60 protein-coding genes (2 of these 60 running past the window's edge) are annotated in these 57,671 nt (G+C 40.6%); 34 read left to right on the top strand and 26 right to left on the bottom strand.

Annotated features, from left to right (window positions below; all coding sequences use genetic code 11):
- From nusB to C9J46_RS04695, 4 genes are all read left to right on the top strand, one after another.
- Window positions 1–299, top strand: partial view of a transcription antitermination factor NusB gene (gene nusB / locus C9J46_RS04710; protein WP_005370080.1) — the 3' portion only. It extends 172 nt beyond the left edge of the window; only the last 299 of its 471 coding nucleotides appear in the window; its start codon lies beyond the left edge, outside the window; it ends in the stop codon at window positions 297–299.
- 132 nt (window positions 300–431) lie between these two features.
- Window positions 432–1,415, top strand: coding sequence for a thiamine-phosphate kinase (gene thiL / locus C9J46_RS04705; RefSeq protein WP_107290602.1), 984 nt, complete (start codon window positions 432–434; stop codon window positions 1,413–1,415).
- 9 nt (window positions 1,416–1,424) lie between these two features.
- Complete coding sequence (gene pgpA, locus C9J46_RS04700) at window positions 1,425–1,913, top strand: phosphatidylglycerophosphatase A (protein ID WP_107205417.1); 489 nt, start codon at window positions 1,425–1,427, stop codon at window positions 1,911–1,913.
- Between the two features lie 187 nt (window positions 1,914–2,100).
- The gene (locus tag C9J46_RS04695; protein ID WP_107290601.1) at window positions 2,101–4,188 is read left to right on the top strand and encodes a hypothetical protein; all 2,088 of its coding nucleotides are present in this window, start codon (window positions 2,101–2,103) and stop codon (window positions 4,186–4,188) included.
- Between the two features lie 93 nt (window positions 4,189–4,281).
- Here the strand turns inward: C9J46_RS04695 and dxs are convergent, their stop codons facing one another.
- The 3 genes from dxs to xseB are packed head-to-tail and all read right to left on the bottom strand — an operon-like array spanning window position 4,282 to window position 7,309.
- A complete protein-coding gene (gene dxs / locus C9J46_RS04690) occupies window positions 4,282–6,147 on the bottom strand; it encodes a 1-deoxy-D-xylulose-5-phosphate synthase (RefSeq protein WP_107290600.1) in 1,866 nt (621 codons plus the stop codon).
- Window positions 6,148–6,171: 24 nt separating this feature from the next.
- Window positions 6,172–7,074 (bottom strand): (2E,6E)-farnesyl diphosphate synthase, encoded by a 903-nt coding sequence (gene ispA, locus C9J46_RS04685; protein WP_107205420.1) that lies wholly within the window; start codon window positions 7,072–7,074, stop codon window positions 6,172–6,174.
- A complete protein-coding gene (gene xseB, locus C9J46_RS04680) occupies window positions 7,064–7,309 on the bottom strand; it encodes an exodeoxyribonuclease VII small subunit (protein ID WP_005370105.1) in 246 nt (81 codons plus the stop codon). The genes ispA and xseB overlap by 11 nt, the downstream gene beginning before the upstream one ends.
- 347 nt (window positions 7,310–7,656) lie before the next feature.
- Here xseB and pomA point away from each other — a divergent pair, with 347 nt between their 5' ends.
- The 3 genes from pomA (at window position 7,657) to thiI (ending at window position 11,169) form a co-directional block, all read left to right on the top strand.
- On the top strand, window positions 7,657–8,418 hold the full coding sequence (pomA, locus tag C9J46_RS04675; RefSeq protein ID WP_107205421.1) for a flagellar motor protein PomA: 762 nt from the start codon (window positions 7,657–7,659) through the stop codon (window positions 8,416–8,418).
- Window positions 8,419–8,429: 11 nt separating this feature from the next.
- Window positions 8,430–9,353 carry a flagellar motor protein MotB gene (locus tag C9J46_RS04670; protein ID WP_107205422.1) on the top strand — a complete coding sequence of 308 codons (924 nt, stop codon included), beginning with the start codon at window positions 8,430–8,432 and terminating at the stop codon, window positions 9,351–9,353.
- 364 nt (window positions 9,354–9,717) lie between these two features.
- Entirely contained in the window at window positions 9,718–11,169 is a 1,452-nt protein-coding gene (thiI, locus tag C9J46_RS04665) for a tRNA uracil 4-sulfurtransferase ThiI (protein ID WP_107205423.1), read from the top strand.
- Between the two features lie 88 nt (window positions 11,170–11,257).
- On the opposite strand, the gene C9J46_RS04660 is transcribed toward thiI, so the two are convergent.
- The 8 genes from C9J46_RS04660 to C9J46_RS04625 all read right to left on the bottom strand — a co-directional run bounded on the left by C9J46_RS04660 (window position 11,258) and on the right by C9J46_RS04625 (window position 18,289).
- Window positions 11,258–11,875 carry a DJ-1 family glyoxalase III gene (locus C9J46_RS04660; RefSeq protein WP_107205424.1) on the bottom strand — a complete coding sequence of 206 codons (618 nt, stop codon included), beginning with the start codon at window positions 11,873–11,875 and terminating at the stop codon, window positions 11,258–11,260.
- Window positions 11,868–12,764 carry a 2-dehydropantoate 2-reductase gene (gene panE, locus C9J46_RS04655; protein WP_233217679.1) on the bottom strand — a complete coding sequence of 299 codons (897 nt, stop codon included), beginning with the start codon at window positions 12,762–12,764 and terminating at the stop codon, window positions 11,868–11,870. The genes C9J46_RS04660 and panE overlap by 8 nt, the downstream gene beginning before the upstream one ends.
- Before the next feature lie 116 nt (window positions 12,765–12,880).
- Window positions 12,881–13,633 (bottom strand): outer membrane protein OmpK, encoded by a 753-nt coding sequence (locus C9J46_RS04650; protein WP_107205426.1) that lies wholly within the window; start codon window positions 13,631–13,633, stop codon window positions 12,881–12,883.
- 321 nt (window positions 13,634–13,954) lie between these two features.
- A complete protein-coding gene (locus C9J46_RS04645; protein WP_107290599.1) occupies window positions 13,955–15,349 on the bottom strand; it encodes an MFS transporter in 1,395 nt (464 codons plus the stop codon).
- Window positions 15,350–15,533: 184 nt separating this feature from the next.
- Entirely contained in the window at window positions 15,534–15,902 is a 369-nt protein-coding gene (locus tag C9J46_RS04640) for a hypothetical protein (RefSeq protein ID WP_107205428.1), read from the bottom strand.
- Between the two features lie 43 nt (window positions 15,903–15,945).
- Complete coding sequence (locus C9J46_RS04635) at window positions 15,946–16,497, bottom strand: peptidylprolyl isomerase (protein WP_107205429.1); 552 nt, start codon at window positions 16,495–16,497, stop codon at window positions 15,946–15,948.
- Window positions 16,497–17,066: a YajG family lipoprotein gene (locus C9J46_RS04630; RefSeq protein ID WP_107290598.1), complete on the bottom strand. Its 570-nt coding sequence runs from the start codon at window positions 17,064–17,066 to the stop codon at window positions 16,497–16,499. Before C9J46_RS04630 ends, C9J46_RS04635 begins: the two co-directional genes overlap by 1 nt.
- A gap of 98 nt (window positions 17,067–17,164) precedes the next feature.
- Window positions 17,165–18,289: a methyltransferase gene (locus C9J46_RS04625; RefSeq protein ID WP_107290597.1), complete on the bottom strand. Its 1,125-nt coding sequence runs from the start codon at window positions 18,287–18,289 to the stop codon at window positions 17,165–17,167.
- A 148-nt stretch (window positions 18,290–18,437) separates the two neighbouring features.
- On the opposite strand from C9J46_RS04625, the gene bolA reads away from it, so the two are divergent.
- The 9 genes from bolA to nqrM all read left to right on the top strand — a co-directional run bounded on the left by bolA (window position 18,438) and on the right by nqrM (window position 26,580).
- Window positions 18,438–18,749, top strand: coding sequence for a transcriptional regulator BolA (gene bolA / locus C9J46_RS04620; RefSeq protein WP_107205432.1), 312 nt, complete (start codon window positions 18,438–18,440; stop codon window positions 18,747–18,749).
- Window positions 18,750–19,321: 572 nt separating this feature from the next.
- On the top strand, window positions 19,322–20,662 hold the full coding sequence (locus C9J46_RS21630; RefSeq protein ID WP_199190627.1) for a Na(+)-translocating NADH-quinone reductase subunit A: 1,341 nt from the start codon (window positions 19,322–19,324) through the stop codon (window positions 20,660–20,662).
- A 3-nt stretch (window positions 20,663–20,665) separates the two neighbouring features.
- Window positions 20,666–21,910, top strand: a complete 1,245-nt coding sequence (locus C9J46_RS21625; protein WP_107205433.1) for an NADH:ubiquinone reductase (Na(+)-transporting) subunit B — start codon at window positions 20,666–20,668, stop codon at window positions 21,908–21,910.
- On the top strand, window positions 21,900–22,691 hold the full coding sequence (locus C9J46_RS04610) for a Na(+)-translocating NADH-quinone reductase subunit C (RefSeq protein WP_107245664.1): 792 nt from the start codon (window positions 21,900–21,902) through the stop codon (window positions 22,689–22,691). The genes C9J46_RS21625 and C9J46_RS04610 overlap by 11 nt, the downstream gene beginning before the upstream one ends.
- Window positions 22,684–23,316, top strand: a complete 633-nt coding sequence (locus tag C9J46_RS04605) for an NADH:ubiquinone reductase (Na(+)-transporting) subunit D (RefSeq protein ID WP_107205435.1) — start codon at window positions 22,684–22,686, stop codon at window positions 23,314–23,316. The genes C9J46_RS04610 and C9J46_RS04605 overlap by 8 nt, the downstream gene beginning before the upstream one ends.
- Before the next feature lie 7 nt (window positions 23,317–23,323).
- Entirely contained in the window at window positions 23,324–23,920 is a 597-nt protein-coding gene (gene nqrE, locus C9J46_RS04600) for an NADH:ubiquinone reductase (Na(+)-transporting) subunit E (RefSeq protein ID WP_005370126.1), read from the top strand.
- Window positions 23,921–23,942: 22 nt separating this feature from the next.
- Window positions 23,943–25,169: an NADH:ubiquinone reductase (Na(+)-transporting) subunit F gene (nqrF, locus tag C9J46_RS04595; RefSeq protein WP_107205436.1), complete on the top strand. Its 1,227-nt coding sequence runs from the start codon at window positions 23,943–23,945 to the stop codon at window positions 25,167–25,169.
- 152 nt (window positions 25,170–25,321) lie between these two features.
- On the top strand, window positions 25,322–26,347 hold the full coding sequence (locus tag C9J46_RS04590; RefSeq protein WP_198038429.1) for an FAD:protein FMN transferase: 1,026 nt from the start codon (window positions 25,322–25,324) through the stop codon (window positions 26,345–26,347).
- Window positions 26,348–26,358: 11 nt separating this feature from the next.
- Entirely contained in the window at window positions 26,359–26,580 is a 222-nt protein-coding gene (gene nqrM, locus C9J46_RS04585) for a (Na+)-NQR maturation NqrM (RefSeq protein ID WP_105060759.1), read from the top strand.
- A gap of 62 nt (window positions 26,581–26,642) precedes the next feature.
- Here nqrM and C9J46_RS04580 read toward each other — a convergent pair whose 3' ends face one another.
- Entirely contained in the window at window positions 26,643–27,863 is a 1,221-nt protein-coding gene (locus tag C9J46_RS04580) for a response regulator (RefSeq protein ID WP_107290596.1), read from the bottom strand.
- 243 nt (window positions 27,864–28,106) lie between these two features.
- Between C9J46_RS04580 and dinB the strand changes: the two genes are divergently transcribed.
- On the top strand, window positions 28,107–29,177 hold the full coding sequence (gene dinB / locus C9J46_RS04575; RefSeq protein ID WP_255418990.1) for a DNA polymerase IV: 1,071 nt from the start codon (window positions 28,107–28,109) through the stop codon (window positions 29,175–29,177).
- 104 nt (window positions 29,178–29,281) lie between these two features.
- Here dinB and C9J46_RS04570 read toward each other — a convergent pair whose 3' ends face one another.
- Window positions 29,282–30,742, bottom strand: coding sequence for an aminoacyl-histidine dipeptidase (locus C9J46_RS04570; protein ID WP_107290595.1), 1,461 nt, complete (start codon window positions 30,740–30,742; stop codon window positions 29,282–29,284).
- A 1,092-nt stretch (window positions 30,743–31,834) separates the two neighbouring features.
- On the opposite strand from C9J46_RS04570, the gene C9J46_RS04565 reads away from it, so the two are divergent.
- The 6 genes from C9J46_RS04565 (at window position 31,835) to C9J46_RS04540 (ending at window position 38,482) form a co-directional block, all read left to right on the top strand.
- Window positions 31,835–33,124 carry an NCS2 family permease gene (locus C9J46_RS04565; RefSeq protein ID WP_107205441.1) on the top strand — a complete coding sequence of 430 codons (1,290 nt, stop codon included), beginning with the start codon at window positions 31,835–31,837 and terminating at the stop codon, window positions 33,122–33,124.
- A 69-nt stretch (window positions 33,125–33,193) separates the two neighbouring features.
- The gene (gene gpt, locus C9J46_RS04560) at window positions 33,194–33,652 is read left to right on the top strand and encodes a xanthine phosphoribosyltransferase (protein WP_107205442.1); all 459 of its coding nucleotides are present in this window, start codon (window positions 33,194–33,196) and stop codon (window positions 33,650–33,652) included.
- 157 nt (window positions 33,653–33,809) lie between these two features.
- Window positions 33,810–35,069, top strand: a complete 1,260-nt coding sequence (frsA, locus tag C9J46_RS04555; protein WP_107205443.1) for an esterase FrsA — start codon at window positions 33,810–33,812, stop codon at window positions 35,067–35,069.
- 274 nt (window positions 35,070–35,343) lie between these two features.
- A complete protein-coding gene (gene crl, locus C9J46_RS04550; RefSeq protein ID WP_107205444.1) occupies window positions 35,344–35,748 on the top strand; it encodes a sigma factor-binding protein Crl in 405 nt (134 codons plus the stop codon).
- A 255-nt stretch (window positions 35,749–36,003) separates the two neighbouring features.
- Entirely contained in the window at window positions 36,004–37,158 is a 1,155-nt protein-coding gene (gene proB / locus C9J46_RS04545; RefSeq protein ID WP_107205445.1) for a glutamate 5-kinase, read from the top strand.
- A gap of 82 nt (window positions 37,159–37,240) precedes the next feature.
- Entirely contained in the window at window positions 37,241–38,482 is a 1,242-nt protein-coding gene (locus tag C9J46_RS04540) for a glutamate-5-semialdehyde dehydrogenase (protein ID WP_107205446.1), read from the top strand.
- 82 nt (window positions 38,483–38,564) lie between these two features.
- On the opposite strand, the gene C9J46_RS04535 is transcribed toward C9J46_RS04540, so the two are convergent.
- The 3 genes from C9J46_RS04535 to C9J46_RS04525 all read right to left on the bottom strand — a co-directional run bounded on the left by C9J46_RS04535 (window position 38,565) and on the right by C9J46_RS04525 (window position 40,416).
- Window positions 38,565–38,759 (bottom strand): DUF2897 family protein, encoded by a 195-nt coding sequence (locus tag C9J46_RS04535; RefSeq protein ID WP_107205447.1) that lies wholly within the window; start codon window positions 38,757–38,759, stop codon window positions 38,565–38,567.
- 159 nt (window positions 38,760–38,918) lie between these two features.
- Complete coding sequence (gene dapE / locus C9J46_RS04530) at window positions 38,919–40,049, bottom strand: succinyl-diaminopimelate desuccinylase (RefSeq protein WP_107205448.1); 1,131 nt, start codon at window positions 40,047–40,049, stop codon at window positions 38,919–38,921.
- A gap of 13 nt (window positions 40,050–40,062) precedes the next feature.
- Complete coding sequence (locus C9J46_RS04525; RefSeq protein ID WP_005370164.1) at window positions 40,063–40,416, bottom strand: ArsC family reductase; 354 nt, start codon at window positions 40,414–40,416, stop codon at window positions 40,063–40,065.
- Between the two features lie 240 nt (window positions 40,417–40,656).
- Between C9J46_RS04525 and C9J46_RS04520 the strand changes: the two genes are divergently transcribed.
- The gene (locus C9J46_RS04520; protein WP_107205449.1) at window positions 40,657–40,935 is read left to right on the top strand and encodes a helix-turn-helix domain-containing protein; all 279 of its coding nucleotides are present in this window, start codon (window positions 40,657–40,659) and stop codon (window positions 40,933–40,935) included.
- Between the two features lie 47 nt (window positions 40,936–40,982).
- On the opposite strand, the gene C9J46_RS04515 is transcribed toward C9J46_RS04520, so the two are convergent.
- Both C9J46_RS04515 and narQ read right to left on the bottom strand, forming a co-directional pair.
- Window positions 40,983–41,609, bottom strand: a complete 627-nt coding sequence (locus C9J46_RS04515) for a response regulator (protein WP_107205450.1) — start codon at window positions 41,607–41,609, stop codon at window positions 40,983–40,985.
- A 4-nt stretch (window positions 41,610–41,613) separates the two neighbouring features.
- Complete coding sequence (gene narQ / locus C9J46_RS04510; protein ID WP_107290594.1) at window positions 41,614–43,299, bottom strand: nitrate/nitrite two-component system sensor histidine kinase NarQ; 1,686 nt, start codon at window positions 43,297–43,299, stop codon at window positions 41,614–41,616.
- A gap of 287 nt (window positions 43,300–43,586) precedes the next feature.
- Here narQ and napF point away from each other — a divergent pair, with 287 nt between their 5' ends.
- The 6 genes from napF (at window position 43,587) to C9J46_RS04480 (ending at window position 48,189) form a co-directional block, all read left to right on the top strand.
- The gene (gene napF, locus C9J46_RS04505) at window positions 43,587–44,084 is read left to right on the top strand and encodes a ferredoxin-type protein NapF (RefSeq protein ID WP_199187032.1); all 498 of its coding nucleotides are present in this window, start codon (window positions 43,587–43,589) and stop codon (window positions 44,082–44,084) included.
- 21 nt (window positions 44,085–44,105) lie between these two features.
- Complete coding sequence (locus tag C9J46_RS04500; protein ID WP_005370174.1) at window positions 44,106–44,378, top strand: chaperone NapD; 273 nt, start codon at window positions 44,106–44,108, stop codon at window positions 44,376–44,378.
- The gene (napA, locus tag C9J46_RS04495) at window positions 44,375–46,861 is read left to right on the top strand and encodes a periplasmic nitrate reductase subunit alpha (protein WP_107290593.1); all 2,487 of its coding nucleotides are present in this window, start codon (window positions 44,375–44,377) and stop codon (window positions 46,859–46,861) included. The genes C9J46_RS04500 and napA overlap by 4 nt, the downstream gene beginning before the upstream one ends.
- Window positions 46,862–46,928: 67 nt before the next feature.
- Entirely contained in the window at window positions 46,929–47,438 is a 510-nt protein-coding gene (locus C9J46_RS04490; RefSeq protein ID WP_107205454.1) for a nitrate reductase cytochrome c-type subunit, read from the top strand.
- Window positions 47,439–47,457: 19 nt separating this feature from the next.
- Complete coding sequence (locus C9J46_RS04485) at window positions 47,458–48,033, top strand: NapC/NirT family cytochrome c (protein WP_107205455.1); 576 nt, start codon at window positions 47,458–47,460, stop codon at window positions 48,031–48,033.
- A gap of 15 nt (window positions 48,034–48,048) precedes the next feature.
- A complete protein-coding gene (locus C9J46_RS04480; RefSeq protein WP_107205456.1) occupies window positions 48,049–48,189 on the top strand; it encodes a TIGR02808 family protein in 141 nt (46 codons plus the stop codon).
- 45 nt (window positions 48,190–48,234) lie between these two features.
- On the opposite strand, the gene C9J46_RS04475 is transcribed toward C9J46_RS04480, so the two are convergent.
- The 3 genes from C9J46_RS04475 to C9J46_RS04465 all read right to left on the bottom strand — a co-directional run bounded on the left by C9J46_RS04475 (window position 48,235) and on the right by C9J46_RS04465 (window position 49,337).
- The gene (locus C9J46_RS04475; protein ID WP_107205457.1) at window positions 48,235–48,468 is read right to left on the bottom strand and encodes a hypothetical protein; all 234 of its coding nucleotides are present in this window, start codon (window positions 48,466–48,468) and stop codon (window positions 48,235–48,237) included.
- 69 nt (window positions 48,469–48,537) lie between these two features.
- On the bottom strand, window positions 48,538–48,975 hold the full coding sequence (locus tag C9J46_RS04470; RefSeq protein WP_107205458.1) for a DUF1499 domain-containing protein: 438 nt from the start codon (window positions 48,973–48,975) through the stop codon (window positions 48,538–48,540).
- A 14-nt stretch (window positions 48,976–48,989) separates the two neighbouring features.
- The gene (locus C9J46_RS04465; protein WP_107205459.1) at window positions 48,990–49,337 is read right to left on the bottom strand and encodes a DUF2956 domain-containing protein; all 348 of its coding nucleotides are present in this window, start codon (window positions 49,335–49,337) and stop codon (window positions 48,990–48,992) included.
- Window positions 49,338–49,762: 425 nt separating this feature from the next.
- Here C9J46_RS04465 and C9J46_RS04460 point away from each other — a divergent pair, with 425 nt between their 5' ends.
- The 3 genes from C9J46_RS04460 to C9J46_RS04450 all read left to right on the top strand — a co-directional run bounded on the left by C9J46_RS04460 (window position 49,763) and on the right by C9J46_RS04450 (window position 51,749).
- Window positions 49,763–50,209 carry a DUF2919 domain-containing protein gene (locus tag C9J46_RS04460; RefSeq protein WP_107205460.1) on the top strand — a complete coding sequence of 149 codons (447 nt, stop codon included), beginning with the start codon at window positions 49,763–49,765 and terminating at the stop codon, window positions 50,207–50,209.
- A 19-nt stretch (window positions 50,210–50,228) separates the two neighbouring features.
- Window positions 50,229–50,642, top strand: a complete 414-nt coding sequence (locus tag C9J46_RS04455) for a hypothetical protein (protein WP_107205461.1) — start codon at window positions 50,229–50,231, stop codon at window positions 50,640–50,642.
- Between the two features lie 210 nt (window positions 50,643–50,852).
- Window positions 50,853–51,749: a Dyp-type peroxidase gene (locus tag C9J46_RS04450; RefSeq protein WP_107205462.1), complete on the top strand. Its 897-nt coding sequence runs from the start codon at window positions 50,853–50,855 to the stop codon at window positions 51,747–51,749.
- 122 nt (window positions 51,750–51,871) lie between these two features.
- Here C9J46_RS04450 and crr read toward each other — a convergent pair whose 3' ends face one another.
- The 5 genes from crr to cysZ form a co-directional block, all read right to left on the bottom strand.
- Complete coding sequence (gene crr / locus C9J46_RS04445; RefSeq protein ID WP_005370195.1) at window positions 51,872–52,381, bottom strand: PTS glucose transporter subunit IIA; 510 nt, start codon at window positions 52,379–52,381, stop codon at window positions 51,872–51,874.
- Window positions 52,382–52,421: 40 nt separating this feature from the next.
- Complete coding sequence (ptsI, locus tag C9J46_RS04440; RefSeq protein ID WP_107205463.1) at window positions 52,422–54,146, bottom strand: phosphoenolpyruvate-protein phosphotransferase PtsI; 1,725 nt, start codon at window positions 54,144–54,146, stop codon at window positions 52,422–52,424.
- A gap of 54 nt (window positions 54,147–54,200) precedes the next feature.
- A complete protein-coding gene (locus C9J46_RS04435) occupies window positions 54,201–54,488 on the bottom strand; it encodes an HPr family phosphocarrier protein (protein ID WP_008986407.1) in 288 nt (95 codons plus the stop codon).
- A gap of 308 nt (window positions 54,489–54,796) precedes the next feature.
- Complete coding sequence (gene cysK / locus C9J46_RS04430) at window positions 54,797–55,765, bottom strand: cysteine synthase A (RefSeq protein WP_107245647.1); 969 nt, start codon at window positions 55,763–55,765, stop codon at window positions 54,797–54,799.
- A gap of 270 nt (window positions 55,766–56,035) precedes the next feature.
- Window positions 56,036–56,797 (bottom strand): sulfate transporter CysZ, encoded by a 762-nt coding sequence (gene cysZ, locus C9J46_RS04425; protein ID WP_107205465.1) that lies wholly within the window; start codon window positions 56,795–56,797, stop codon window positions 56,036–56,038.
- 355 nt (window positions 56,798–57,152) lie between these two features.
- On the opposite strand from cysZ, the gene zipA reads away from it, so the two are divergent.
- Window positions 57,153–57,671 carry the 5' portion of a cell division protein ZipA gene (gene zipA / locus C9J46_RS04420; RefSeq protein ID WP_107287238.1) on the top strand. 831 nt of this gene lie beyond the right edge of the window, so the window shows 519 of its 1,350 coding nt (coding positions 1–519); it begins with the start codon at window positions 57,153–57,155; the stop codon falls past the right edge of the window.

Below are 57,671 nucleotides of genomic sequence, written 5' to 3'. Positions count from 1 at the left end.
CACCACATACTGATGTTAGCTACTTCCGTGATCTGTTCACAGGCGTAGTACTAAGCCACCAAGAACTTGATAGCAAGATGCGTCCATACTTATCTCGTCCGCTACAGGATCTTGATCAGATGGAACTTGCGCTACTTCGTCTTGCAATGTACGAAATGGTTAAGCGTGAAGACGTACCATTTAAAGTTGTTATTAACGAAGCAATCGAATTAGCTAAGCTATTCGGTGCGGAAGATAGCCACAAGTTCGTTAATGGTGTACTTGATAAAGCTGCACCAACACTTCGTAAAGAAAAGTAATTTTCGAAGTAACGAAACTAGATAAAAGAAGTCAGCTTAGCTGGCTTTTTTTTTATCTATTGTGTTGATATGAAGCAATCGTAAAGATAAGGGCATTATAATGGTGGCTGATAATGGATGAGTTGAACGATTATGGCACAAGGTGAATTTGATTTAATTGGGCGGTACTTTGAACACCAGAATGTTAAGCGAGAAGATGTTGATCTTGCGATTGGTGATGATTGCGCATTAGTTCGTGTTCCAGAAGGGTGTCAATTAGCGATCAGTACCGATTCGTTAGTTGCCGGCACGCATTTTCTGGAAGATGCTGATCCTAAATTAGTCGCACATAAAGCATTAGCCTCAAATTTAAGTGATCTAGCCGCCATGGGCGCAACGCCTGCTTGGGTTTCTTTGGCGTTAACACTACCGACGTTTGATGAGCATTGGCTAAATCAGTTTTGTGAGGGGTTCTTCCAATTAGCTGAGCAGTATAATGTTCAACTTATTGGTGGGGATACCACCAAAGGTCCTCTCAGTATTACTCTAACGGTTCAAGGGTTTGTTCCTAACGGGCAAGCATTGACACGTAGTGGTGCTAAGGTAGGTGATTCAATATATGTGACCGGTCAATTGGGTGATAGCGCAGCAGGTTTAGCGTTATTATTAACGGACAAACCATATCATGATCTTGCTCTGTCTTATACCTTAAAAGAACGTCATTTTATGATGACACCGCAGGTAGAAGCAGGAATTGCATTGCGTGGTATTGCATCTGCTGCGTTAGATATTTCCGATGGTTTAATTGCAGATTTAGATCATATAGTTAAACGATCAGGTGTCGGAGCTGAAATTTATATCGAGCAGCTTCCTTTATCTTCTGAGCTAATCGCCTATTGTTCGACACCAGAGCAAGCGCAGCAATTGGCATTAAGCAGCGGTGAAGAATACCAATTGTGTTTTACTGTACCGAAGCATCAATGTCTTGAAGTTGAATCTTTAATGATGGCAAAAGGTATTCAAGTGTCTCGTATTGGTCAGTTAACTCAATCTAGTGGTATTGTTTTATTACAACAAGGTGAGCCTATTGATTGGCAAGTGTCAGGGTGGGATCATTTTATGAGTTCAAATAAGTAAGGTATCAGCGTGTCTACAAATCCTAAAGATTTATTGAAAATGAGTAACCCTTGGCATTTATTAGCAACAGGGTTTGGTAGTGGTTTAGCGAAGTACGTGCCTGGCACGATGGGTACATTAGCTGCTGTTCCACTCTATTTACTGTTAGCACAGTTACCTTTTAGCTGGTACTTAGTTGTCGTGTTTATTGCTGCGTTGATTGGTATAAAAATTTGTACCATCACCTCTAACGATATGCAGGTACATGATCATGGCAGTATTGTGTGGGATGAATTTGTTGGTTTTTGGATCACAATGGCAATCGCCCCAGAAGCCACATGGCAGTGGGTATTAACGGGCTTTATTTTATTCCGTTTCTTCGACATGGTAAAACCATGGCCAATTAGCTGGCTAGACAAACATGTTAAAGGTGGCTTTGGCATTATGGTTGACGATATTCTTGCCGGTTTCATGGCAATGATTGCGTTATGGGTGGTTGGCTACTGGCTTGGTTTTTAGTTAAACCTAACGATCACATTATAAAATTGATTTAGAAGCTGCATTCGTGCAGCTTTTTTTGTTTTTATCTCCTCAATTTTTACAAAATATAATGTGTCGCATTCCTAATAAAATCATTTATTTTTCATCATAAATCTGACGGTTTAACTAGTCTCAAATTATGTAGATAGAGAGAAGGGATTGCTCTATGAGTACCTATCTGAAAATAATCAGTGTTGGTTTATTAACCGTTGCTTCGATGGCTGATGGACAAGTTTATCCATCAACGGAAACGGCTTGGGTGTTAACGGGAAACTGGCAACAGCCAACCGCAATATCGGAATTAAATACGATTAAAGAAGTTAGGCGCTGGGAGGCGGATCATGCTGATGTTGTATTTGGTAGCTTACAAGATGTCGATTTAAATCAAAAGACCATTGCGATGGGTTATATCTACGTACACAAACTTGATTGTCGACCAGATGAACAGCAAGGGTGGCTTCACCGCCATGCTTACCTGAATGGGCACGATCCTGAAAAGGGCTACATGCATTATAAAAATGATACTCAACTTACCGTTCCTGATCAAAGCCAAGGGTTAGATTATCTATTAAATGGCGAATCGATGTTAAGTATTCTTATTCGAAATAATGACTTCTTGACTGCGCGTTTTCCTTTAACCGTTAATGATAATGAACAAATTATTTTTCATGCTGCTTACCCGTTTGAAAATATCGTCATTGATAGTAATCAGCATCCTGAATTACGGATCACGAGAGTAAATGATGATGGTGATATTGGTGGTTTAGAAAAAGCAGATGTACATTGGATTCAACGAGAAGGTAAATGGTTTGGTCATATTAACCAGCGCTGGTTACCGACAAATGCTAGGTTCCAAGGACGTGAGCTGAATACTGGAAATAAGGCATTAAAGGCGGGGTATCGTAGTTGGGTAGTCGTTTTAAACTGGAAGAGCAAGGCGGAAGTGAAAGGCGTTAATATTGAGCCTTGGTTATCCGTTGTGAATACATCTGGTCAGCAATCCACAGCGACGATGTTGTTTCCTGGTTGGGATCCTAAAAACGATCCTAATGGTGATGGTTATGTTGATGATGATGAGTTTTTAGTAAGAGCTAATCAAGCGGCAAGTGCGAGATTTAAACATCAAGCTAGAGTGATCCCTACTGGAAAAATGTGGGCGGGCAGTTGCTGGTATCGGACTAATTTTAATGATGACTCTTTTAATCAAAATCATGCGAATTGGTATAAATATGATTGGAAACGTCAAGGTTTAACCGGCGCTTACAATGATGATATGGCCAAATTGTTCAGTACCAACCAATTTAATGTTCAATTTGGCGGACAAATATTAGAAGCGCCGATTCGAGCTGGCACCTCAAAAGCGGCGGGATATTATGCAGCGAAAATGTCTGATTTTCTTGATTTAGTTAAATCGACTACGGGCAGTCAGTGGCTATCTGCTAATATTTCTGAGCTTAATTTGTGGGAATACCCTGATTGGCCAAAGCAATTAAGGGGAGTGGTGGATGTTTGGTTACGAGAGCATTATTTAAGCCCTGCAATTGGCTTAGAGCGATTACAATCCTATTGGGACAGCTATGCGTTAGCAGCACTCGGCGATAAAAGCTTAATAATGACCACAACTCGCGGTGGCAAAAGCCAACAAACACCATTAATTCAGCAAGCATGGGAAGACGATATCTATACCGGATTAGCCCTGTACTATCTGTTTAATATTCCCAATAAAACCTACTACCACAGCTGGAATCAAACCTTTATTTATGGCAGTAATAACACCCATGCCGATCCGAAACAGCTAAATAAAACCATTTGGTATCGCACTGGAGAGCCTAAGAATTGGGCGTATCAGCCCCAAAAGTTATTATCGGTTGATATAGGTAAACCAACGACCATACCTAACGGCTTTGAAGCGGTTAAATGGCTATCTAAAACAGGAAAAGTAGCAACGGATGAGACAAAGTTTGGGGATATTGCATTAGAGCCTGCGAATTGGTTTTGGTTATATCGAACAGGGTGGTTTGACGATGTTCCTAAAGATGGGGTTATCGCGCGGCAATATACGCAAGGGTTAGTGCTATATCGCGGTTCTAAATACCGTAATCACGCTGAATTTTATCAAGTTGATTCGATACGTGTACCATTATCTGGCCTGTATCAAAAAGTAAATTACGATGGTTCACTCGGTGAGCCGACACAGTATGTTGAAGTCAATGGCTATGAGGGGGTGATTTTAAAGAAAGTTGAGAAGGGCTGAGATGACCAATAGACGTAAGGCTAATAAAGAAAAAGGTTTTCCTGCTTAATAACAGAGAAAACCTTTTTCATAGTGCTTATTTGAACGGTGAAATTACTTAGCTAAATAAGTGCGAATTTGTTTTTCGATACCCGCACCATCAATTTCTAACATTTCATGCAGTTCAGCTTGTGTTCCTTGTTCAATGAATCGATCAGGCAAACCAATATTCAGTACTGGTTTCAGTGTCTTCTCTTTCATTAAAAATTCAATAACGCCGCTACCCGCACCGCCAGCAATCGCATTTTCTTCAACAGTTACAAGAACATCATGAGTTTTTGCTAATTCAAGTACTAAGGCTTCATCAAGCGGTTTCACAAAGCGCATGTCAGCAACAGTCGCATTTAAATTTTCTGCTGCTTCTAATGCATAGCCGAGCATGCTGCCAAAGTTTAAAATTGCGATTTTTTCACCTTCACGGCGAATGATACCTTTACCGATTTCAAGCTCTGTCATCTTAGGATCGACATCGACCTCCATACCGCAACCACGAGGGTAACGGACCGCACTTGGTCCTTGGTATTGGTGACCAGTATAGAGCATTTGACGACATTCATTTTCGTCACTCGGTGCCATAATCACCATGTTAGGAATACAGCGCATAAAGCTAATATCAAATGCACCTTGGTGGGTTTGACCATCAGCACCGACTAAGCCTGCACGATCAATGGCAAACATCACAGGAAGATCCATGATAGCAACATCATGAATTAATTGATCATATCCACGTTGAAGGAAAGTTGAGTAGATAGCGACAATAGGATGATAACCACCAATTGCCATGCCCGTTGCCAGTGTCACCGCGTGTTGTTCAGCAATCGCCACATCAAAGTATTGATCTGGGAACTCTTTAGAAAAGCGCACCATACCTGAGCCTTCACGCATAGCCGGTGTGATAGCCATCAATTTGTCATCAATAGCTGCCATATCACATAGCCAATCACCGAAAATCTTAGAAAACGTCGGACTTGCATCCTTCGCTTTGGGTAATGGTTTCTGGCTTAAATCAAATTTAGGAACGGCATGGTAATTAATTGGATCCGCTTCAGCTGGCGCATAACCTTTGCCTTTTTTCGTCATAATATGAAGAAATTGTGGGCCTTTTAGATTACGCATGTTTTTCAGTGTCTTAACAAGCTCATGCACATCGTGGCCATCAACAGGGCCAATGTAATTAAAGCCTAACTCTTCAAACATAGTGCTTGGCACAACCATGCCTTTGATATGCTCTTCTGCGCGTTTTACCATTTCTTTGATAGGAGGCGCATTGGATAGGACTTTCTTACCACCTTCGCGAATAGAGGTATAGAAATTACCCGATAGTAAATGGGCTAAATGATTATTTAACGCCCCGACATTTTCAGAAATCGACATTTCATTGTCATTTAAGATAACTAGCATATCGCTGTGAACATCACCAGCATGGTTCATCGCTTCAAACGCCATGCCTGCGGTGATAGCGCCATCGCCAATAATGCTAACAACTTTGCGATTTAGGCCTTCTTTTTCTGCTGCAATCGCGAGACCTAGACCTGCACTAATGGAAGTTGATGAGTGGCCAACCGAAAGTGTGTCGTACTCACTTTCACCGCGCCATGGGAATGGGTGCAAACCGCCTTTTTGGCGAATGGTTGCCATATCATCACGACGTCCTGTTAAAATTTTATGTGGGTAGGCTTGATGACCAACATCCCATATAACTTTATCAAAAGGCGTATTGTAGACGTAGTGAAGCGCAACGGTAAGCTCGACTGTACCGAGTCCGGAGGCAAAGTGGCCGCTGGTCTGACTCACAGATTTCAACAAATAGGTACGAAGTTCATCGCATACTTGTGGAAGGCTTTCAGCTGGCAATAATCGTAATTCATCGGGCGTGTTTGCGAGGGCCAGATGAGGGTATTTTGAGATATCCAAAGTCATAACAGTGTCGGCGCTTATACTGATTTAGCTTTTGCGTTCGATAATATATCGGGCAAAAACTTCTAATTGGGATGTATTGTAGGGTATAGCCGCTAATGCTTGTAGTGCTTCTTGATAAAGTAGTTGTGCTTTTTCTTGTGCACCATCTAAGCCAAGCAAGGCAGGATAAGTACTTTTATCCAAGGCAAGATCAGAACCTTGTGGTTTACCTAAGGTTTCGGTATCACTGATCACATCTAAAATGTCATCTTGCACTTGGAATGCAAGGCCAATAGCTTCTGCATACTTATCAAGTTGCGGCAAAATTGCTACGCCTTTATCACCAGCAGCTAATGCTCCTAAGCGGACGGCACAGCGAATCAAAGCCCCTGTTTTGTGTCGGTGGATTAATTCTAGTTGTTCTAATCCAACATGTTTACCTTCAGCATCAAGATCTAAGGCTTGTCCTAGACACATTCCGGCAGCGCCTGATGCTTTTGCAAGCTCACTTACCATAGCAATACGTTGGGTGTTGCCATCTTGGCTCAATTGTCCATTCGCCAAAATATCAAAAGCCAGTGTTTGTAGTGCGTCACCCGCAAGAATGGCAATGGCTTCATCAAACGCAATATGACAAGTGGGTTGACCACGACGTAATGCGTCATCATCCATCGCAGGTAAATCATCATGGATTAATGAGTACGCATGAATACACTCAACCGCAGCGGCTGGCGTGTCAAGATAGTCCTGAGTTACCCCTAACATTTCACCGGTTACGTAGGTTAGAAAAGGACGCGCACGTTTGCCACCCAGCAGTGTTCCGTATTGCATGGCTTTAAGTAGGGCTTTATCTGCAAATGGTTGAGTTGATAACCAGTTTGCCAATACGTCATTACTACGTTGTTGATAGCACTTAAGGGATAGCGATAAAGAAGAACTATTGGTCATGGCTTGGTTCAAAATCAGTCAGTGGAGCTTCATCATCTGCCTGAAGCAAAATTTCTACACGTTGCTCAGCTTGTGTCAGCTTTTGTTGGCTGCTGCGAGCAAGAGAAATACCTCGTTCGAATTTTTTTAGCGCATCTTCCAGTGGGATATCGCCAGATTCTAGTTCATTGACAATGGCATCTAGCTCATCAAGGGCGGCTTCGAATGCCATATTTTCTGGTTTTTTTGCTGCCATATCATTTTCACTCTTATCTAAGTGCACGAAAAATAACGTAGAGAATTACTGGGGTCAAATTATGTCACAGGAATCTGTGTCGCTGACAGTAATTTTAATAAATAGTCTTCATTAATTGGTTAATAAAAAGCTAAATGAAAAGCTGAATTGGTCGATAAAGAGTTACTTTGCTGATGACATTCATCATTTAATGCTAAGAAATGCCTTGGCGAAATAGTGAATATGGCGGTGGCTTTAAAGTTTTGGCTGTCTTTAGAGCGTATTATCTCAGTGATAGATTCAGATGTGTTGATTGATGTTCAATAAACGCAAGCCATTATTTTTACCTAGCAAAAGAGGATCATGCTTTGGATTTGGCGACGCTTATAGGATTGCTTGGTGCATTCGCATTCATTGTTATGGCTATGCTGCTCGGCGGCGATCTGGTTATGTTTTACGATACATCATCGATTTTGATTGTATTAGGCGGCAGTACTTTTGTTGTGTTAATGAAATACAACATTGGGCAATTTTTTGGTGCTGCAAAAATCGCCATTAAAGCCTTTATGTTTAAGACTGATAATCCAGAAGAGTTAATTGCCAAAATTGTAGAAATGGCTGATGCGGCGCGTAAAGGTGGATTTTTAGCATTAGAAGAGATGGAAATTACGAATCCTTTTATGCGTAAAGGCATTGATATGCTGGTGGATGGCCATGATGCTGATGTGGTTCGCGTCACGCTACAAAAAGACATTTCATTAACCAATGAACGTCATGAACAAGGGGTAGGGATCTTCTCCTCCTTTGGTGATGTTGCGCCTGCTATGGGAATGATAGGTACGCTTATTGGCTTGGTTGCCATGCTTTCTAACATGGATGATCCGAAAGCTATTGGTCCTGCAATGGCCGTTGCCTTATTAACGACGCTATATGGCTCGATGTTGGCAAACATGGTAGCGATACCTATCGCGGATAAATTAACCTTGCGTAAAGAGCAAGAGCGTTTAAATAAGCGTTTAATCTTAGATGGCGTGCTGGCAATTCAGGATGGGCAGAATCCACGAGTGATTGATGGTTATTTGAAAAACTACCTTCATGAGAAGAAACGTAGTGTGATCCTTGACGAGTAAGAGACAGTTTTATGGAAGAGCAATCTTGTAAATGTAAAAAAGGTGCGCCTCCATGGATGGCGACCTTTGCTGATCTTGCCACACTATTAATGTGTTTCTTTGTGTTACTACTTTCTTTTTCTGAAATGGATGTACTGAAATTTAAGCAAATTGCAGGTTCAATGAAATACGCTTTCGGGGTGCAAAATATGCTTGAAGTTAATGATATCCCTAAAGGTACGAGTGTTATTGCGCAAGAGTTTAGGCCAGGCCGGCCTGAGCCAACGCCAATCGAAGTGATTATGCAACAAACGATTGATATGACGCAGCGTTCATTAGATTTTCACGAAGGCGAGTCTGATCGAGCAGGGGGCACACAACGTGATGCGGGTAAACTAACAGGTGGACAAAGTAAAAAAACGGCGACACAAAATAATGAAAATGACGAATCTGAAGCCGATCAAATACAAGAGAAACTAAAAGAGATACTGACTAAAGCATTAGAACGTGAGATCAGTGACAAAATTATAGAAATTGAGAATCTTGGCCAGCAGTTGGTAATTCGTATTCGTGAAAAAGGTTCGTTCCCAGAAGGTTCGGCGTTTTTACAACCTAAATTTAAGCCATTAGTACGCCAAGTTGCGATGCTCGTTAAAGATGTGCCGGGCATTATTCGAGTTACGGGACATACCGCGAGTGATAAATTGGATTCAGAGTTATACCGTTCTAATTGGGATTTATCAGCGCAGCGGGCAGTGTCAGTAGCGCAAGAAATGGAAAAAGTAGAAGGGTTTGATCATACAAAAATGCGGGTGGTTGGATTGGCAGATACTCAGCCAATTGCTGATAACAAAACTCGAGAAGGGCAAGCTAAAAACCGTCGAGTGGAAATATCTATCATGCAAGGTAAACCGCATTTTAGTGATGAGATCAGCAGTAACTTTAGTGCTCAATAGATTGTAGTACTTAAGGTTATTACCATAATGGCAGCGCTAGCGCTGCCATTTTTATTGGGGCAAATAGAGTGGCTGTTTATCAAGAGCTTAAGATATTTACGCTGAATTTCGTCGATGAGAGTTGCTGGCAGAGATGATCATGACTAAGGTAAATATAATTGAAAGCCAATAACATGCGGTAAGTCTAATCGAAGATAACGTCGTGAGTTTTCATATCTTTGTTTCAGTGGTCGGTAGCTTGCTGTATAATTCGCGCCTTTAATTCCGTTTGGTACTCTCTGTCAATTTTCACGATATGATCTGTTAAAAATCATCCGTTAATGAATTGATTCTGTACTGTAAGCCCTGTGAAGCGAAGCGTGTTATGAAATTTATTGTTAAGCCACACCCAGAGATTTTTGTTAAAAGTGATTCAGTGCGTAAGCGTTTTATCAAAATTCTTGAGTCTAATTTACGCATCATCTTAAAGCGCCAGTCAGAGTCTGTTAGCGTTTATAACCGCCGTTTTTCATTGGAAATTAATGAATCTGATGAATCAAAGCGCGATATGATTTTAGCGATTCTGACGCAGACACCTGGTATTCACCATACCCTTGAAGTACAGCAAACGGAATTTACTGATCTTCATAATGTTTTTGAGCAAACATTAGCGCTTGTTGGCCCTGAGCTGGAAGGTAAAACATTCTGTGTTCGTGCTAAGCGTGTTGGTAAGCATGATTTTACTTCGATTGAAGCTGAGCGTTATGTCGGTGGTGGTCTTAATCAAGCTATCGAGTCTGCAAAAGTAAGACTGAAAAAGCCTGATGTGACAGTTAATATTGAAATTGAACATAATCTATTGAACCTTGTATTATTCCGTCATAAAGGTTTAGGCGGCTTCCCGCTAGGTACACAAGAAGATGTATTAAGTTTAATTTCTGGTGGTTTTGATTCTGGTGTTTCAAGCTACTTGCATATCAAACGTGGTAGTAAAGTCCATTACTGTTTCTTTAATTTAGGTGGTCCTGCACACGAGATCGGTGTTAAGCAGGTTGCGCATTATATTTGGAACAAGTTTGGTTCTTCAGCAAAAGTTAAATTTATCGCGATTGATTTTGAACCTGTTGTTGGTGAGATTTTAGAGAAAGTCGACGATGGTCAAATGGGCGTTATCCTTAAGCGTATGTTTATGCGTGCTGCGGGTAAAGTTGCTGATAAATTCGGTATCGAAGCATTAGTAACGGGTGAAGCGCTAGGTCAGGTTTCAAGCCAAACATTAACTAACCTTCGTCATATTGACGGCGTAACAGATAGCCTAATTCTTCGTCCACTGATTAACTGGGATAAAGAAGATATCATCAATGTTGCACGTGAAATCGGCACTGAAGACTTTGCGAAAACCATGCCTGAGTTCTGTGGCGTGATTTCTAAGAGCCCAACAGTAAAAGCGGTCAAAGCGAAGCTTGAAATTGAAGAAGACAAATTTGATTTCTCTATTCTTGATCGTGTTGTTGATGAGGCGCGTGTGATGGATATTCGTGACATCGAAAAGCAAAGCCAAGAACAAGCTCCTGAAGTTGAATTAGTTGAGCAGGTCGCTGGTGATGCCATTGTACTTGATATTCGTAGCCCAGATGAAGAAGATGAAAGCCCATTAGAGCTTGAAGGTATCGAAGTTAAGCACTTACCTTTCTATAAGCTAGCAACGCAGTTCGGTGACTTACCGCAAGATAAGACGTACCTTCTGTACTGTGATCGTGGTGTGATGAGCCGCCTTCAGGCGCTGTACCTAAAAGAGAATGGTTTCGAGAACGTAAAAGTTTACCGTCCTTTATAATCGCCACTGCTTTGTCTAAATAAAAGAAGCCTCGTAATTGCGAGGCTTTTTGTTATCGGGCGAGTTTCTATTACTTAGTCTCAACAGATTAAGTACGTGGTAATACGTCGTAATGCATATTCGGCCATACAACCATAGGCTCTGCAACTTCAGCCGCTTTGGCTTTATTTTCCAGTTGCGTCACTATCTCTAGCGCAAACTCTTGTGCAGTTCCGGGGCCTTGACTGGTTAATAGACGTGTATTTTTATCATACACCACACGTTTAACGCGTAATTGATGTGTTGGTATATGATGTTGAAAAGCAGGATGACATGTCATGATTGAATGTGTGAACACTTGATGTGGAATAAACATCACCGCAGGCGTTGCACAGATCGCGGCGATCAGTTTACCGTCGTAATGATGCTGCTTTACAAATTCAACTACCAGTGGGCTATCACGAAAATGTTCCGCGCCTTTTAAACCGCCGGGTAACACCACGCAATCAAATGGCTCATCGGCAACATTGATCAAAGGCACGTCTGCTACGAGCTTGATCCCGCGAGATCCTTCTAAAATTAGTGCGCCATCTTCTGCAGTACTTGCAATCGTTACTTCAAATCCAGCCCGCTTTAAAATCGCAATTGTATTAATTGCTTCCATTTCTTCACTGCCAGGAGCAAGACAAACAGCAACGCGAGGAGCAGTCGTTATTGGTTCAAGCATGATATGAGGACTCCATAGATGTAATGGTTTGCCATAACTGGGTATTCACAGGCACAGCAATATCGAATATTTTCGCTTGGTGAATAAGATAGCCAGTAATATAGTCGATTTCTGTTGGGCGCTGATAAAAAACATCTCTATTCATTGAAGAATAATTATCAGCGGTCGCTTTTATTACCGTGAGTGCCTGTTGATAAAGCTCACCATTTTTTATCCTGTAGCCTTCTGCTCGCATAACGAGCGTGACTTCATTACAAATTTGGATTAATTGGGCTTGATAGCCTTCATTAGCAAGCTCACCATTAGTACATTGATGAATGGCTGTTAATGGATTAATTGCACAATTAATGGCGAGTTTCTTCCATAATGGCTCCATGATGTCATCTTGCCAATAGCACGGTGATAATGCTTGATTGAACATGTCAGCGATGGAGTTATCAGTGGAGATGACAGAAGACAATGGGCCAATAAACGTTTGTCCAAGCCCTGTATGGCGTAGCGTACTTTCAGCTGTTTTTAAAGCAGCATGGGATGTGGTGGCATAATAAATAGTATGTTTAGGAAAGAGTTGCTTAACAGCGTCATGGCTTCCAATCCCATTGTGCATGATCACTATCTTGCATCGCGCTGAAAGATCGTTAATAAGGGGATGTAAGGCGGTGATGACTTGGAACGATTTTACTGTCACAAGGAGTAAATCACTTTGTTGTAAATGATCTATGTGATTAGCATCGAAACAGTAAGTTCTTACTTTACCACTCAAAGATTGAAACGTGAGTGGATAGCGGGTTATGGATGAACGGGTCCAAACTTGAACATCATGTTGCGGTTGCAAAGCGATAGCCCATAATGAGCCGATTGCGCCTGCACCCAATATTGTGATTTTCACACTGCAATCCATTGTTAACTATATTGATGTAGATAGTAACATTGTTCAAATAGTGCAGGATCAAAAAAGGCGCTGATATAGCGCCTTTTCTCATTAATTACTCAATAACTTATTGATTAGAAGTTATATTTAACTGAGTAAATTACAGCATTTTGGTTGCCTTTAGTACCTAGCTTGTTGTAAGCGTAACGGTACTGAATGCCTGTTGTTACGTGATCCGTTGCGTTCCACCATAGTGCTAGTGCACCGTTTGCGCTTACATCATCGCCTTCACCTGCAACGATCATGTAGTTGTCATTACGACCAAACTCAGACTCGTGCCAGTTACTGATCATGAATTTTTCGCCGAATGCATTAAAGTTGTAGCCTGCAACCCAACCAAACATACCGCCATTCATACCAGAAAAAGATGAAGGATTTTTCCAATCAGCAGATGTCATTGTGTGGTGGAAACCGATAAATGGGTTGAAGAACCAGCCATCACCGTTGAATGCGTAAGATAGACCTAGCACGTTATTTTGTGCAGTGAAGCCATCGCTGTTCGTGTTGTAAACTTGTCCGTATAGACGAAGCTCTGCAATACCAGTTTTGTAAGCGATTGTACCTTTAACCGATGTACGTGCTTTATCAGAACCTTGATCTGCATTTTCTAAGTCAGCGAAACCGTATAATTCACCCCAGCTAAAACCAGCACCACCTTCAAGTTCTAAGTACCAGAAGTCTTTTTGGTGACCAGCACGCTCTTCTGTACCGTTAGACCAATCTAAGTAGTTAACGCTCATATCACCAAAACCATACAAGTACTCTGCTTGTGCTGGGAATGTTGATGCTGCTGTTAAAACGCCTAAAGCTACTAGTGACTTGCGCATGTTTTTATCTCACTCAATATGGTCTAAATATAGGGATTTTTGGCCGCCCCGTTTTTCTGGCGCTGATTCTAGTGTTTTATATCTCGTTTGGGAATGTAACGTTTGCGCAAACCTTTGCTTTTTGTGATCGTGATCGGCTGAAATCGATTACATTTACATTAAAAATGTGATGAATCTGAATTTATATTGCGATTTAAATGAACTTTTTTTGACTTTAATACTCTGTGCTAATTTTTTTGGTAGCAAAAATTCGCAATTTACATGAGAAAGGTAAGTTAAGGCTTCCGTTTTCAACAGAAACCTTACTTATCATAGGTGAGGTTATTTTTCTTCCAACGTATCAGTTGTTTCAGGAAGGGGTAAAGCATCATTCTTAGCAACGAGTTTGATTAAAAATAATACAGGAATACCTATCAATGCGGTGGTGAGGAAAAAGATGTTATAGCCGAAATGGTCGACATAAACGCCAGAGAATCCCGCAATAAATTTTGGGAAAAGTAGCATAATAGAGCTAAATAATGCGTATTGGGTTGCAGAGAAAGCCACATTGGTTAGGCTAGACATAAAGGTGATGAAAGCCGCGGTTGCAATACCTGCACCTAAATTATCTGCTGAAATAACTAAAGTTAACATCTCGAGGTTATTACCAACATAGGTAAATACCATAAACAACAGGTTGGTGATTGCGGATAATAAAGCGCCTAAGGCAAGAATACGTAAGGTGCCAAATTTACTGACAAGAATACCGCCTAAACCAGCGCCGACTAAGGTCATGATCACCCCAAAGACTTTTGAAATAGACGCCACTTCATTTTTAGTAAAGCCCATGTCAACATAAAACGCATTAGACATTACGCCCATCACCACATCAGAAATGCGATAACAACTAATGAGCAATAAGATCAGTAGTGCGTTTTTACCATAGCGCTGAAAGAAGTCTTGGAAAGGCATGACGACAGCGGTATAAAACCACGCAGCGAGTCTTGCTTGTTTTTTACCTATCCCTTTTTGCTGTAATTTTTGTTGGTAGTTATGTTCGATTTTTTGAATTGATGAGCTGTCGATCTTTGGCTCTTTAACAAAGAGGGTGGTGATCACGCCAATTGACATCATACCCGCCATGATAAAGTAAGCGGCTTTCCAGCCTGCAGGATCATAACCACTATCAGAGCCGAACCATGCAGCAAAAGCCAGTGCGCCAGCTCCTGCCATGATCATCGCTAATCGATAGCCTGCCATATAGGTTGCAGATAATGCGGCTTGTAAACGTACGGTAGCAAGTTCAATACGAAATGCATCAATGACGATATCTTGTGTCGCAGAAGCAAAGGCGACAACAATCGCAAATAAGGCAAATTGAAGAAGATCAGTTTGTGGGTTGCTGGTCGCCATACCACATAGCGATAAAATAATGATCAGCTGCGAAAATAACATCCAGCCACGACGTCGACCAAATAATCGAGAAAAAATGGGCAAAGGAAAACGGTCCACAAGTGGTGACCATGCCCATTTAAAGCCATAAGCAAGGGCTACCCAACTGAAAAAACCGATACTGGTTCGGCTAACATCAGCTTCTCGTAACCAAAATGAAAGGGTGCCAAAGACTAATAAAATAGGTAAGCCGGAAGAGAACCCTAGCGCGAACATGATCAATGCTTTGGGGTTTAAATACACACGCCAACCGGTGGTATTATTTTGTTGTATGGCTTTGTCCATATTTTCCTCGTAACACAAGTATCGACCATTGATACTTAGCAAAGTATAAAACTGTTATTTTTCTTTATAAATCAGATCTTAGCAGCAATAAGCCTAGTGTGCATTGCTTCATTATCAGTTCGACAACAACTTGTGCTTTTAATTCATAAACCGTAAAAGTAGGTTGATATTTAAGGGTAAATATTTAAGGACGCTGGATCTGTGTTAGTTCAGGGCAAGGGGCAAGATTGAGTAAGTAATAAGCGTGATTGGTGATTTTTTGTTGAATATAAATGTTGCCTAGCAATTGGTAATCTTCGAGCTTTATAACGTATTGAAGTAATAGCCAAAAAGTAGCTTCATAATCATCGATTGGATCTTTATCAGCGATATTCATGTCCCACCACTGAGCAAGACATTCATGGGCATCATTTTTTAGATGATAAAAAGGAACGTCGCCCTCAATAGTTGCAATAGTAGACAGCGCAAAAGAAGGGGCTTGCTCAAAAATAAACTGCTGAATTCGTTTATTTTGACGATGAAAAACAGACGGTTGGTAGAGAGGTGTGATCATATACGTCACCTGTACTTGATTGCGCACAGGTGACGTAATCAATTTATTTAATAACTTTCATTGATTCAATGATTATAGGCTGCTGTGGTACATCTTGCATACCTGTTGCACGATTAGAACCCGTTGGGATTTTAGCCATATCTTGTACAACAGAAAAACCTTTAACCACTTTACCGAATACCGCATAACCTGGATTATTACCTGCAGCATTTAAAAATGCATTGTCTTTATAGTTAATAAAGAATTGGTTAGTCGCAGAGTTTGGATTTTGCGTACGTGCCATAGCAACAGTTGCGGTGTCGTTTTTCAATCCATTACTTGCTTCATTTTTGATCGGAGCATGCGTTGGACGTTTAACCATGTCTTTATCAAAACCACCGCCTTGAGCCATAAAGCCAGGGATAACACGATGGAAAATCGTCCCGTTGTAATTACCTTCTTCAACATAGCGTAAGAAATTTTTACTACTAATCGGGGCTTTTTCTTCATTTAGTTGGATCGTAAAATCCCCTAAATTTGTTGTTACTAAGACCTGTGTTGCAGCACTGACAGGTAAAGCGATAAGTAAACATAGCGCAAGTAAAAAACGTGACATTAAACATTCTCCGTTAAGTATTGATGCAATTCGCCATCTTTGGCGATCTCTTTAAGCACTGAATTCATCATTTTCTCTAAACTTTGTGCGATTTCTTCGCGTGTCACTTTAAAAGCTTCTTGCTTGGTAGAGCGAGCAGAATATTTTTTACTAAAAGTACCTTTTGGTGTAGTTACAACGAGTTCAATTTGAAGTTGGCTATCAATATCATGTTTAACTAAGCCTTGGGTTACCTTGACTAAGGCTTGCTGAATATTGATAGCAATATTTGACGTTGAAGCTGTGTTTACAGTAATTCCTTCGCTGGCAAATTGTTTTTTTAATGCAGCTTGAAAGGTTGATGCAATATTACTTTCCGGTTGAAACTCTTCAACATTGGTCGCACCACTATCAACAATGGCGATATAGTTATGATTACGATCATCTTTGCTTGATAGTTGTACTGCAAGCTGTGATGTGGCTTGCTGTGCTAAAACTGGCGTTAATGTTAAAGCGAGTGGTGGTTGCGCAGGACGGCTTGCACATGCGCTTAGTAATAATGCTGCGGCAATCACAATATATTTTTTCATGCTCTCCATTTCCTTGTATTCGTTGTTTAAATATAAACGAAAAATCAATGTCGTATTAAATATCACAAGCAATAAATTAACGTCATAAACACGTTAGATTATTTTGACGATTGTAAAACCACAAATTTATTACTTTGGCCGATAAGTTTTACATTACCAAAGACACGTTTTAACTTTTCATGGTAACCCAATTGCCTATTCCCGATCACGATCAGATCGCCTCCTTGACGTAATACTCGTTGTGCATCGCAGAACATTTGCCAAGCAATATGATCAGTAACGGTATTTTGCTGGTGGAAAGGAGGATTACATAAGACTAAGTCAGCGCTATCAAGTGGGAAGTTATCTAAGCAGTTAGCTGTTACTACTTGTAATTGTTTAGGATTGTCTAAGTTTAAATCTGCATTTTCACGGCATGATGCAGTCGCCATAAAACTTTCATCGACACAAACAACGTTAGCTTGTGGGTTTAATTGTGCAGCTTTAATACCGATCACCCCATTACCACAACCAAGATCGATAATATCTTTATACTTTGCATCTTGTGGAATGAAATCTAGCAGTAAACGACCACCAATATCTAAACTATCACTAGAAAATACGTTGACGTGGTTAGTGATTGTTAACTTATGCTCAGGCACCTCCCATTGCGTAGGGCGGGGTAGGGGCTTTGCTAAGTTAGGATTGGTTTTACAAAATATTAATCGCGCTTTTTTAACGGCTAGTGATGTTTTGGTCTCACCTAAAAACTTTTCAAATAGCTTTAAGGTTGAAGAGTGAATCTCTTTTACTTTACCTGCCGCAATAATAGTGCAATCAGCAGGAAGTAAGTGACATAATTGTTGTAATTGCCAGCTTAATAACCGATTGTTTTTAGGCTGCTTTAACAAAACTAACTGAGGGTTGTTAGGCAATTTTGAAAGACAATCAACAATATTAATCATTGGTAATTGGTTGTTTTCTAAGTTAGCAATAAATGCCTGTTTAGAGACAAAAGAATCCGTCACACTTGTGACAGGTGCTTGATTTGAAAACCAGCAACTTAATGCGCCAAAGCTATCGTTCATGATAAGAATTGGACGTTCAGGGTCGAGTTCCAGATCGTTGCAATAATTGATCAGGTACTCATCGCCAGCATCCCATGCTTGCAGAGTTTCATTTTTCCTTACTGGAAAACGAGTTAGCGATAGAGTGCGTTGGTGTAAGGTTAGCTCTGGTTTCATTGCGGATAACTTTCAGGTATGTTTACAAAATAGTCGGCTATTTTCGCAGAACACCACGCGAGTGCAAAGGAAATACGACATCAGAACAAGAATAAAGTAGAGAAAGATTTGGCAATAGTGCGATATTGCGAGCGGAGGTAAAGTAAATATGATCCAACAACGTATCGAGCATAAACTTCATGATGCGTTTGCACCTAAGCATTTAGAAGTGCTTAATGAAAGTTACATGCATAATGTTCCCCCTGGCTCTGAGAGTCATTTTAAAGTTGTCGTTGTGAGTGCTCAATTTAATGGCCAGCGTTTAATCGCAAGGCATCGTGCTATTAATAGTGTGTTGGCCGATGAATTGGCAAATGATATTCATGCTCTAGCTATTCACACTTACACTGAAGCGGAGTGGTCTGAGCTAATGGCAGCACCTGCATCACCATCTTGTCGTGGTGGTTCACAAATTGGATAATTAGTGAAATATATTAAATAAAAGGTCGTTGTTATAACGGCCTTTTTTATTATTTGTCGGTAATATAAAACTGAGTGCGAATCTATAACTAGCATCTAAATTTGTTAAAAATTATCATCGCGGTCAATATTTAATCTAATTTTAGGTGATGATTCAAATAACACTCACTTGTTAACGGTATGTATTAATTTGATTATCTCAATAAAAGTGATGATGACATTTATGTTAAAAACAGACCTGAAAATAAATGCAAGGTCGAATGGCGTTATTTTTAATAAATGTGCGCTTCATCAAACTTATTGAGTTATTAAACTATTGCGCTTCAATTGTTGCTTGGTTTTCAGTCGGAATCGCGCGTATTGGCATAGAAAAAACAACGCGGTTAGTGGTAGAATCGCCGCCTTGAAAAACTACTTGCCGCTAATGGATGTGGTGAGGTAGTTAACTAGATGTTGCGGTATTGGTACTTGGCAAGTGAAATTCACTTGTAGACCGATTTCGAACTGTGAAAAGTCGTGTCTTAATTGCGCAATAGAAAATTCTTTTTTCCCTTTAATGTAGTGCAAGTGCGTATGATTACAATAAAAAAGGGTTTGGATATCCCAATTTCAGGGACTCCTACCCAGGCGATACATGATGGTAATGCCATCTCTAAAGTCGCCTTGCTTGGCGAAGAATATGTTGGTATGCGTCCTACAATGCATGCTCGCGTAGGGGACGTAGTGAAAAAAGGTCAGGTTCTTTTTGAAGATAAAAAGAATCCTGGCGTTAAGTTCACTGCTCCAGCTAGTGGCAAGGTAGCGGAAATTAACCGTGGTGCTAAGCGCGTTCTTCAATCTGTAGTAATTGATGTCGAAGGCGATGAGCAAATCACATTTAACAAGTATGAGTCAGCTCAACTTGCTCAACTAGATCGTGCTGTTGTTGTCGATCAATTGGTTGAGTCAGGTATGTGGACTGCGCTTCGTACGCGTCCATTTAGCAAGGTTCCAGCTGTTGGATCTGAGTCTCAAGCTATTTTTGTGACGGCTATGGATACCAATCCATTGGCTGCGAATCCAGAAGTTATCATCAATGAACAAAGTGATGCTTTCATTGCAGGTTTGACGGTTCTTTCTCGTCTAACTAGCGGTAAAGTTTACGTTTGTAAGTCTGGTGCTAGTCTTCCGCGTTCATCAGAAGCAAATGTTGAAGAACACGTATTTAACGGTCCGCACCCAGCGGGTCTTGTTGGTACGCACATTCACATGCTCTATGGTGCAGATGCAAATCACATTGCTTGGGGTATTAATTACCAAGACGTTATTGCGTTCGGTAAGTTATTCCTAACAGGTGAGCTATATACAGATCGCGTTGTTTCTCTTGCAGGCCCTGTTGTTAATAAGCCGCGTCTAGTGCGTACTAGCATTGGTGCTTCTCTTGAGCAACTGACTGATTCGGAAATGATGCCTGGTCAACTGCGTGTTCTTTCTGGTTCTGTGCTTAACGGTGTAAAAGCTGAAGGTCCACATGCATATCTAGGTCGCTATCACTTACAAGTGTCGGCGTTGCGTGAAGGCTATGAAAAAGAATTCATGGGCTGGATTGTACCTGGTAAAAACAAATTTTCTGTAACTCGCACATTCTTAAGCCAGTTCTTCCCTGGTCAGTTGTTTAATATGACAACAACAACGAATGGTTCTGAGCGTTCAATGGTACCTATCGGTAATTACGAAAAAGTAATGCCACTAGATATCGAGCCGACATTACTGCTTCGTGATCTATGTGCTGGTGATTCAGACAGCGCGCAACAACTTGGTGCATTAGAACTAGATGAAGAAGATCTAGCACTATGTACATTTGTTTGCCCTGGTAAGTATGAGTTTGGTCCATTGCTACGTGAGTGCTTGGACAAAATTGAGAAGGAAGGGTAATTCATGGGTCTCAAGAATTTCCTCGAAGATATTGAACATCACTTTGAACCTGGTGGTAAGCATGAACGTTGGTTTGCGCTATATGAAGCGTTTGCAACTATCATGTATACACCAGGTCAAGTAACGCGTACTTCTGCGCACGTTCGTGACAGCATCGACCTTAAGCGTCTGATGATCATGGTTTGGCTTGCGGTCTTCCCAGCAATGTTCTGGGGGATGTACAACGTGGGTGATCAAGCTATTGCTGGTCTTAACCACCTATACACAGCTGACAAGCTAACAGCCATTATTGCTGCAGATTGGCATTACTGGTTTACTCAAATGCTAGGCGGAACATTATCCGTTGACGCAGGTTGGGGCAGTAAGATGTTGCTTGGTGCAACATATTTCCTACCTATCTACGCAGTAGTATTTGCTGTGGGTGGTTTCTGGGAAGTGTTGTTCTGTATAGTGCGTAAGCATGAAGTTAACGAAGGTTTCTTTGTAACTTCTATTCTTTTCGCCTTGATCGTTCCACCTACATTACCGCTTTGGCAAGCAGCACTAGGTATTACCTTTGGTGTTGTCGTCGCAAAAGAAATTTTTGGTGGTACTGGTCGTAACTTCCTTAACCCTGCACTTGCAGGTCGTGCGTTCCTATTCTTCGCATACCCAGCTCAGATCTCTGGTGATCTAGTTTGGACTGCGGCGGATGGTTTCTCTGGCGCGACTCCGCTAAGTCAGTGGGCTCAAGGTGGTGAAGCGGGTGTTGTTAACACTATCACGGGTCAAACAATTACTTGGATGGACGCGTTCATCGGTCATATCCCAGGTTCTATTGGTGAAGTATCAACATTAGCTATCCTGATCGGTGGTGCATTCATCGTTGTTATGGGTATTGCTTCATGGCGTATTATTGCCGGTACGATGATCGGTATGATTGCAGCAGCAACGCTATTTAATATCATTGGTTCTGATACGAACCCAATGTTCAGCATGCCTTGGCAGTGGCACCTTGTATTAGGTGGTTTTGCATTCGGTATGATGTTCATGGCAACGGATCCTGTTTCTGCAGCGTTTACCAACAAAGCAAAATGGTGGTATGGCGCATTGATTGGTGCAATGGCTGTAATGATTCGTGTAGTTAACCCTGCATACCCAGAAGGCATGATGCTAGCGATTCTATTCGCTAACTTATTTGCACCTCTATTTGACAACCTAGTTGTTCAAGGCAATATCAAACGGAGACTGGCTCGCCATGGCAAGTAATAAAGATAGCATGAAAAGAACGCTGCTTTTTGTTGTTGTATTGAGCCTAGTGTGTTCAATCATCGTATCAGTAGCAGCTGTTTCATTACGCCCTAAGCAAGAAGAAAATGCGGTACTTGACGTACAGCGTAATATTCTTTCTGTTGCAGGTTTGCTAACACCAACAACGAACGTTAAAGAAACATACGGTAAGTTCATCGAGCCTAAGCTTGTTAACATTAAAACCGGTGAATACGTTTCTGAGGTTGATGGTCAAACTGCGGCACAATATGATCAGCGTGCAGCAGCGAAAGATCCAGCTGAATCTACTAAGCTTCCAGCGAACGAAGATTTAGCGAAGATCATTCGTCGTGCTAACGTTGCGACTGTATATCTTGTTAAAGATGCTGCAGGTCAAACAACCAAAGTTATCTTACCTATCCACGGTAACGGTCTATGGTCAATGATGTACGCATTTGTTGCTGTTGGTATGGACGGTAACACTGTTGATGGTATTACTTACTACGATCAAGCTGAAACTCCGGGACTGGGTGGTGAAGTTGAAAACCCAACTTGGCGTGAGCAGTTCGTTGGCAAGAAGTTGTACGATATGAACTTCAAGCCTGCAATTAAGATTGTTAAAGGTGGCGCACCAGCAGGTAGCGAACACGATGTTGATGGTCTTTCTGGTGCAACATTAACAAGTAATGGTGTACAGCACACCTTCGACTTCTGGTTTGGTGCTCAAGGCTTCGGTCCTTACCTTGCTAAGCTACGTGCAGGAGATCTGAATAATGGCTGATGCTAAAGAAATGAAAAAGATCCTATTTGGACCTTTTATTAGTAATAACCCAATCGCCCTTCAAATCCTTGGTGTATGTTCGGCGCTAGCGGTAACCACTAAGCTAGAAACAGCATTTGTTATGACAATCGCAGTAACAGTAGTAACTGCATTCTCTAACTTATTTGTTTCACTTGTACGTAATCAAATCCCGAACAGCGTGCGTATCATTGCTCAGATGGCAATTATCGCATCACTAGTAATCGTGGTAGATCAGGTACTAAAAGCGTACCTATACGATATCTCTAAGCAGCTATCTGTATTCGTTGGTCTTATCATTACTAACTGTATCGTAATGGGTCGTGCAGAAGCATACGCAATGAAATCACCACCGCTTCCGTCTTTCTTAGATGGTATTGGTAACGGTTTAGGCTATGGTTTTGTTCTGATTACAGTTGCTTTCTTCCGTGAACTACTAGGTTCTGGCAAGCTATTCGGTATGCAAGTATTACCACTAACGTCTGATGGTGGTTGGTACCAGCCTAACGGTCTAATGCTGTTAGCTCCGTCTGCTTTCTTCCTAATTGGTTTCATGATCTGGGTGATTCGTACTTTCCGTCCAGAACAAGTAGAAGCGAAGGAGTAAGGGGAACATGGAACATTATCTTAGCCTATTAGTTCGTTCGATTTTTATCGAGAACATGGCATTATCTTTCTTCTTAGGTATGTGTACATTCCTTGCGGTATCTAAGAAAGTTAAGACCTCGTTTGGTCTGGGTGTTGCCGTAATCGTAGTACTTACGATTGCAGTACCTGTAAACAACCTTGTTTACACTTACTTATTGAAAGATGGTGCATTAGTTCAAGGTGTTGACCTTAGCTTCCTGAACTTTATTACTTTCATCGGTGTTATCGCAGCGTTAGTACAGATCCTAGAAATGATTCTAGATCGCTTCTTCCCGCCGCTATATAACGCACTAGGTATTTTCCTTCCGTTGATCACAGTTAACTGTGCAATCTTCGGTGGTGTATCGTTCATGGTACAGCGTGATTACAACTTTGTAGAATCTATCGTATACGGCTTCGGCTCAGGTACGGGTTGGATGCTTGCAATTGTTGCACTTGCGGGTATTCGTGAAAAGATGAAATATTCAGATGTACCGGCAGGTCTTCGTGGTTTAGGTATTACCTTTATCACCGTAGGTTTGATGGCGTTAGGCTTCATGTCTTTCTCTGGCGTACAGCTGTAATCAGGATAAGTAAGGAATATCAATGGATATTATTCTTCTTGGCGTAGTCATGTTCACCTTGATTATCCTGGCTCTAGTTTTAGTAATTCTATTTGCTAAATCTAAGCTAGTACCAACAGGTGACATCACTATTTCAGTAAACGGCGATCCAGAAAAAGCGATCACCACAGGTGCAGGTGGCAAGCTACTAAGTGCTCTAGCGGGTAACGGTATCTTCGTATCATCAGCATGTGGTGGCGGTGGTTCTTGTGGTCAGTGTCGTGTAAAAATTAAATCTGGCGGCGGTGATATTCTGCCAACAGAATTAGATCACATCACCAAAGGTGAAGCACGTGAAGGCGAGCGTCTTGCGTGTCAGGTTAACGTGAAGTCTGATATGGACATCGAATTACCTGAAGAAATTTTTGGTGTGAAGAAGTGGGAATGTTCTGTTATCTCTAACGATAACAAAGCGACCTTCATCAAAGAGCTTAAGCTACAAATTCCAGATGGCGAATCAGTACCTTTCCGTGCTGGTGGTTACATCCAGATTGAAGCACCTGCTCACCATATTAAGTACTCTGACTTTGATGTTCCAGAAGAGTACCGTGAAGACTGGGATAAGTTTAACCTATTCCGTTACGAGTCTAAGGTTGATGAAGATATCATCCGTGCTTACTCAATGGCGAACTACCCTGAAGAGTTCGGTATTATTATGCTAAACGTGCGTATTGCTACGCCGCCGCCTAATAATCCAGACGTACCACCAGGTCAAATGTCATCATTCATTTGGTCACTTAAAGAAGGTGACAAGTGTACGATTTCAGGTCCATTTGGTGAGTTCTTCGCAAAAGATACTGACAATGAGATGGTATTTGTGGGTGGTGGTGCTGGTATGGCGCCAATGCGTTCTCACATCTTTGACCAACTTAAGCGTCTGCACTCTAAGCGTAAGATGTCTTACTGGTACGGTGCGCGTTCTAAGCGTGAAATGTTCTACGTTGAAGATTTCGATATGCTTGCTGCTGAAAACGATAACTTCGTATGGCACTGTGCACTGTCTGATCCACAACCAGAAGATAACTGGGATGGTTACACTGGCTTCATTCATAACGTGCTTTACGAAAACTACTTACGTGATCATGAAGCACCTGAAGACTGTGAATACTACATGTGTGGTCCACCAATGATGAACGCGGCTGTTATCAGCATGCTTAAAGATCTTGGTGTAGAAGATGAAAACATCCTACTTGATGATTTCGGTGGCTAATACATAGCCCTTCGCTCACAATTAAATTGGCTGACCAGTGAATGGTCAGCCTTTTTTCTTACTAACCCTTTTAAACCTGTTTTTTATTGTGGTTATTTATCAATAGTGAGAAGTGATCAGACTAAAAAACAACATGAACGATGGAGTATGAAGTGAAGCGTTTCCTGCTGTGTAGTACGTTGGTGTTATCAACGTTAATGTTGTTGACAGGCTGTGGTGATAGTCGTCAACAGATTGATATTAATGGGCAAACAATGGGGACTTACTATTCAGTAAAACTCATCAAGCAAGAGGGATTACCAAGCCCAGAAGTTATCCAAAAAGAAATTGATAAGCGTTTAGAGCTTGTTAATGATCAAATGTCGACTTATCGTCCTGATTCTGAATTAAGCCAATTTAACCAGCAACAATCTTCTCAACCTTTTGAGGTTTCTGCGGCAACGGCAAAAGTAATTTCTGAAGCATTACGTATTTCTAAGCTAAGTAATGGGGCTTATGATGTGACGGTGGGTCCATTGGTAAACTTGTGGAGTTTTGGTCCTGAAGCTCGCCCAGAATCTACCCCTACAGATAAAGAGATTGCGACTCGAAAAGCCGAAATTGGTTATCAACATTTAGCGGTATTATCGGGTAATAAATTAGTGAAAGATCTGCCTAACCTGTATGTTGACCTTTCATCTATCGCAAAAGGGTATGGCGTTGATGTCGTTGCTGATTATTTAAAAGATGATCTGCATGTTAAAGATTTCATGGTTGATGTCGGCGGTGAAGTTCGCTTACAAGGAAAGAACCGTTCTGATGTGCCATGGCGTATTGCGATTGAAAAACCTGTTGCAAGTGAGAGGGCGGTACAAGATATAATTCAAGCTGGCGATATGGCAATAGCGACATCGGGTGATTATCGTAATTACTTTGAAGAAGATGGAGTGCGTTATTCTCACTTGATCAATCCTCAAACCGGTAAGCCAATTGCTAACCATGTTGTGTCGGTTACAGTTATTGCGCCATCTTGTATGACGGCAGATGCATACGCGACGACTTTTTCTGTTATGGGGGAAGAAGAGTCTATAGCATTAGCCAATAAAGAGAAGTTACCTGTAATGTTGATTGTAAAGACCAAAGATGGCTTCGTTGAATATAAGTCAGATACGTTTGAGCAATACGTTGTTAAAAAATAAATGAGGTAGTCATGGTTATTTACTTAGTCACATTTTCTGTTTTCTTATTAGTGATTGTCGCAATGGCAGTTGGCTATATTTTCCAACGTAAAACCGTAAGTGGCAGCTGTGGGGGATTAGACGGCATTGGTATTGCAAAAGAATGTGATTGCCCTGAGCCGTGTGATGCGCGTAAAAAGCGTGAAGCCCGCGCTGCTCGTGCAGCTGAATGGAAAAAGAATCAAATTATCTAACTGCCTTTGAGCAATTAAATGGCATAAAAAAGCCTGAGCTAACTCAGGCTTTTTTATGCCATTTAATTGCTCACTAACTGATTTCTACCGTTTTTCTTGGCGGTGTAAAGGTTATCGTCAGCTTGTTTAATTAGGCTATCCAGTGTTTTTAAATTTGTTGCTGCACCAATACTTATAGTGATTTTTATCTGCTGATCAAGGTAGGGAATAGTAATTGATTCAATGCGTTGTCGAACAAGTTCTAAGGTTGATAAAAAGCTAGGGAAGTGACCACAATGCTGAATGCAGAACTCTTCTCCGCCAAAGCGGGCAACAATCGATTCTGGAAAGTGAGCATCAATGATTTTACTGATGCTGATGAGTACGGCATCACCACCATCATGGCCATACGTATCGTTAACTTTTTTAAAAAAGTCGATATCAATCATCGCTATATTCAACGACTCATTTTCAGTTTGACAACAGCTATGAGTGAAGAAGTAACGACGATTCCAAAGCCCTGTTAAAGCATCTTGGTTTGCCATCCGATACAGCTTATCAGAGGTATCTTTCATATTTAGAATATGATGAATACGACAGTTAAACTCTTCTTGATTAAAGGGCTTATAGAGAAAATCGTTGGCACCTGCTTTTAGAAACTGCGCCGTCATCGTGCTGTCGTCACTACCAGATAGACCTAATACCGCCATTTTATTTCGACTGTACTCACGTCTGATTTCACGGGTCATAGTAATGCCGTCTTTTTCTGGCATATCGTTATCAGTAATAACTAAGCTTATATCTGGATTATCATCAATGATTTGTAGCGCTTCATTACCGTCAGAGGCTTCATATACCGTGAGGTTCTGTTTTTCTAATAAATGACTGACATGATTTCGTACCATGTCAGAATCATCAACAACGAGTGCTTTATGCTCTAAGTTAGCTTCTAGACGAAGTAATAGTGGTACAAGGTAGGCAACGGAAGCTGCACTATCTTTAAGTAAATAATCTAAAACGCCTTTGGCAAGAACTTTTTCGCGGATAGTTTCATTAAATTGGGCAGTTAAAACGATCGATTTGACCTTGTGGTCTAATACGAGATCGATGATTTCACCATCTTGACCATCCGGAAGGCAATAATCGAGTACAGCACAAAGATAACGTTTTGGGGCGGCTAATAATTTTTTAGCTTGTGATAGGTTTTCGGCAAAAATAGCCTTGAAGCCAGCTTGTTTCAATTGGTCATCAAGATAGTGACGAAATGCGCGGCTATCTTCGACAACAAGTACTTGATGTTGCAAAGTTAACTCCTTTTAGCAATACGCATAATAAATTCGGTGTATATTGATATTTATAACATTAGATGTAATGGGTTGATTATCAAATATTTTATTAGGTTTTATTTTTGTGATCTTGTTGGTGAAATATCAAACTTAATTTGTATTCCTTTTTAGATGAATATTTTTAGTTTTCCAACTATCGTAATTCATAGTTATAATAGCTGTATGTATAAACAGTAACTACGAGTGTCTTTGGTGGCGAATATAACGAAACAAATAGCAGGCCAAAGGAAAATTATTCATGTCGATATGGATTGTTTCTATGCTGCCGTTGAAGCTCGTGATAATCCAGCTTTACGTGATATTCCGATAGCAATTAGTGGCCGCTCGACGCGAGGCGTCGTCAGTACTTGTAATTACTTAGCCCGTAAATATGGTATTCATTCAGCAATGCCAACGGCTCATGCTTTAAAATTATGCCCACACTTAACCTTAGTGCCAGGCAGAATGCAGGTTTATCGTGAAATATCCCAACAGATACGGACTATTTTCTTAAGGTACACGGATAAAATCGAGCCATTATCCTTAGATGAAGCATATTTAGATGTATCTGATTGCGAAATGCTTCATGGCTCTGCGACCTTAATTGCTCAGGATATTCGCCGTGCAATTGAAGAGGAGTTACAGCTCACCGCTTCTGCGGGTGTGGCTCCGGTGAAGTTTATTGCCAAAGTTGCTTCAGATCTGAATAAGCCTAATGGTCAATATGTGGTTACACCTGAAGATGTGGATAGTTTTGTTGCTGAACTAAAACTAGAAAAAATACCTGGGGTAGGAAAGGTAACTATTCAAAAACTCCATGAGAAAGGCTTGTATATTGGTCGTGATGTACAAAATTATGACCGTCATTTACTGCTACAGCAATTTGGCAAATTTGGGCAATCATTATGGTCTCGAGCACACGGTATTGACGAGCGTGAAGTGATTGTTGAACGACAACGAAAGTCGGTTGGGGTAGAGCGTACCTTTAGTCAAAATATTTCAAGTTTTGATCAGTGTTGGCAAGTGGTTGATCAGTTATATCCTGAGCTTGAGCAACGATTACGTAAAGTACGGCCTGAGTTAGATATTGCCAAGCAAGGTATAAAGTTAAAATTTGCAGACTTTCAACAAACTACGGTTGAGCATATTTATCCTAAATTAGATAAAGCGCAATTTATCGATTTATTAAAAGAAGCGATGACCCGACAAAATTCTCGTGAGATACGCTTAATAGGCTTAAGTGTTGGGTTAGAGGTTGGTTTAAAAGCGCAACAGCTTTCTTTTGGTTTTTGATTAGATGAAAACAGAACCTTCTCTGTTGACACATTTATTACAGTGCATATAAAAACGGGCTTAACATGAGATCACGTTAAGCCCGTTTTTGTTATTCCGTAAGTTTATTTTTTAACAGGAATATTTTTAAGTACTGCAATCATTTGATCCCAGAACATTTGAACGGTATCAATTTTCACTTTCTCATCAGGTGAGTGTGGGAACTTGATGGTAGGACCAAATGATAACATGTCCATTTCAGGGTACGGTTCTTTAAATAAGCCACACTCAAGACCTGCGTGGATCACCATGATGTTGGGTTTATTACCATACATCTCTTGGTACATGTCACGGAATACGTGCATGATTTCAGAATCGGCGTCTGGCTTCCAACCTGGATATGTACCAGAAAACTCACATTGTGCGCCTGCTAAGGTTGCTAATGATTGCAACATGCTTTCTACATAGCTACGACCAGAGTCAGTTAAAGAACGGACTAAGCAAAGTACGATCACTTTATCGCTTTCTGTCGTGATAACACCCATATTTAGTGATGTTTCAACAACGCCCTCAATGTCATCGCTCATACGGATAACACCGTTAGGGCAGACGTTTAATACATTGATTAGACGTGTTTGATCTGCCATTACCATTACATCTGTTGGTAGTTCAGCAGATTCAGTAAATAGGTTGATATCTGTTTCTACATGACCAAGCTCAGCACTTAGTAGCGTTTTGTAATGAGCGAATAATGTATTTAGTTGATCAACATGTTTAGCTGGTAGGGTAACAATCGCAGACGCTTCACGAGGAATTGCGTTACGTAGGCTACCGCCTGTGAAGTTGTTAATACGTAAGCCAAGATCGTCTGCATGAGAGACTAAAAAGCGAGCCAGTAATTTGTTTGCGTTGCCACGGCCAGTATGAATATCACAACCAGAGTGACCGCCTTTTAAGCCCTTTAGGACTAATTTAATTGCTTGGTGATCTGCTGGTGTTGCTTCACGCTTTATATCAAGTGTGATTGCGCCGTCTACACCGCCAGCACAACCCATGTAGACTTCGCCTTCTTGCTCAGAGTCAGTGTTTAGTAGAATGTCACCTTCTAACCAACCTTCTTTAAGACCAAAAGCACCGGTCATGCCAGCTTCTTCATCAATAGTAAGTAGTACTTCTAATGGGCCATGTTCGATATCTTTAGCAGCCAGTACCGCAAGACAGCTTGCCATACCCATACCGTTATCAGCACCTAATGTTGTACCTTTTGCCGTTACCCATTCACCGTCAATGAAAGGTTGGATAGGATCTGTTGTGAAGTCGTGAACGGTTTCTTCATTTTTCTGTGGAACCATGTCGATGTGCGCTTGAAGTACCACACCTTTACGGTTTTCCATGCCTGCTGTTGCTGGCTTTTTAATAATGACGTTACCTGTTTCATCACGGCGAACATCTAAGCCTTCTTTTTTAGCAAACGCAATGATGAATTGTGCTAATTGTTCTTCATATTTAGAAGGATGAGGGATCGAACAAATTTGATCGAAAAATTGCCATACAGCTTGAGGAGATAGTTGACTGATTTCAGACACGGAAGCCTACCTTTATAGAATTTTGGTCCAGTGACACTTGTCAGGCTATTAGCCGTCAAATGACATATATAAGTAGCGATTTACTCCATCGCATTTTTTTTAGCATATCATTCAGACTTCGGTGGAGGTAGAGAAAAAAGTAAAATCTTAAACCACGAATACGATAATGAATAAGTATTAACGGCGCTTGACTTGTATACATTGAGCTGATGATTACGTAATTATTTCTTATATTTATTTTCTTGATCATAAAGCAAGATTTAACCGATCAAAATTGAAAAAAATTACATCAAAATTGGTTTAACAATGTTTTTTTGTAAAAAGTGTGACGAGGTTAAAGGAAATGCTTGAAAGTAAATTACGTAATGGTTATGATTTAGACAGTCTCATAAAGGTATGAGAAAACACTGTACACGTTCAGGATGAACCCGAGATATCGCCTCCATGGAACCGAGATAAGTGCGACCACGATGGTCTTTCCCCTCCAAGGATTAAGCGCATAAATATTTATGTGGTTAATTTGGATTACTTATTTATAAGGTGATTTAAAATGAAAATTTTTGATTCAATTACACACTTTTGGAATAACCGCTCTGTATATACAGGTAACTTTACTTACCCTAATTACTTTGGTTATTAAGAATTTTGTTATCTAGTTGCTGACTAGTTAGCCGAACAGCTTGTTCACCCCCTAACTTGAGAATACTAAATAATCGTGAGCGATTATTTGCAACATTCGCCGCCGCTTCGCTTTGAAGCGGCGTTTTTTTACCTTTAAATCGTCATAACAAGTTAGTCACACATCGCGATGTGATCCTTAGTACGTTTTATTGCTGTAGATCTCATAAATATAAAATAGATGAAATATATTAATTTGGCATATTTTAGCTAATGCATTGATTTTATATTGCTAATTATCTGTTCTTAAAAGCCAAAAAAACAAAATTAAATTTATTAGTCTTAGTTTTGTGCATTTACTCGATATTTTCTGGAAATTGATAGATCTGATGTTTATAATCGCGCTCGAATTGAGAACGCAAACGTTTTCTTTTGCTTAATACTAACGTGTCAATCTCCAAGGAACAGAGAAACATGCTTGAGAAGTTATTTAAACTAAAGGAACACGGCACAACTGTGCGAACGGAGTTGCTTGCTGGCTTAACGACATTCCTGACCATGGCTTACATCATTTTTGTAAACCCTACTATGCTATCCAGTACGGGAATGGATAAAGGTGCAGTATTTGTTGCAACCTGTTTAGCTGCGATGATCGGTTGTTTTGTGATGGGATTTTTTGCTAACTATCCTGTCGCACAAGCACCAGGCATGGGCTTAAATGCCTTCTTTACTTATACCGTTGTGCTAGGCATGGGGTATACATGGCAAGTTGCGTTAGCCGCTGTTTTCTTATCAGGTTTGTGTTTTATTGCGTTAAGTTTATTAAAAGTACGGGAATGGATCATTAACTCCATACCAATGGCGCTGCGAACCGGAATTTCTGCAGGTATAGGTTTATTCCTTGCCTTCATTGCATTACAGAGTTCAGGCATTGTCGTAGATAACCCTGCGACGTTAGTACAAGTAGGCGATCTAACTAGTTTTCCTGTTGTGATGGCAGCACTTGGTTTCTTTCTAACCATAGCGCTTGTTCATCGTGGCTTTAAAGCTGCAGTCTTGATTGCAATCTTAATTGTTACTGGGTTGAGTATTGCATTTGGTGAAGTGACTTATGGCGGCATTATGTCAATGCCACCAAGCATTGCACCAACCTTTATGCAATTAGATTTTTCGGGGGCAATGGAAGTTGGCCTGATTTCAATTGTGTTTGCTTTCTTGTTTGTCGATTTATTTGATACCGCAGGTACGCTTGTCGGTGTTGCGACAAAAGCAAACTTAATCGGTGAAGATGGCAAGTTGCCACGCTTAAATCGCGCGTTACTTGCAGATAGTACAGCAACCTCTGTTGGTGCCTTATTGGGTACATCGAATACCACTTCTTTTGTCGAGAGTGTGTCCGGTGTCGCAGTCGGAGGTCGTACCGGTCTTACTGCGGTAACGGTTGGTGTATTATTCTTACTCGCTCTATTTTTTGCTCCATTAGCTGGCATGGTACCTGCCTACGCAACGGCTGGTGCATTATTCTACGTCGCGATTTTGATGATGTCGGGGTTAGTGGCAATTGATTGGCGTGATCTAACAGAAGCTGCACCGGTTGTTGTGGTTTGTTTGTTGATGCCTTTAACTTATTCTATCGCTGAAGGTATTGGCCTTGGTTTTATCACTTATGCTGCGGTTAAAGCAATGAGTGGTAAGGGGCGTGATGTAAATATCAGTGTTTGGGTTATTTCAGCATTGTTCCTTGCAAAAATAATTTTTCTTTAAGTTTTAGATTTCATAAAGCTTTATCTATTTAGGGCGATTTAACATCGTTGATCCAGAGGTTCTTTATCTATGAGTAATAAATTCATCATCACTTGGGATAACATGCAAACTTACACTCGTCAGCTAGCTGAAAAGTTGCTACCTGCTGAGCAGTGGACAGGTATTATTGCTGTTAGCCGTGGCGGTCTTGTTCCTGCTGCTATTTTGGCGCGTGAACTGGGTATCCGTCATGTAGATACCGTATGTATCTCAAGCTACGATCATGATCACCAACGTGATATGCGTGTGATCAAGAAAGCAGAAGGTGATGGTGAAGGCTTTATTATTGTTGATGATTTAGTCGACACGGGCGGTACTGCTGAAAAAATTCGTGAACTGTACCCACGTGGTAAATTTGTAACAGTATGCGCAAAACCTGCAGGTCAACATTTAGTTGATGATTACGTTGTTGATATCCCACAAGAAACGTGGATTGAACAACCGTGGGATATGGCAGTAACGTTTGTCGATCCAATCGCTAAGCGATAAGCATTCTCCCTTTATCAAGGTTTATTGCTTTGCTGCTGTAAACTAAGATTGATTAATAAGACGCCGATAAGGCGTCTTTTTTTGTTTTAAATCGACATACGTAAGTGATTTTGGGTATATCATCACTACACATCATCAAGACCACGTGGAGAGTGCCGTGTCTGAGCCATCCCCTGAAAATTTGTCCGAAAAGTTATTTGCCCCAAGACCAACCTCTAAAGAGACATCGAATTTGGTTAAAATTGCTCATGTGCGTAGTGGGCGAGTGAACAATGCGCTGGATGGTGAGAGTAAGGCTAGCTGGTACCGTGTTTTACGTCGCCCACAATGGATTTGGCAGGGCGTCGATCCGATAGAGCTTGAAGCGGTACTTGCTCGTATTGCGGGTGCTAAATCTCCACGTACGAGTGAACATTTACTGGATACGGTGATTGGCTATAAGCCAGGTAACTGGACATATGAATGGGCTCAATTGGGCGCAAGCTATCAAAAGCAAGCACGTCTTCTATTAAATGAAGGTGAGAAACTTAAAGCTTCTGAGTTGTTATTAAAAGCCAGCACGCATTACAGTATTGCCGCGTATCCGTATATCAAAGGCGATCAATTGGCTGATCAAGCAGAATTGCAAGCCAATCAAAGTTATCGTGAAGCGATAGAATTACGCCCGCATGATATGCGAACGATTAGTGTCAAGTATGAAGGTAAAACCTTTGAAGCCTTCATTCATTTGCCTCGTACCGATAAACTATTACCGACAGTGATCGTTAGCGGTGGATTAGATACATTGCAATGCGATTTATGGCGCTTATATGAAGATTATTTAGGGCCGGCAGGTTATGCGATGGTCACACTGGATATGCCATCTGTCGGTCATTGTGATCGTTGGAACTTAACGGAAGATACCAGTCGACTTCATCAAGCGTTATTACAGCAGATACGTGATGTCCCTTGGGTCGATCACCATAAAGTTGCAATGCTAGGGTTACGAATGGGCGGTAATGCAGCTATTCGTTTAGGTTTTATGGAGCCAACACGTTTAAAAACCTGTATTAGCTTGGGCGGCGCGATTCATAGCGTGTTGACCCAACCTAAGATGATTGAGCAGATCCCTCGGATGTATCTTGATGTGTTAGCATCTCGAATGGGTAAAAATGGTCAATCAGAAACGAGCATCATTTCTCATCTTCCGGCATGGTCGTTAAAGCATCAAGGAATTTTGGGGCGCCGACGTATTGATATGCCAATGCTGGGAATAAGTTTAAAAAATGATCCTGTATGCCCTGAAAGTGATAATCAGTTAATTGCGCTGTCCAGTTATGGTGGTAAAGCGATAACGTTACCAGAAAAGCCTATTCATGATGGCTACCACCGTTCATTAACGACTGTAGTTGAATGGTTAAATGAGCAGTTAAGGTAATAAAAGTAGACAATTATTTGGCTCTAATGGTTAAGGTGGAGACAAAACCTTGACGGTATGCAGTGAGGATATCGAACTTTATTTTATACCACTATGATATTGTTAATAAAATTTCGTATCTTCACTAGCATTTTATCCATATTCAACCATAATATATAAATACTGATAGCTATCATGTTGCACATAAACAACGTGATTAAAAAACGTTAGTAAACGTATATTATTTTGAGTATTAGCATACTCATCACTGCAGTTGACTATGGATGGATTTGCAATGACTTCGACAACTCTTTTTCCGCCTCATGGGCGTTTAATAACAAAATTAACTGCGCTGGGTCCTTACTTACGTGAGAAAAAATCAAAAGAAGGTCAGTTCTTTTTTGATTGTTTAGCCAGTTGTGTTAATGCTGATAAAGAGCCCGAACAACGTGAATTTTGGGGCTGGTGGTTAATTTTAACAGTAACCGATAATGGTTATGAATATTGCTATGATTTTGGCCGTTTTGATTTAAATGGTGAGTGGAGTAATGGAAAGTTACCCGCAAAGCATAAAGATGCGGTGATGAAAACATTATTAGATTTTCACCGTAAGTTGACGCCATTTATTGTTGATGAATGCCAATTAACCTTATCTCCATCTTCAGAACTCACACAAACACCGCTTACTGAGCTAGCATAAATAATTTGCTCTCAATTTATAAAACCCATCCAATGAAGTGATGGGTTTTTTTGTATCTTTTTTTTACATCTTGTTGCCTAAGATAACCGAATTTAGCGGCTTAAATATAATTTTGTGTGATTTGTAAGCGTTTCAGTTGTTTAACTAAATATTTGCGCACTTATATGTATTTAGTCATTGTTTTTCTCTTGTGCTTTATTAGCAGTATTGATAAAACAAAGTACATATTATTTCTTTCTATTTTGTTTGATCCCCATGGCAGATACCAAAAATACTAATGCTCGAGAGCAAGACCTTGCAGCATCTGCTGCATCACAAACAATTGTTGTTAAGTTGGGCACCAGTGTTCTTACTGGCGGTACGCTGAAGTTAGATCGCGCCCATATGGTTGAGCTTGTCCGTCAATGTGCGATGCTTCGTCGTCAAGGACATAAAATTATTATTGTCACATCTGGTGCAATTGCAGCAGGACGTGAGCATTTAGGTTACCCTGAACTGCCCAAAACAATGGCAAGTAAGCAATTACTGGCTGCGGTTGGTCAAGGTCGCTTAATTCAAGAGTGGGAAATCTTATTTGGTATCTATGGGATCAATATCGGTCAAATGCTATTAACGCGTGCAGATTTAAACGATCGGGAACGTTATTTAAATGCGCGTGATATGTTAGTTGCCTTGCTGGATAACGGTATTGTTCCTGTTGTGAATGAAAATGATGCGGTAGCGACAACAGAAATTAAAGTGGGTGATAACGATAACTTATCCGCACTTGTCGGTATTTTAGGTGGCGCAGATAAACTGTTATTAATGACAGATCAACCAGGTCTATTTACCGCCGATCCTCGTAGTAATCCTGATGCAGAGCTTATCCGTGAAGTACATACTATTGATGAAACACTGCGTAAATTAGCGGGTGGCACTGTGGGTGGTTTAGGTACAGGCGGCATGGCAACAAAACTACAGGCAGCAGATGTGGCTCGTCGAGCTGGTATTGAAGTGATCATCGCTGCTGGTCGTCGTCCTGATGTCATTATTGATTTAGCGGAAGGTAAATCTGTTGGTACGCGTTTCTTACCGCTGGAATCCCCATTAGAAAGCCGTAAGCGTTGGATTTTAGCTGGGCCTCCTCCAGCCGGTGACATTGTTATTGATGATGGCGCTGTCATTGCTGTGCAACAACGTGGGAGTAGTTTACTTGCGAAAGGGATCACCATGGTAAAAGGTGATTTTGAACGCGGTGAAGTGGTGCGTATCTTTGATAAACAAAATAACCTATTAGCACGTGGTATTTGCCGCTACTCGAGTGTAGATATGGCAAAAATTGCAGGAAAGCATAGCCAAGAAATCCACCTTGTGTTGGGTTACGAACATGGTCACGTGGCTATCCATCGTGATGATATGGTAGTTATTTAAAAACGACATGTATGTATAAATACAGAGAAGTATTGGCATCACGACAAGGATTAATAGAGGAATTATTGTGAATCTTGAATTAATGGGACAAGCGGCACAACAGGCTGCTTTCGAGTTAGCAACAACGGCAACTGCAGTTAAAAATAATGCTTTAGCGATTATTGCTGATGAATTAGAAAGTAATAAAGACATTATCTTAGCAGCGAACAAACAAGATATTGATGCCGCACTTGAATCAGGTATGTCTGATGCATTAGTCGATCGCTTATTACTAAATGAATCACGATTAGCGGGTATTGCAAATGATGTGCGTAATGTGATTAATCTTAATGATCCTGTTGGTGCAGAGCTTGATAGCCGCGTACTTGAAAATGGTATGCGTTTAAGCCGTCGTCGCGTTCCATTAGGGGTTGTTGGTGTGATCTATGAAGCGCGTCCGAATGTTACGATTGATATTGCGGCATTATGCCTAAAAACAGGTAACGCTAGCATCCTTCGTGGTGGTCGCGAGACATTCCACTCCAATATGGCACTGGTAAAAGTGATTCAAGTGGCATTGGAAAAAGCAGGACTACCAGCCGCTTCTGTACAGTACATAGAGCAACCCGATCGCGAACTTGTTTCACAACTGCTTAAGCTTGATCAATACGTAGATATGATCATTCCTCGTGGTGGTGCGGGTTTACATAAAATGTGTAAAGAAAACAGCACTATTCCTGTGATTATCGGCGGTTTTGGTATTAGCCATATTTATGTTGATGAAAGTGCCGATCTTACTCGTTCTTTAGATGTGGTTGAAAATGCCAAAGTACAGCGTCCATCGGCCTGTAATGCGTTAGATACCTTACTTGTAAATGAGAAAGTAGCAGAAGCCTTCTTATCACGTTTAGTTGAGCGTATGAACAAAGCCAAGGTAGCACTGGTTGCTGATGAAGCAGCCTATAATCTACTTGAAGGTAAAGCGTCTTCTCTGCGCAAGATAGCAGAAGGTGACTTTGATACTGAATGGTTAAGCTACACCTTAGGTATTAAGGTGGTAAACGATGTGGATGAAGCCATTTTCCATATGCGTAAGCACAATGCGAGCCATTCCGATTCAATCTTAACTAATAACCTGCAGTCGGCAGAACGTTTTGTTAATGCGGCAGGCTCGGCGGCTGTTTATGTGAATGCGTCTACACGTTTTACTGACGGTGCGCAATTTGGTTTAGGTGCGGAAGTTGCGGTATCAACCCAGAAACTGCATGCTCGTGGCCCAATGGGTTTAGAAGAGCTGACGAGTTATAAGTGGGTGGGTGTTGCTGATTACTTAAGCCGTGCTTAATCGTTAAATAAAATGTAAAAAGCTGCCGGCTAGTAATCACTAATTGGCAGCTTTTTTTATGCCAGTAATTTTTGATTTTTTCTTATTCTTTGTCGTCTTTTTTATCTTGAGATACAGGATTTTCTTGCTTACTGAGAGGGTGTTTGTCGTCAAACAGTTTGTGTTTTTTCTGCATCTCAATCTTCATATAAGCGGTATATTTTAGCGCTGCAATGTTGCTAGCGATGACGGCAACAATAATAAAAGAGATCACCCAAGGGTTAAAAAGCCATTCCATATTAGCCTCACTAATTTAGTGATAGAGTATTTTCAGGATAACACTTTTATCGATCATTTAGCTTATATATTAGTCATTAATGGCAATAAAAAAGCAGCCACATATTTCACTTCTTACGTGCAATACGTTAGCTGCTTTGAGTATTGAATGCGTTTATTATTACAGTGCTTTTTCTAATACTTTTTGGTACATGTCGGTTAGCTTTTCAAGATCTGCGACTTTTACACACTCATTCACTTTGTGAATAGTGGCATTTACAGGGCCTAACTCAACCACTTGCGCACCGGTACGAGCGATAAATCGACCATCCGATGTACCACCGGTAGTAAGAAGTTCAGGTTGCTGGTGGTTTACTTCTTCAATCGCTGCAACAACCGCTTCGACTAGCGTACCTTTATCGGTAAGGAATGGATGACCGCTTAATGTCCATTTTAAGTCGTAATCTAAACCATGGGCATCTAATACTGAATGTACACGACGCTTTATTTCTTCATCCGTTAATTCAGTACTAAAGCGGAAGTTAAATTGCACTTCAAATTCTCCAGGGATCACATTCGATGCGCCCGTGCCTGCGGCAACATTTGGGATCTGGAAACTGGTCGGTGGGAAATATGCATTGCCGTTATCCCATGTGGTGGCAGCAAGCTCAGCGAGGGCTGGTAATGCTTTGTGAATGGGATTATTGGCAAGGTGTGGATAGGCAACGTGCCCTTGAATACCTTTTACGGTTAAATCACCGGTAATTGAGCCACGACGTCCGTTTTTAACAACGTCTCCAACGTGGTGAGTACTTGAAGGCTCACCGACAATACACATATCGATTTTTTCATTACGGGCTTCAAGGGTATCAACTACACGGGTTGTACCATTGATAAATGGCCCTTCTTCATCAGAGGTGATGAGCAGGGCAATTGAGCCTTTGTGATCTGGGTTTTCTGCGATGAAACGCTCAATGGCAACAATCATACATGCTAGAGAGCCTTTCATATCAGCGGCGCCACGGCCGTGAAGGTAGCCATCGATAATCGTTGGTTCAAACGGTGGCGTGTGCCATTGCTCTACTGGACCTGACGGTACCACATCGGTGTGACCAGCGAAAACAAACAGTGGAGCTTGGGTACCACGGCGAGCCCAAAGGTTGGTGGTATCTTCAAATACCATGGTTTCGATAATAAAGCCTAATTGCTCAAGACGAGCGATCATTACATCTTGGCAGCCTGCATCTTCAGGAGTAACAGATGGGCGACTCATTAAATCTTTAGCAAGCGCAATAACTGGGCTATCAGACATCCTTGTATCCTTGTTATTGTTGATGGAAAATTTCTTGGTATTGAGCAGGTTTAAAACCTAAGTAGTACGCATCATTGTGTACTAATAGCGGACGTTTGATCATTGCTGGTTGCTCTAACATTAGGGCTAAGGCATTGTCGCGGTTTAAGCTATTTTTTTGCTCATCAGTCAGTTGACGGTAAGTCGTTCCACGTTTATTAAGCATGGCTTCCCAACCAAGTGCTGTTTCAAACGTTTCGAGTTGAGCGCGATCTAAGCCATCAACACGGTAATCATGGAAAGTGTATTCGATATTTTCTGCTTCTAACCACTTTTTCATTTTCTTGATAGTGTCGCAGTTTTTGATGCCGTAGGCTGTAGTACTCATAAAAGATCTGACTTGATTATATTTTAATGGATAGTCTTTTATAACGAGATTACACAATGACCGCAAGTGTTGTTGTTTGTGAGCTGATTGTAAGAGATTGAGAACGGTATTGTTAACAAAAACAATAATGCTTTTTTATTTTTCTATTTAATAGAAGTAAAGATAAAGCGGGCTTGATCAAACTCAACATAAATATTTTCCACTGCTTAATAATATGTGGAATATTTTATGGAGGCCTCAATGGAACTGAATCCGGTTTTTGCCCGTCGACTTTATTTAGCATTGTTAGTAGAAAATACAGAGAGACCTAATGTCCCTCGTTTGGTTGAGCAAACAGGCTGGCCGCGTCGCACTATTCAAGATGTATTAAAAGCGCTACCTAGCATCGGTATTGAGCTTGCTTTCATTCAAGATGGTCGCCGTCATAATGATGGTTACTATACGCTGAGTGATTGGGGACCATTTGATTTGGAATGGATCAAAGAAAAAGAACCCTACTTATTAGCGGCGTTATCCTAAAATTAAAACGCATAAGACGTCACGTGTTATGCGTTTTTAATAGGATATTATTGGCCTTGGGCTTCAAGGTATAGAATAGTGGCGGCTGTACGGGATTTTACTTGTAGCTTTTTGAGTAAACTTTTCATATGAACTTTAACCGTCGCTTCTGAGATAAAAAGCTGTTCGGCTATTTGGCGATTACGTTGACCTTTTGCCACTTCTTGTAATATTTGCGTCTCACGGTCTGTTAATTGAGACAAAATATTCGTAGGGGTATGTGGTGAATCAAGGCACTCTTTTACGATATCACTATAGGCTTTACCACCACATAACGCTGATTTTAGTTGTTCGATTAATTCATCAGGCTCAGTATCTTTGAGTAAATAACCGTCAGCGCCAGCATTGAGTACTGTTTTAATATCGCTTCGACTATCAGAGACAGTTAATATAACAATACAGGCAAGTATTCCTTCATCACGCATCGCTATTAGCGTATCAAGACCGGACAATCCCTTCATATTTAAATCGAGTAAGATCAAATCTGGTGATTTTTCATGGGCGAGTGCGATAGCATCATTACCATTGCTGGCTTCACCTACTAATTGGAAGTCTGATTCAATACTTAATAGTTGGCTTATCCCTCGACGCATGAGAGGGTGATCATCTACAATCATAACTTTCCAGCATGTCATCGTGTTATCCTTTTTGTAATGGAAATAGAAGGCAGATAGTGCAGCCTTGATTGATTCCCGATTGTATTTTTAATTCACCTTGTAGCCGTGATGCGCGCTCTTGCATAATACTTAAACCGTAATGATCACGTTTACTCTCGTTAAGGTCGAATCCTCTACCGTCATCGATGATCGTGACATCAATATGTTGATCGGTTTGTTGGCAGTTTACGATAATCTCATCGGCGTCTGCATGTTTAATCGCATTTAATACTGCTTCTCGAATAATTTGTAACAGGTGAACCTGGTTATGGGCATCTAACGCCATTGATGATATTTGATTATCTATAATTAAGAGTGCATCGGTTTGCTCTTCTAATGGTTCTAACATTTGATTTAAGGCTTCACCAAAATTGGCATCTTTAATCATCAACCGAAATGTACTGAGTAATTCGCGCAGTTGGGTATAAGCGTTACTTAACTCTTCTTCAATATCATGGACAGTTTGATGGGTACTTTCATTTTGATCGCTTTGATTGAGTTTTCTTTTTAATAAGGCTAATTGAATTTTCAAATAGGAGAGCGATTGTGCCAATGAATCATGGAGTTCACGGGCAATGGTCGCGCGCTCTTCCATTATCAATAAATATTCCGCTTGTTTTTGGGCGCGGTTGTAATAGATAGCGCGAGCAAGGATCTGAGAGATATTATTAATTAATGCCTTATCAGGACAAGGTAAAGTGTACTGCCACCAAAGTTGTCCCATTAATTCACCATCGATATACAATTCGTTATATTGCCAATGTTGACCTGCTTGTTGACCCACTTGAATTTCTGATGTGCTGCCATTTGGCTCTGCAATGATCAGTTTTGTACCAATTAAGCCATCTATAGCAATCATGGTTTCAAGCATGTTGGTAAATTGTTCTCGGGTTAAATGGCTAACAGAAAGTTGTTGTGAGCAATTATAAAGCACTTGGAGTGATTCGTTTGCATGACGTAAGCGGTGGGTTTTTTCATTGACACTGCGCTCTAAGCCTTGATAAAGCTGTTCAAGATCTGATGACATTCTACTAAAGGTATGGGCAAGAATACCTAGTTCATTATTGCTATTATTTAATAAATCCAATCGAAAATCTTTACGCTTTACTTGCTTACAAGCATCAACAAGATCATTTAAAGGTGCGACAACTTGTTGGCGTGTATAACGAATAGTGTAGAAGATGATAAGAGAAATCAGACTAAGGCCTATGGCGCCAATAATAGCGATTCGTTGGATTTTAAGTTCTGATGATTTTTGCAGTTCAGAAACAAAAGTATTAATACGATGGACGAATGGGGCGACATGTTGAATAAATACCGTGTTGTTATCTTTTTCAAGGATCGGGTGCAGCTCTGCCCAGCGCAGAACGATGTGATCGTAGTGTTGTTGGATCTCTGAAGAGGTAAACCAGTAAGAGAGTTCTTTCATTGGCGCTGAATAAAGCGAGTGTTCAAATTGTTCAATATGTGTAGATAAAAGAGGCGACTCTGTTTCAATATCAAAAGCTAATCGATAGCTTTGCATGCGTAAAGAACCTGCAATATTTATAGCTTCAGCATCATTTTGACTCGAAACCAATGTCATTAATGCAAGTGCAGTCGTTATTATCGAAATGATCAAAATTAACACTAAAGAACGCGCTATCGTCGTTGTTACAGAATGTGTCATTTTTTGCCTATTCACAGCAATCCTTACTGTTACTTACCCTGAAATTATTAATAGCTTAATTTTTGATGCAGAAAATTAAGCTATTAATGTGAGCTTTATCAGCTAGATTTATTGATCTAGAGCAAAAACTCCTACCAATTACCCCTTAGGGGGTATTTAAGCAATTATTTCATTATTTAGAATTAATGTATAAAAAGATGAATAGCTTATTAATGCATGCTATTTGAGTTATTTGCTGAGTATTTTATCAGCCATGTAACACAAATAGTACAACGATAGAGGTAATGATGGTTGATCGTTTAAGACGTTCATTATTCACACGCAAAACACCATCAAACATTCCACGCTTACCTTGGCTAAATCATGCAGATACTTTTACCGATCTTTGTTCGCGTTGTGAACGTTGTATCGAACATTGTGAGACAAACATCATAGTGAAAGGTGATGGCGGCTTTCCTCAAGTGGATTTCAGCCAAGGTGAAGGTGAATGCACTTTTTGTTATCAGTGCGCAGAGGCGTGTCCTGAACCGTTGTTCCTTCCGCAATTAGAATCGCCATGGGACATCATTGCAACGATTAATGAAAGTTGTATGGCATCTAAAAATATTGAGTGCAGAAGCTGTGGTGATATGTGTGAACCTCAAGCGATCAAATTTCAATTACAGGTTGGAAAAGTCGCGATGCCAACGATTACAGAGAAAGACTGTACTGGATGTGGTGCCTGTTTATCTGGGTGTCCTGTATCAGCAATAACAATCGATTGTGTAGAGAACAACGCACAATAGTACATATCAAAGAGGGTCTGTATGTCTTTACAAGAAGTACATATATCAAGTCTCGTGGTTCATGTAAAACCTGAGCACTTGCAAGAAATAAAAGAGCAGATCTTAGCAATGCCAAATACCGAAATACCGGGCGACAGTGAAGAAGGGAAAATCATTGTAGTACTTGAGACAGAAAACCAAGGCTACGTGACCGATACCATAGATAAAATCAATAATTTAGAAAATGTGTTAATTACTTTTTTGGTGTATCACCAAATAGAGCACTTTGAGACGCAACCAGAGGGCAACTCATGAAAATGACAAGACGCGCATTTGTTAAAGCAAATGCTGCCGCTTCAGCTGCGGCTGTTGCAGGTATTACCTTACCCGCGTCAGCAACTAATTTAATTGTTAGTTCTGATGATACAAAAATTAAATGGGATAAAGCGCCGTGTCGTTTTTGTGGTACAGGTTGTTCTGTTTTGGTGGGTACCCAAAATGGTCGAGTTGTTGCTACTCAAGGTGATCCTAAAGCACCAGTAAATAAAGGTCTTAACTGTATTAAAGGTTATTTCCTTTCAAAGATCATGTACGGCAAAGATCGTTTACAAACGCCAATGCTTCGTATGAAAGATGGAAAATATGATAAAGAAGGCGAATTCACTCCAATCTCTTGGGATCAAGCTTTCGATATCATGGCTGAAAAGTGGAAATTAGCCTTAAAGAAACATGGTCCATCAGGCATAGGTATGTTTGGTTCAGGTCAATGGACGGTGATGGAAGGTTATGCGGCATCAAAAATGATGAAAGCCGGTTTCCGTTCTAACAATATCGATCCGAATGCACGCCACTGTATGGCATCTGCTGTTGGTGCGTTTATGCGTACCTTTGGTATTGATGAGCCGATGGGTTGTTACGATGATTTTGAACATGCTGATGCATTCGTCTTATGGGGCTCAAATATGGCAGAAATGCACCCTATTCTATGGACTCGCATTACTGATCGTCGTTTAAGTCACCCTCATGTTAAAGTTAATGTACTGTCTACATATTATCACCGTTCTTTTGAACTCGCTGATAACGGTATGATTTTTAAGCCTCAAACCGATTTAGCCATCGCCAACTTTATAGCTAATTACATCATTGAAAACGATGCGGTTAATTGGGACTTTGTTAACAAACATACCCACTTTAAACGTGCTGAAACAGATATTGGTTATGGTCTGCGTGACGATAACCCACTACAACAGCAAGCTGCTCATCCGAATTCAGGTGATATTTTCCCAATGAATTTTGAGGAATACAAAGCTTCTGTTGCTGAGTATACGCTTGAAAAAGCATCAGAAATGTCAGGAGTTAAACCTGAAAAGTTAATAGAGCTTGCGAAGTTTTATGCTGATCCTAAAACCAAGGTGATGTCACTATGGACCATGGGAATGAACCAACATACCCGTGGTGTGTGGATGAACAGTTTGGTTTATAACCTACACTTATTAACCGGTAAAATTTCAACCCCAGGAAACAGTCCATTTTCATTAACGGGTCAGCCATCTGCTTGTGGTACAGCACGTGAAGTGGGGACGTTCTCTCACCGTTTGCCTGCTGATATGGTGGTTGCGAATCCTAAACACCGAGCCATTGCTGAAAAAATCTGGAAGTTACCGGAAGGCACTATTCCACCTAAACCTGGTTATCATGCTGTTGTTCAAGATCGCATGTTAAAAGACGGTAAGTTAAATGCGTATTGGGTGATGTGTAATAACAACATGCAAGCTGGCCCTAATATTAATGAAGAGCGATTACCGGGTTACCGTAACCCAGAAAACTTCATTGTTTGCTCCGACCCATACCCAACCGTTACCGCACAAGCATCCGATCTTATTTTACCAACCGCAATGTGGGTAGAAAAAGAAGGGGCATATGGTAATGCAGAGCGCCGTACACAAGCTTGGTATCAACAAGTTGAAGCACCAGGTGAAGCTAAGTCTGACTTATGGCAGATCATGGAATTCTCGAAGCGCTTTACTATTGAAGAAGTGTGGGGAAATGAGTTGGTTAATAAAATGCCAGCGTACCGTGGTAAAACCATGTATGACATTTTATTCCGCAATGGACAGGTTGATAAATTCCCATTAACGGAAACCCAACCGTTAAATGATGATGCAAAAGCGCAAGGCTTCTATGTTCAAAAAGGCTTGTTTGAAGAATATGCGGCATTTGGTCGTGATCATGGTCATGATTTAGCACCGTATGATACTTACCACCAAGTGCGCGGTTTACGTTGGCCTGTTGTTGATGGCAAGGAAACGCAATGGCGCTTTAAAGAAGGCTCAGATCCTTATGCAAAAAAAGGTTCTGGTTGGGACTTTTATGGTAAGCCTGATGGTAAAGCATGGATTATTTCAGCGCCTTATGAAGCGCCACCTGAAGTACCTGATGCTGAATTTGATATGTGGCTTTGTACAGGTCGAGTATTAGAACATTGGCATACAGGTACCATGACCCGACGTGTTCCTGAATTATATAAAGCAGTGCCAGATGCGCTGTGTTATATCCACCCAGAAGATGCTAAAACACGTGGCTTACGTCGTGGTGATGAAGTTGAAATCTCTAATCGCCGAGGTGAAGTACGCTGTCGAGTAGAAACACGAGGCCGTAATCGCCCGCCACAAGGTTTGGTTTTTGTGCCGTTTTTTGATGCTCGAATTTTGGTGAACAAGTTGATCCTTGATGCCACCGATCCACTATCGAAGCAAACAGACTTCAAAAAATGTCCAGTTAAAATCAGCAAGGTATAAGCCTGCCTATGGCGATTGAATCAATCACTCGCCTCATTTCAGAATTAGCCTGTTGGCGGAGAACATCATGAAAAGAATCTTATTGGTTATATTAGCGGTGAGTGCATTAATGGCTGGGGTTGTGCAAAGCGAAGAATCAACACCAGCTAAACCGGTATCAGAAGCCGTAGCGAAAACAGAAATATTAAATCCGGGCGGTATTGGTGGCCTTGAATCATTACGTGGTTCTGCTGAATTAGAAGATACACGCCCTGCTGATCCAATGAAGCATTATCCGAAAGATCAAGGTGTAATTGATAACGATTATGTGTATCAGCCACCGTTGATCCCACACACGATCCGTCATTACGAAGTGTCGCTAAACGCAAACAAATGCCTTGCTTGTCATAGCTGGAAAAATGCCAAAGAGATGGGCGCAACCAAAATCAGTGTAACGCACTATGTGTCACCGCAAGAAGGACAGGTGCTATCTGATGTATCACCAAGTCGTTACTTCTGCCAGCAGTGTCACGTACCACAAGCGGATGCTAAGCCATTAGTAGAGAATGACTTCAAACGTGTTAGTGCATTGCAGTAACCAAAGTAAGGGATGATATATGAAGTTATTAAAAACGTTTTGGTTACGCTTAAAAACACCCAGCAAAGTAGCAGTAGGTCTCGTTCTCTTTATGGGGTTTATTGGCGGCTTATTATTCTGGGGGGCATTTAATACCGCGATGGAAAAGACTAACACTGAAGAGTTCTGTGCTGGTTGTCACGCACCAATCGTTGAAGAAATTCAAGAAACGATCCACTTTTCTAATCGTTCTGGTGTCCGTGCTATTTGTTCGGATTGTCACGTTCCTCACAATTGGACAGATAAGATCGTGCGTAAAGTACAGGCATCAAAAGAAATTGTGGCCCATTTAATGGGAACGATTGATACTCCTGAAAAATTTGCTGATCGCCGTGGGCATTTAGCAGAACGGGAATGGAAGCGAATGAAGGACAATAACTCACAAGAGTGCCGTAATTGTCATGAATTCAATTATATGGATTTCTCAGAGCAAGCGCCTCGTAGTGCAAAACTGCATTCGACGGCATTAGCATCAGGAGATAAAACGTGCGTTGATTGCCACAAGGGTATTGCACATAAACTGCCTGATATGAAAAACATTGAAGGTTGGCAATAAACCTAAGGAGATAAGATGAGCACATTAGAGTCAGTGATTTGGCATATACTCGGTTACGCAGCCATGCCGGTGATTGTTCTATCTGGGTTTGCTGTAGTCGCAGCTATTTGTATTTGGCTACTTTCGCTAGGTAAAGATAAAAAAATTAGCGAATAAGCCAATATTCGAGATAAAGAAATAATAAGCCGTCCTTTTAATGCGCTAGTGCGTTATAGAAGGGCGGCTTTTGTTGTTTTTTCGCGGGGGGATTACGCTGCCACTGGCGATACCCAATCGCAAACAACATCCCCAAGCAAGGTAAAGTGGCAGCCATTCAAACATAAAATAAGCGATAGAGAATGACTGACTTTCGTTTGTACTGACTTCAATAAAATGTAAACCAAGAATAACGCTTAGTCCTAATAGCGTGAAGAGCTTAAACGTTGTCTTATCCATGATAATTAATCCTGTTTCGAATAATATTATAAATATACATACAAATGAGAATTATTATCAAATTGTTTTTTATTGTTTAATCAGTTCGTGCTTTATTAATTGGCTACGGAATGTTTCAACTCGCTTCCTATTCACACCAAAATCAGAATAACCAACTCGTGATGCAGAGCGTACTTGTAACTGCTGTGCTTTTTTTTCGACTTCAAAGTCATCAATGAACCGAAAAATCTTGCTGGTGGCTTCAATATGAAGATAGTGATCTGATTGCTCTGCTATTTTTGCACCTGGTAACTGAAGCGCTACCCGTTTTATTTCTTCCCAGCTATGCTCACCTTTCGCCGTTAAAAGAAAAGGCTTAACGCTAAACTGTTCACGCTTTTCAATCGTTGAGACACAATTGGGCTTATTTTCACAAAGCTGATTTATTGAACGCGTCCATGAGGTTGTCTTTGTATCGCTACAGCCAGTGAGGAAGAGTAACAGCAATAGCGTAAAGCGAAGTAACACGATGTAAATCCTTTTTATAATCGCGGAAGAAGTAGGTAAGTGATAAACCCTAACCATGAGGCAATTAAAAGCCCCCAAGCGAGTTTACTCTGATGGTGGATAACAGTTGTATTAGTTATGACTTCTGAGGCGTTGTTAGCATCATTAGAGGCCTTATTACGTGAAACCTTTTTTTTCAGTTTGTCTTGCTCACGAGCTTTAGCTTTTTGCTGCTTTTTATATTGCTCTATACCTTTTTGAATGCCTTGTGCAATCAGTCGAGTTTGCTCTTTTGTTTGCCCTACCTTCTGTGTGGCCTTTGCTATACGTATAGCTTCAGCTTGTGTTTCTGGTGAAGAGGCCGGTTGTTTTCTACTCGCCATGGTATAGATCCCTGAAAATAACATTTAAGCGTTGATTATATCCCATAAATAACAGAGTTGATGTCATAGCAATAAAATAGACGGAAAAGGTAATGGACTATCTTACTGATTGTGTAGGAAATTTTCAGAAATAGGTAAAGGGTTTGTTAACGGTGTTTTTAATGTGTAACTTTATGTTTTTTAGGTATTTGTATATACCTTTTACTGTCTGTGATCTATGTTTAAAAAACAGTGTTTTTGTTTTTTTTAGATCAAAAAGTGTGACGATAACGGCAATATAAAAAATGGAAAAGTGCGGTTCAGCACAAAACTTTATCCTTGTTGTTCAAAATCTAAATGAATAGATTAGAGTCGTTTGTGAACCATAGAGAAGTTTATTAAGCTCTGATCTGAATTTCATTGGATACCTATTTGAGGGAAATGGCTTGTTATATCCGATAGATGCTTATGATCAGCATGGACAATTAAAAATTAATACCGTGTTGTGGTTCGTCTTGCTATTTAACGCCAAAGCTTGGTTAGTGTTTGTTATGGCGGGGGTTAGCCGTACTCAAGGCGGTGAATTACTTGAGCTTATTTATCCAATAAGAGATGTTTTATATATAGGTATGGCAATAGGTAGTCCCGCAATATTATTGATGTGGTTATCAGGTCAACGAAATAAAAATAATAAATTAATACATTTTCTGTGGCGGCAAGGGAAAAGAGTGTTACTTGCTGCATATAGTTTTGATTTTTTAATGCAAATATATCATTTGGTTATCAGTCATGGTGAGTTTAGCTGGATACGGGCAACCACATTACTGTTAACAGCATGGCTTGGGTTGTACCTTCTAAGAAGCTCTCGAGTTAAAGATATATTTGCAGACTAGCCTGTAAAGGGGAGCTGTAATGAATGATTTTAGTCGAGGACAATTGCTGTTAAGCACGTTACTGAGCCCGTTAGCGATGGCTGATTGGTTACTTGATGTTAGCTTTGAATTGAGCAGTTACTGTCATTCGAAGCATACAGTGAATACCTCATTATCATTAGTGCCTGGTGAAGAAACGATATTTTTTAATGGCTTAAGTCAAAGTAAACATAACTTGTGCCGTGAAGTGATTGGTCGTGCTCAACTACTTGATGTTTCTCCAGATGAAGTGAAAATTGCTTTTCAGATCCAAGAGCGATTAGATGATGGTGGTTGGCGTACTATTTTAGCCAAAACTTTGTCTACTGGGCTTAATATGCCAGTATTATTTGAAAGTGAAAATACCGACTTAGAAGAGCGCGTTAAACTTCAAATTGAAATAATGACGGCATAATGTATTAACATCGATAGTTGATCTTTTTCTTCTTAATAACGCCTTCTTTTTAGAAGGCGTTTTAGTATTAAGTCGGTATCAAAATGTCCTATATCGTTGGGATAAGAGTAAAACTTTCTACTAATGTATTAAGATCAAGTGATTTACGTCTTTATATCGTTATAATTACTTTTCATTTTTGACTAAACATCCTGTTAGGAGAAGACACCTATGAGTATTGCCCAACCAGCAATCGTTCCAGATCGTGGCGCCTTTGCCCTTTATGTGGTGATGAATGTTGTAGGTAATAAGCAAAATGTTATTGCTCAATGCCAGTCAATTCATCAGTTACTTGCGGATCTCAATACTGAGCAGCAAGACGCAAAGTTACATGCAAGTGTTGCCTTCGGTAAGGCATTTTGGGAGTCTTTAGGTCAACAAAGCCCAGCTGAATTAACAGAGTTTCGTCAGTTAGGTGAAGGTGAGACTATTGCGCCAGCAACAGGGGGTGATGTCTTACTGCATATCCATTCTAATCGCCATGATCTTAACTTTTATGCGTTTCGCGTTTTCTTAGAAAAATTGTCTCAAGACGTAGAAGTGTTAGATGAAACCTATGGTTTCCAATACCTTGACCACCGTGACATGACAGATTTCATTGACGGCACAGAGAATCCACAAACAGCAGAAGATCGTGCTAATGTGGGTGTTATTGCTGAAGGTGAGTTTGCGGGTGGTAGCTATGTAATGGTACAGCGTTATGTTCATAACCTACCAGCATGGCATCGTCTAAACGTAAAAGCACAAGAAAAAGTGATTGGTAGAACGAAACCAGATTCTATTGAACTCGAAGATGTGCCAGCTGCGTCACACGTTGGCCGCGTTGATATTAAGGAAGATGGTAAAGGCTTAAAGATTCTGCGCCACAGCTTGCCATATGGCTCTGTAACATCAGATCATGGCTTACTATTCATTGCTTACTGTCAGCGTCAGCATCACTTTGATGCGCAGCTTGAAAGCATGTTTGGTGAAACTGATGGTAAAACAGACCAAATGTTACGTTTCTCAAAACCGGTAACTGGCGCATACTTCTTTGCACCATCGATGGCGATGCTAAAGAGCCTTTAATCACTATAAAATCGATAGATACAAGCATGCGATGAACTCTGTTTTTAGCATGCTTTTTTAAAGCTCAGATAAACAAAAAGCGCTACCGAAGTAGCGCTTTTTTATCAGTTATAGAACTTAACTTATTTCTTAACGCGTAGTACTGGTGTTTCACCGACGTTTACTGCGCCAGAAAGCTTAGTTAGCTCTTTGATCTCGTCCATGTTAGAGATAACAACTGGAGTCAGAGTTGACTTCGCTTTCTCTTCTAATAGTGCAAGATCGAATTCGATGATAGTGTCGCCAACTTTAACAGTTTGGCCTTCTTCAGCGATGCGAGTAAAACCTTCGCCTTTAAGTTCAACAGTATCAATACCGAAGTGAACGAAAAGTTCGATGCCATCGTCAGACTCAATAGAGAAAGCGTGGTTCGTTTCAAAGATCTTACCAATAGTACCGTTTACTGGTGCAACCATTTTGTTGCCAGCTGGTTTGATAGCGATACCATCACCAACAATTTTCTCAGCAAATACGACATCTGGCACATCTTCGATGTTAACGATTTCGCCAGAAAGTGGTGCGATGATTTCAATTGCACCAGCTTCACTGCTGTCGTCAGAAACCAGTTTCTTCAATTTGTCAAACAGACCCATATCGATGCTCCTAAGCGTTGTTATATTATCTGCAGCTATATTAGCAGATGGTCTTTTCTGCGATGAATTTTTCTACGTGCTCTTCGATTTCAGCAGCCGTTGGTAGAGTTAATGCATACTCTGCCATTGCTTTTACATCAGCAAAGTTAGCGTTACGGATAACTTTCTTGATGCGAGGGATAGAAATCGCACTCATACTGAATTCGTCAAGACCCATACCTAAAAGAAGTAGGGTAGCACGTTCGTCGCCGGCAAGCTCACCACACATACCTGTCCACTTACCTTCAACGTGAGAAGCATCAATAACTTGCTTGATCACTGTAAGTACAGCAGGCGATAGTGGGTTGTAAAGGTGAGAGATTAGCTCATTACCACGGTCAACTGCTAGAGTATACTGGGTTAAGTCGTTGGTACCAATACTAAAGAAAGAAACTTCTTTCGCTAAATGGTGTGCAATTGCTGCAGCTGCTGGCGTTTCAACCATCACACCGATCTCGATGTCAGTATCAAAAGCTAAACCTTCAGCTGTTAATTCAACTTTAAACTCTTCAATTGCAGCTTTAAGTGTACGTACTTCTTCAACCGAAATAATCATCGGGAACATGATACGGATTTTACCGTGTGCAGATGCACGAAGAATAGCACGGAACTGATCACGTAAAATTTCACGACGGTCAAGGCTGATACGGATTGCACGCCAACCCAAGAATGGATTCATTTCTTTTGGTAGATCTAGGTATGGAAGATCTTTATCACCACCGATATCCATAGTACGGATAATCACTGGCTCACCGTGCATTGCTTCTGCAACTTCTTTGTACGCTTGGTATTGCTCTTCTTCTGTCGGTAGAGAATCGCGATCCATGAACAAGAATTCAGTACGGTATAGACCTACACCTTCACCACCATTACGGTTTACGCCGTCACAGTCTTTTACTGTACCAACGTTACCGCAAACTTCTACTTGCTTACCATCAAGCGTGATTGCTGGAAGATCTTTTAGCTTAGCTAGTTCTTCTTGCTCTGCTTTATGTGCGTCGCTGATAGCTTTAAATTTGTTTAATTCATCATCTGTTGGATTGATTACAACCTGATTATTGATTGCATCAAGTACTAGCATATCGCCAGATTTAACTTTTGATGTGATATCGTTTGTACCAACAATCGCTGGGATCTCAAGCGAGCGTGCCATGATTGAAGTGTGTGAGGTGCGACCACCGATATCAGTGATAAAACCACGAACATAATCAAGGTTAATCTGTGCTGTTTCAGACGGTGTAAGATCGTTAGCAACAAGGATAACTTCTTCGTTGATAGCACTTAGGTTGATTACGTTAATGCCTAATGCATTCTTAACAAAACGGCTACCGATATCGCGGATATCACTTGCACGTTCTTTTAAGTACTCATCATCTAAAGATTCAAGTGTTTGTGCTTGTTCTTCGATAACAGAGTAGATTGCAAAGTCAGCAGACATTTTATCTTTAATAAGGGCTATGATTTCTTCTTCAAGCTCCTCATCTTCAAGCAACATGATGTGACCTTCAAAGATCGCTTCTTTCTCTTCACCAAAGGTGACACGTGCTTTTTCTTTGATTACTTCTAGCTGCTCAGACGATTTCTTTCGTGCGTCGAAGAAACGTTGAATTTCGTTATCGATTTGGTCTGCAGAGATCGGTGTTTTATTTAGAACAACCTCTTCTTCTTGCAGCAGTAGTGCTTTAGCAAAAGCAATACCTGGAGATGCCAAGATACCTGAAATCATAGCCTTACCTTAAATTAACTAAAAACTGAAAACTCGTTTGTATATAAACGTAGCTTAGATTTCGCGGAACATTGCAACTGGAGAACCGTCGTGATCTTCTTTTAGCTGAATTAGAGCATCAACAGCTTCTTGAGCTTGAGCACCTTCACCAGAGATAGTGATTTGTGCGCCTTTAATTAGGCCAAGAGTTTGAAGCTTGAATAGGCTTTTCGCACTAGCGCTTTTGCCATTAGCAGTTACAGTCACATCTGCATCGAATGATTTAGCTTCTTTAACGAACTGAGCCGCTGGACGAGTGTGTAAACCATTTGGTGCTGTGATTTCAACTTGCTTCTGATACATAATTCACCCCGATAGATATAGTATTTTATTTAATAATTAAATTATTTATGACAAGCATAATACAGATAATTTGCTTGTGCTGCTGCAGTATAAACTACCTAATATCATATTGTCTTAGCTTTAATCCAAGTCAAAGTTTTATCAGAAACTTACTTGTTAGTAATTAAAGCGCATTTTCACCCCTTTATTTCGGAGCGAAAAATAAAACGTGCGAGTTTTATATTAAAGCTAAGTCCAAAATGCAACAAAAAAGCCCGCAGAGGGGCTTTTTTCATAGTGATATACCTATTAAAAATTATAAAGTGTGATCACTGTTGTGTTTCTTTTTCTGTGAAAATGCCTGCAAATAGTGCTGTTGATAGGTAACGCTCACCTGAACTAGGCAGTATTACAACAATATTTTTATCTGCAAATTCTGGGCGAGCTGCAATGTTATTTGCAGCAACAACCGCTGCTCCTGATGAAATACCAGCAAGAATACCTTCTTCATCCATTAGGCGACGCGCCATTTCAATTGCGTCATCTGAGCTTACTTTTTGAACTTCATCAATTAATGATAAATCTAAGTTACCAGGAATAAAACCAGCACCAATACCTTGGATTTTGTGCGGCGCTGGTTGAACAGTGTCGCCATTTAATGTTTGGGTTATAACAGGTGACTCTAGTGGCTCAACTGCAATTGTAGTAATGGCTTTACCTTTTTGCTGTTTAATAAAACGGCTAACACCTGTAAGTGTACCGCCTGTACCCACACCTGAGACAAATACATCGATTTCGCCATCTGTTGCATCCCAAATTTCAGGACCTGTGGTTTTTTCATGGATCTCTGGGTTTGCTGGGTTATTAAATTGCTGTAGCAGTAGGTATTTAGTTGGATCTGAATTTACAATTTCTTCAGCTTTATCAATCGCGCCCTTCATGCCTTTAGGCGCTTCAGTTAGTACAAGATTTGCACCTAACGCTTTTAATAGTTTACGACGCTCAAGACTCATGCTCTCAGGCATGGTTAATGTGAGTTTGTAACCACGTGCAGCAGCAACAAAAGCAAGTGCAACACCAGTATTACCACTAGTTGGCTCTACAAGTTCAACGCCTTCTTTTAAAAGACCTTTTTTCTCAGCATCCCAAATCATGTTAGCGCCAATACGGCATTTAACACTAAAGCTTGGGTTACGAGCTTCTACTTTAGCTAACACTTTACCGTTACTTACACGGTTAAGGCGCACTAGCGGAGTATTACCAATAGTTAGTGAGTTATCTTCATAAATCTTGCTCATGCTTCGTTCCTTCGTGACACGTTAAAAGTAATATAAATTAAGAATATACTGGATAAGTGATTTGAAAAGTAATTAATGGTTATATCTTATTGTTATCAATGTGTGAATTATATTGAACTAAAGATATATAGTGGGATGAAAAGCGTCAAGTGACTAATTTACAAATATGTTTTACTCAAATAACGATAAACAATGGTGTTTGCAGCAAGGGTAATAGAAAAGAAAAGAGCACTAGAATAAGTGCTCTTTGGTAGATATTTATCGTTGATCTTAATAGCGTTTAAATTGCTCGCGGTAATGATCAACCCACATTGCTGTCGCACCACAAACAGCCACAGGCATGACAAGTAAGTTAATAATTGGGGTCATAGTGAAAAACATTACGATGGCACCAAAACTTAACGCTTGGCCACGATGTTCTTTGAGGGCATCTCGCATATCAATAAATGGCACTTTGTGGTTATCAAACGGATAATCAACATATTGAATCGTCATCATCCAAGCGCTAAATAAAAACCATAAAATAGGACCAAGCGTTTGGCCGATGGCAGGGATCCACATTAGGATCAATAAGCCAATTGCTTTGGGTAAGTAATACTTTAATTTAGTCCACTCTCTGCCCATGGTTCGAGGTAGATCTTTTATTAACGCTTTAAAACTATCATCAGGTGGATTATTACCTGTGAGTTTAGCTTCTATATATTCAGCTAATAGCCCATTAAATGGTGCAGCAATCCAGTTGGCAATGGTACTGAAGAAATAAGAAAACGTCACTAATGCAGCAATAGCAAGTAACGGCCATAACACATAAGATAGCCACTCAAGCCAGCTAGGCAGGTAACTTAACCAACCATCAATCCAGCCATTCAACTGAGTAAGTAAGGTGGCAAATGCGCCACCTAATAAAAGAATATTGATGAGCAATGGGATGATTACAAAACGACGCGTTCCTGGTTGGGTAACCAGTTGTAACCCTGTAAAAAAGTATCCAGCACCGCTGGTTGTTGATTTTATGGCATGCTGTTGCGACATTCGATTTCCTTAATCGGATCTCTCACATTTATTTTGATGAGGGATGATAGAGAGATTATATAGAGTATGTTAACGGGCTATGTAGGATGGAATCAAATGAAAATATGGTTGTCACAGTTTTGACAAACCATTAAATCTCATCATTCATAATGAAAAATGGTGTATAAAGTGTACAAAACTCACGTTGTAAAGACTATCTTGCCTGAATAGCGATATTCAACTTCTCATTATCATTTGAGTTTTGGTACAGTAAGTCATCGGCAAGAAATTCTAGCTAGAGATTTTGTCTGCCTAGTTGATTTTTTACTATTATTAACCCCGTCTAGGGATAACGAGTTAATTTCAGAGTATTCGTATGCAGGAATTGCGTCTAGTTCTTATTATTGTTGGTGCGCTTGCGATTACAGCGCTTCTTTTTCATGGTCTATGGACAAGTCGAAAAGAAAAACCGGCCAAGTTTGGTGAAAAGCCAGTAGGTAAAATCGATGAAACGGCATTTGATCTTCAAGGTGACGTTGAAGAGAGTGTCAGTGAAGCACGTGTTGTAAGTAAGCCACAGGAAGTGGTTGAAAAGACAAAGCCAACAAAACGCAAAGAGCCTGGTTTTAGTTTTGGTGAGCGTCCACAGCAAGATCCATTATTAGGCAATGTTACGGTTGATGACGGTGATGATGATCTCCCTAGAATGTCAGCAACAGATAATGACGATGTACCTACAAAAGTGACAACCGTTCAACCACAAGCTACGACAGTTGAGCAACCTCAGCAAGTATCACCACAAACATCTGTGCAATCTGTACAACCTGTAAATGTTCAACAATCGGCTGCTCAACCGAATAGCGCTCCTGTTGAACCTGTTATACAGCCTCAGGTT

The organism is Photobacterium sp. GB-36, from assembly GCF_003026135.1.
Classification (GTDB): Bacteria; Pseudomonadota; Gammaproteobacteria; order Enterobacterales; family Vibrionaceae; genus Photobacterium.
Note: the sequence above shows the minus strand (reverse complement) of the source record. Positions and strands in the feature narration are given on the sequence as shown.

What these genes read in the sequence shown, in the direction of transcription:
- proB (WP_107205445.1), top strand. Translation starts at nt 36,004, where the DNA reads ATGGCAGATACCAAAAATACTAATGCTCGAGAGCAAGACCTTGCAGCA.
- thiL (WP_107290602.1), top strand. Translation starts at nt 432, where the DNA reads ATGGCACAAGGTGAATTTGATTTAATTGGGCGGTACTTTGAACACCAG.
- C9J46_RS04605 (WP_107205435.1), top strand. Translation starts at nt 22,684, where the DNA reads ATGGCTGATGCTAAAGAAATGAAAAAGATCCTATTTGGACCTTTTATT.
- C9J46_RS04535 (WP_107205447.1), bottom strand. Translation starts at nt 38,759, where the DNA reads ATGGAATGGCTTTTTAACCCTTGGGTGATCTCTTTTATTATTGTTGCC.
- C9J46_RS04485 (WP_107205455.1), top strand. Translation starts at nt 47,458, where the DNA reads ATGAAGTTATTAAAAACGTTTTGGTTACGCTTAAAAACACCCAGCAAA.
- C9J46_RS21625 (WP_107205433.1), top strand. Translation starts at nt 20,666, where the DNA reads ATGGGTCTCAAGAATTTCCTCGAAGATATTGAACATCACTTTGAACCT.
- crr (WP_005370195.1), bottom strand. Translation starts at nt 52,381, where the DNA reads ATGGGTCTGTTTGACAAATTGAAGAAACTGGTTTCTGACGACAGCAGT.
- dxs (WP_107290600.1), bottom strand. Translation starts at nt 6,147, where the DNA reads ATGACTTTGGATATCTCAAAATACCCTCATCTGGCCCTCGCAAACACG.
- C9J46_RS04635 (WP_107205429.1), bottom strand. Translation starts at nt 16,497, where the DNA reads ATGTCACGTTTTTTACTTGCGCTATGTTTACTTATCGCTTTACCTGTC.
- C9J46_RS04695 (WP_107290601.1), top strand. Translation starts at nt 2,101, where the DNA reads ATGAGTACCTATCTGAAAATAATCAGTGTTGGTTTATTAACCGTTGCT.
- C9J46_RS04490 (WP_107205454.1), top strand. Translation starts at nt 46,929, where the DNA reads ATGAAAAGAATCTTATTGGTTATATTAGCGGTGAGTGCATTAATGGCT.
- C9J46_RS04650 (WP_107205426.1), bottom strand. Translation starts at nt 13,633, where the DNA reads ATGCGCAAGTCACTAGTAGCTTTAGGCGTTTTAACAGCAGCATCAACA.
- C9J46_RS04500 (WP_005370174.1), top strand. Translation starts at nt 44,106, where the DNA reads ATGTCTTTACAAGAAGTACATATATCAAGTCTCGTGGTTCATGTAAAA.
- dapE (WP_107205448.1), bottom strand. Translation starts at nt 40,049, where the DNA reads ATGTCTGATAGCCCAGTTATTGCGCTTGCTAAAGATTTAATGAGTCGC.
- C9J46_RS04625 (WP_107290597.1), bottom strand. Translation starts at nt 18,289, where the DNA reads ATGAAACCAGAGCTAACCTTACACCAACGCACTCTATCGCTAACTCGT.
- C9J46_RS04450 (WP_107205462.1), top strand. Translation starts at nt 50,853, where the DNA reads ATGAGTATTGCCCAACCAGCAATCGTTCCAGATCGTGGCGCCTTTGCC.
- C9J46_RS04645 (WP_107290599.1), bottom strand. Translation starts at nt 15,349, where the DNA reads ATGGACAAAGCCATACAACAAAATAATACCACCGGTTGGCGTGTGTAT.
- nqrM (WP_105060759.1), top strand. Translation starts at nt 26,359, where the DNA reads ATGGTTATTTACTTAGTCACATTTTCTGTTTTCTTATTAGTGATTGTC.
- C9J46_RS04435 (WP_008986407.1), bottom strand. Translation starts at nt 54,488, where the DNA reads ATGTATCAGAAGCAAGTTGAAATCACAGCACCAAATGGTTTACACACT.
- narQ (WP_107290594.1), bottom strand. Translation starts at nt 43,299, where the DNA reads ATGACACATTCTGTAACAACGACGATAGCGCGTTCTTTAGTGTTAATT.
- C9J46_RS04525 (WP_005370164.1), bottom strand. Translation starts at nt 40,416, where the DNA reads ATGAGTACTACAGCCTACGGCATCAAAAACTGCGACACTATCAAGAAA.
- C9J46_RS04660 (WP_107205424.1), bottom strand. Translation starts at nt 11,875, where the DNA reads ATGCTTGAACCAATAACGACTGCTCCTCGCGTTGCTGTTTGTCTTGCT.
- C9J46_RS04640 (WP_107205428.1), bottom strand. Translation starts at nt 15,902, where the DNA reads ATGATCACACCTCTCTACCAACCGTCTGTTTTTCATCGTCAAAATAAA.
- C9J46_RS04540 (WP_107205446.1), top strand. Translation starts at nt 37,241, where the DNA reads ATGGGACAAGCGGCACAACAGGCTGCTTTCGAGTTAGCAACAACGGCA.
- C9J46_RS04630 (WP_107290598.1), bottom strand. Translation starts at nt 17,066, where the DNA reads ATGAAAAAATATATTGTGATTGCCGCAGCATTATTACTAAGCGCATGT.
- C9J46_RS04480 (WP_107205456.1), top strand. Translation starts at nt 48,049, where the DNA reads ATGAGCACATTAGAGTCAGTGATTTGGCATATACTCGGTTACGCAGCC.
- C9J46_RS04565 (WP_107205441.1), top strand. Translation starts at nt 31,835, where the DNA reads ATGCTTGAGAAGTTATTTAAACTAAAGGAACACGGCACAACTGTGCGA.
- C9J46_RS04520 (WP_107205449.1), top strand. Translation starts at nt 40,657, where the DNA reads ATGGAACTGAATCCGGTTTTTGCCCGTCGACTTTATTTAGCATTGTTA.
- C9J46_RS04455 (WP_107205461.1), top strand. Translation starts at nt 50,229, where the DNA reads ATGAATGATTTTAGTCGAGGACAATTGCTGTTAAGCACGTTACTGAGC.
- cysZ (WP_107205465.1), bottom strand. Translation starts at nt 56,797, where the DNA reads ATGTCGCAACAGCATGCCATAAAATCAACAACCAGCGGTGCTGGATAC.
- C9J46_RS04670 (WP_107205422.1), top strand. Translation starts at nt 8,430, where the DNA reads ATGGAAGAGCAATCTTGTAAATGTAAAAAAGGTGCGCCTCCATGGATG.
- crl (WP_107205444.1), top strand. Translation starts at nt 35,344, where the DNA reads ATGACTTCGACAACTCTTTTTCCGCCTCATGGGCGTTTAATAACAAAA.
- napA (WP_107290593.1), top strand. Translation starts at nt 44,375, where the DNA reads ATGAAAATGACAAGACGCGCATTTGTTAAAGCAAATGCTGCCGCTTCA.
- cysK (WP_107245647.1), bottom strand. Translation starts at nt 55,765, where the DNA reads ATGAGCAAGATTTATGAAGATAACTCACTAACTATTGGTAATACTCCG.
- C9J46_RS04465 (WP_107205459.1), bottom strand. Translation starts at nt 49,337, where the DNA reads ATGGCGAGTAGAAAACAACCGGCCTCTTCACCAGAAACACAAGCTGAA.
- C9J46_RS04515 (WP_107205450.1), bottom strand. Translation starts at nt 41,609, where the DNA reads ATGACATGCTGGAAAGTTATGATTGTAGATGATCACCCTCTCATGCGT.
- C9J46_RS21630 (WP_199190627.1), top strand. Translation starts at nt 19,322, where the DNA reads ATGATTACAATAAAAAAGGGTTTGGATATCCCAATTTCAGGGACTCCT.
- ispA (WP_107205420.1), bottom strand. Translation starts at nt 7,074, where the DNA reads ATGACCAATAGTTCTTCTTTATCGCTATCCCTTAAGTGCTATCAACAA.
- thiI (WP_107205423.1), top strand. Translation starts at nt 9,718, where the DNA reads ATGAAATTTATTGTTAAGCCACACCCAGAGATTTTTGTTAAAAGTGAT.
- gpt (WP_107205442.1), top strand. Translation starts at nt 33,194, where the DNA reads ATGAGTAATAAATTCATCATCACTTGGGATAACATGCAAACTTACACT.
- ptsI (WP_107205463.1), bottom strand. Translation starts at nt 54,146, where the DNA reads ATGATTTCAGGTATCTTGGCATCTCCAGGTATTGCTTTTGCTAAAGCA.
- nqrE (WP_005370126.1), top strand. Translation starts at nt 23,324, where the DNA reads ATGGAACATTATCTTAGCCTATTAGTTCGTTCGATTTTTATCGAGAAC.
- bolA (WP_107205432.1), top strand. Translation starts at nt 18,438, where the DNA reads ATGATCCAACAACGTATCGAGCATAAACTTCATGATGCGTTTGCACCT.
- C9J46_RS04610 (WP_107245664.1), top strand. Translation starts at nt 21,900, where the DNA reads ATGGCAAGTAATAAAGATAGCATGAAAAGAACGCTGCTTTTTGTTGTT.
- nqrF (WP_107205436.1), top strand. Translation starts at nt 23,943, where the DNA reads ATGGATATTATTCTTCTTGGCGTAGTCATGTTCACCTTGATTATCCTG.
- C9J46_RS04475 (WP_107205457.1), bottom strand. Translation starts at nt 48,468, where the DNA reads ATGGATAAGACAACGTTTAAGCTCTTCACGCTATTAGGACTAAGCGTT.
- xseB (WP_005370105.1), bottom strand. Translation starts at nt 7,309, where the DNA reads ATGGCAGCAAAAAAACCAGAAAATATGGCATTCGAAGCCGCCCTTGAT.
- napF (WP_199187032.1), top strand. Translation starts at nt 43,587, where the DNA reads ATGGTTGATCGTTTAAGACGTTCATTATTCACACGCAAAACACCATCA.